This is a genomic window from Tistlia sp. (assembly GCF_040905785.1).
GTDB lineage: Bacteria > Pseudomonadota > Alphaproteobacteria > Kiloniellales > DSM-21159 > Tistlia.
Window position 1 is genome coordinate 1 of the sequence record NZ_JBBDQW010000019.1, and the last position, 49807, is coordinate 49807.

At 70.8% G+C, this 49807-nt stretch carries 44 protein-coding genes; 33 read left to right on the plus strand and 11 right to left on the minus strand.

Annotated features, from left to right (window positions below; genetic code table 11):
• Positions 1-146 precede the first annotated feature (146 nt).
• Together WD341_RS05245 and WD341_RS05250 are read right to left on the minus strand one after the other, a co-directional pair.
• The gene (locus tag WD341_RS05245) at positions 147-494 is read right to left on the minus strand and encodes an AzlD family protein (protein WP_368424379.1); all 348 of its coding nucleotides are present in this window, start codon (positions 492-494) and stop codon (positions 147-149) included.
• Positions 484-1221, minus strand: coding sequence for an AzlC family ABC transporter permease (locus WD341_RS05250; RefSeq protein ID WP_368424380.1), 738 nt, complete (start codon positions 1219-1221; stop codon positions 484-486). The genes WD341_RS05245 and WD341_RS05250 overlap by 11 nt, the downstream gene beginning before the upstream one ends.
• 250 nt (positions 1222-1471) lie before the next feature.
• Between WD341_RS05250 and WD341_RS05255 the strand changes: the two genes are divergently transcribed.
• The 3 genes from WD341_RS05255 to WD341_RS05265 all read left to right on the plus strand — a co-directional run bounded on the left by WD341_RS05255 (position 1472) and on the right by WD341_RS05265 (position 5437).
• Complete coding sequence (locus WD341_RS05255) at positions 1472-2386, plus strand: methyltetrahydrofolate cobalamin methyltransferase (RefSeq protein WP_368424381.1); 915 nt, start codon at positions 1472-1474, stop codon at positions 2384-2386.
• Positions 2387-2408: 22 nt separating this feature from the next.
• Positions 2409-4496, plus strand: a complete 2088-nt coding sequence (locus WD341_RS05260; RefSeq protein WP_368424382.1) for an ASKHA domain-containing protein — start codon at positions 2409-2411, stop codon at positions 4494-4496.
• A gap of 380 nt (positions 4497-4876) precedes the next feature.
• Positions 4877-5437 (plus strand): HD domain-containing protein, encoded by a 561-nt coding sequence (locus WD341_RS05265; protein ID WP_368424383.1) that lies wholly within the window; start codon positions 4877-4879, stop codon positions 5435-5437.
• A gap of 19 nt (positions 5438-5456) precedes the next feature.
• On the opposite strand, the gene WD341_RS05270 is transcribed toward WD341_RS05265, so the two are convergent.
• Positions 5457-6245, minus strand: coding sequence for a methyltransferase domain-containing protein (locus WD341_RS05270; RefSeq protein WP_368424384.1), 789 nt, complete (start codon positions 6243-6245; stop codon positions 5457-5459).
• Positions 6246-6248: 3 nt separating this feature from the next.
• A complete protein-coding gene (locus WD341_RS05275) occupies positions 6249-7259 on the minus strand; it encodes a GlxA family transcriptional regulator (protein ID WP_368424385.1) in 1011 nt (336 codons plus the stop codon).
• Positions 7260-7516: 257 nt separating this feature from the next.
• On the opposite strand from WD341_RS05275, the gene WD341_RS05280 reads away from it, so the two are divergent.
• From WD341_RS05280 to WD341_RS05295, 4 genes are read left to right on the plus strand one after another with little or no spacing between them, the layout of a single operon-like run.
• Positions 7517-8770: a sarcosine oxidase subunit beta family protein gene (locus WD341_RS05280; protein WP_368424386.1), complete on the plus strand. Its 1254-nt coding sequence runs from the start codon at positions 7517-7519 to the stop codon at positions 8768-8770.
• Positions 8771-8795: 25 nt separating this feature from the next.
• Positions 8796-9089, plus strand: a complete 294-nt coding sequence (locus tag WD341_RS05285) for a sarcosine oxidase subunit delta (protein ID WP_368424387.1) — start codon at positions 8796-8798, stop codon at positions 9087-9089.
• Between the two features lie 26 nt (positions 9090-9115).
• Positions 9116-12163 (plus strand): sarcosine oxidase subunit alpha family protein, encoded by a 3048-nt coding sequence (locus WD341_RS05290; RefSeq protein ID WP_368424388.1) that lies wholly within the window; start codon positions 9116-9118, stop codon positions 12161-12163.
• Positions 12156-12812: a sarcosine oxidase subunit gamma gene (locus tag WD341_RS05295; RefSeq protein ID WP_368424389.1), complete on the plus strand. Its 657-nt coding sequence runs from the start codon at positions 12156-12158 to the stop codon at positions 12810-12812. Before WD341_RS05290 ends, WD341_RS05295 begins: the two co-directional genes overlap by 8 nt.
• 47 nt (positions 12813-12859) lie before the next feature.
• Here the strand turns inward: WD341_RS05295 and WD341_RS05300 are convergent, their stop codons facing one another.
• Together WD341_RS05300 and WD341_RS05305 are read right to left on the minus strand one after the other, a co-directional pair.
• A complete protein-coding gene (locus WD341_RS05300; protein WP_368424390.1) occupies positions 12860-13303 on the minus strand; it encodes a hypothetical protein in 444 nt (147 codons plus the stop codon).
• 12 nt (positions 13304-13315) lie between these two features.
• On the minus strand, positions 13316-13651 hold the full coding sequence (locus WD341_RS05305) for a hypothetical protein (protein ID WP_368424391.1): 336 nt from the start codon (positions 13649-13651) through the stop codon (positions 13316-13318).
• Between the two features lie 209 nt (positions 13652-13860).
• Between WD341_RS05305 and WD341_RS05310 the strand changes: the two genes are divergently transcribed.
• The 9 genes from WD341_RS05310 (at position 13861) to WD341_RS05350 (ending at position 26197) form a co-directional block, all read left to right on the plus strand.
• Entirely contained in the window at positions 13861-15267 is a 1407-nt protein-coding gene (locus tag WD341_RS05310) for a pyridoxal-phosphate dependent enzyme (RefSeq protein WP_368424392.1), read from the plus strand.
• A gap of 6 nt (positions 15268-15273) precedes the next feature.
• Positions 15274-16443 carry a PLP-dependent aspartate aminotransferase family protein gene (locus tag WD341_RS05315; protein WP_368424393.1) on the plus strand — a complete coding sequence of 390 codons (1170 nt, stop codon included), beginning with the start codon at positions 15274-15276 and terminating at the stop codon, positions 16441-16443.
• 154 nt (positions 16444-16597) lie between these two features.
• On the plus strand, positions 16598-17920 hold the full coding sequence (locus tag WD341_RS05320) for a flagellar motor protein MotB (protein WP_368424394.1): 1323 nt from the start codon (positions 16598-16600) through the stop codon (positions 17918-17920).
• 39 nt (positions 17921-17959) lie between these two features.
• Positions 17960-18535, plus strand: a complete 576-nt coding sequence (locus WD341_RS05325; RefSeq protein ID WP_368424395.1) for an RDD family protein — start codon at positions 17960-17962, stop codon at positions 18533-18535.
• A gap of 109 nt (positions 18536-18644) precedes the next feature.
• Positions 18645-20099 (plus strand): circularly permuted type 2 ATP-grasp protein, encoded by a 1455-nt coding sequence (locus tag WD341_RS05330; protein ID WP_368424396.1) that lies wholly within the window; start codon positions 18645-18647, stop codon positions 20097-20099.
• 4 nt (positions 20100-20103) lie between these two features.
• Positions 20104-21096, plus strand: a complete 993-nt coding sequence (locus WD341_RS05335) for an alpha-E domain-containing protein (protein WP_368424397.1) — start codon at positions 20104-20106, stop codon at positions 21094-21096.
• Between the two features lie 62 nt (positions 21097-21158).
• Complete coding sequence (locus WD341_RS05340; protein WP_368424398.1) at positions 21159-23207, plus strand: arginyltransferase; 2049 nt, start codon at positions 21159-21161, stop codon at positions 23205-23207.
• Between the two features lie 186 nt (positions 23208-23393).
• Positions 23394-24617, plus strand: a complete 1224-nt coding sequence (locus tag WD341_RS05345) for a TRAP transporter small permease subunit (RefSeq protein ID WP_368424399.1) — start codon at positions 23394-23396, stop codon at positions 24615-24617.
• The gene (locus tag WD341_RS05350) at positions 24617-26197 is read left to right on the plus strand and encodes a TRAP transporter large permease subunit (RefSeq protein WP_368424400.1); all 1581 of its coding nucleotides are present in this window, start codon (positions 24617-24619) and stop codon (positions 26195-26197) included. The genes WD341_RS05345 and WD341_RS05350 overlap by 1 nt, the downstream gene beginning before the upstream one ends.
• A gap of 33 nt (positions 26198-26230) precedes the next feature.
• On the opposite strand, the gene parC is transcribed toward WD341_RS05350, so the two are convergent.
• From parC to WD341_RS05370, 4 genes are all read right to left on the minus strand, one after another.
• Entirely contained in the window at positions 26231-28483 is a 2253-nt protein-coding gene (parC, locus tag WD341_RS05355) for a DNA topoisomerase IV subunit A (RefSeq protein WP_368424401.1), read from the minus strand.
• Positions 28484-28565: 82 nt separating this feature from the next.
• Positions 28566-29585 carry an NADP-dependent oxidoreductase gene (locus WD341_RS05360; RefSeq protein ID WP_368424402.1) on the minus strand — a complete coding sequence of 340 codons (1020 nt, stop codon included), beginning with the start codon at positions 29583-29585 and terminating at the stop codon, positions 28566-28568.
• A 22-nt stretch (positions 29586-29607) separates the two neighbouring features.
• Positions 29608-31095 carry an NADP-dependent succinate-semialdehyde dehydrogenase gene (gabD, locus tag WD341_RS05365; RefSeq protein ID WP_368424403.1) on the minus strand — a complete coding sequence of 496 codons (1488 nt, stop codon included), beginning with the start codon at positions 31093-31095 and terminating at the stop codon, positions 29608-29610.
• A gap of 99 nt (positions 31096-31194) precedes the next feature.
• A complete protein-coding gene (locus tag WD341_RS05370; RefSeq protein WP_368424404.1) occupies positions 31195-31797 on the minus strand; it encodes a cysteine hydrolase family protein in 603 nt (200 codons plus the stop codon).
• 230 nt (positions 31798-32027) lie between these two features.
• Here WD341_RS05370 and WD341_RS05375 point away from each other — a divergent pair, with 230 nt between their 5' ends.
• From WD341_RS05375 to WD341_RS05410, 8 genes are all read left to right on the plus strand, one after another.
• Positions 32028-33299: a class I SAM-dependent methyltransferase gene (locus tag WD341_RS05375; protein WP_368424405.1), complete on the plus strand. Its 1272-nt coding sequence runs from the start codon at positions 32028-32030 to the stop codon at positions 33297-33299.
• 66 nt (positions 33300-33365) lie between these two features.
• Positions 33366-34319 carry a DMT family transporter gene (locus tag WD341_RS05380; RefSeq protein WP_368424406.1) on the plus strand — a complete coding sequence of 318 codons (954 nt, stop codon included), beginning with the start codon at positions 33366-33368 and terminating at the stop codon, positions 34317-34319.
• Positions 34320-34454: 135 nt separating this feature from the next.
• Positions 34455-34796 carry an NIPSNAP family protein gene (locus WD341_RS05385; protein WP_368424407.1) on the plus strand — a complete coding sequence of 114 codons (342 nt, stop codon included), beginning with the start codon at positions 34455-34457 and terminating at the stop codon, positions 34794-34796.
• A complete protein-coding gene (locus WD341_RS05390; protein ID WP_368424408.1) occupies positions 34793-35143 on the plus strand; it encodes an antibiotic biosynthesis monooxygenase in 351 nt (116 codons plus the stop codon). The genes WD341_RS05385 and WD341_RS05390 overlap by 4 nt, the downstream gene beginning before the upstream one ends.
• A gap of 165 nt (positions 35144-35308) precedes the next feature.
• Positions 35309-36418: a TRAP transporter substrate-binding protein gene (locus WD341_RS05395; protein WP_368424409.1), complete on the plus strand. Its 1110-nt coding sequence runs from the start codon at positions 35309-35311 to the stop codon at positions 36416-36418.
• Between the two features lie 76 nt (positions 36419-36494).
• Positions 36495-37031 (plus strand): TRAP transporter small permease subunit, encoded by a 537-nt coding sequence (locus tag WD341_RS05400; RefSeq protein WP_368424410.1) that lies wholly within the window; start codon positions 36495-36497, stop codon positions 37029-37031.
• A 10-nt stretch (positions 37032-37041) separates the two neighbouring features.
• Positions 37042-38607 (plus strand): TRAP transporter large permease subunit, encoded by a 1566-nt coding sequence (locus WD341_RS05405; RefSeq protein ID WP_368424411.1) that lies wholly within the window; start codon positions 37042-37044, stop codon positions 38605-38607.
• Positions 38607-38864: a hypothetical protein gene (locus WD341_RS05410; RefSeq protein WP_368424412.1), complete on the plus strand. Its 258-nt coding sequence runs from the start codon at positions 38607-38609 to the stop codon at positions 38862-38864. Before WD341_RS05405 ends, WD341_RS05410 begins: the two co-directional genes overlap by 1 nt.
• Before the next feature lie 9 nt (positions 38865-38873).
• Here the strand turns inward: WD341_RS05410 and WD341_RS05415 are convergent, their stop codons facing one another.
• The gene (locus WD341_RS05415; RefSeq protein ID WP_368424413.1) at positions 38874-40031 is read right to left on the minus strand and encodes an HWE histidine kinase domain-containing protein; all 1158 of its coding nucleotides are present in this window, start codon (positions 40029-40031) and stop codon (positions 38874-38876) included.
• Positions 40032-40406: 375 nt separating this feature from the next.
• Here WD341_RS05415 and WD341_RS05420 point away from each other — a divergent pair, with 375 nt between their 5' ends.
• The 9 genes from WD341_RS05420 to WD341_RS05460 all read left to right on the plus strand — a co-directional run bounded on the left by WD341_RS05420 (position 40407) and on the right by WD341_RS05460 (position 49737).
• Entirely contained in the window at positions 40407-41921 is a 1515-nt protein-coding gene (locus WD341_RS05420; protein WP_368424414.1) for a replicative DNA helicase, read from the plus strand.
• Between the two features lie 40 nt (positions 41922-41961).
• Positions 41962-43122, plus strand: coding sequence for an alanine racemase (gene alr / locus WD341_RS05425; protein WP_368424415.1), 1161 nt, complete (start codon positions 41962-41964; stop codon positions 43120-43122).
• Entirely contained in the window at positions 43115-43903 is a 789-nt protein-coding gene (locus WD341_RS05430) for an MlaE family ABC transporter permease (RefSeq protein WP_368424416.1), read from the plus strand. Before alr ends, WD341_RS05430 begins: the two co-directional genes overlap by 8 nt.
• 2 nt (positions 43904-43905) lie before the next feature.
• Complete coding sequence (locus WD341_RS05435) at positions 43906-44706, plus strand: ABC transporter ATP-binding protein (RefSeq protein ID WP_368424417.1); 801 nt, start codon at positions 43906-43908, stop codon at positions 44704-44706.
• A gap of 72 nt (positions 44707-44778) precedes the next feature.
• A complete protein-coding gene (radA, locus tag WD341_RS05440) occupies positions 44779-46212 on the plus strand; it encodes a DNA repair protein RadA (RefSeq protein WP_368424422.1) in 1434 nt (477 codons plus the stop codon).
• 18 nt (positions 46213-46230) lie between these two features.
• On the plus strand, positions 46231-46917 hold the full coding sequence (locus WD341_RS05445) for a CvpA family protein (protein WP_368424418.1): 687 nt from the start codon (positions 46231-46233) through the stop codon (positions 46915-46917).
• On the plus strand, positions 46914-48362 hold the full coding sequence (gene purF / locus WD341_RS05450) for an amidophosphoribosyltransferase (protein WP_368424419.1): 1449 nt from the start codon (positions 46914-46916) through the stop codon (positions 48360-48362). The genes WD341_RS05445 and purF overlap by 4 nt, the downstream gene beginning before the upstream one ends.
• Before the next feature lie 60 nt (positions 48363-48422).
• A complete protein-coding gene (locus WD341_RS05455; RefSeq protein ID WP_368424420.1) occupies positions 48423-48977 on the plus strand; it encodes a DUF2937 family protein in 555 nt (184 codons plus the stop codon).
• Positions 48967-49737: an SDR family NAD(P)-dependent oxidoreductase gene (locus WD341_RS05460; protein ID WP_368424421.1), complete on the plus strand. Its 771-nt coding sequence runs from the start codon at positions 48967-48969 to the stop codon at positions 49735-49737. The genes WD341_RS05455 and WD341_RS05460 overlap by 11 nt, the downstream gene beginning before the upstream one ends.
• Positions 49738-49807 lie beyond the last annotated feature (70 nt).

Consider the following 49807-nt stretch of genomic DNA (forward strand, 5'->3'; position numbering starts at 1 on the left):
CGTGCACTACTCCCCTCAGAAAAAATCCCGGACAGCAGTGCGCGCAAGCGGGGATGACGGAAAGGGGTGAGCCGGGACGACGGAAAGAGAGAGCGGGGACGGCAAGGAAAAGCGCCGGACGGCGCGGATCCGCCTCGCCCTGCTCCCTACAGCCCCAGTTGCCGCGCCAACGCCACCGTCAGGACACCGGCACCGACGGCCAGCAGATCCTGGCGGGTCGTGCGCATGACCAGCAGGGTCGCGCCGATCGCCAGGGCCCCGGCGAGGCCGTGGGTCAGCAGGGCGGGCGCGACGATCGCCATCAGCACGGCGCCGGGCACGGCCTTTAGCCAAGCCTCGACCCGCCCGCCCTGGGGCACCCAGCGCATCAGCAGGAAACCGCCGGCGCGCGTGACGTAGGTCGCCAGGCCCATGGCCAGGATCGCCGCCAGGTTGATCGGCTGCACCGCCAGCTCCCCGGCGCCCCAATCGGCGAAGAAGCCCTCAGCGGCCATGTCGGAAGGCTCCGACCAGGCTGCCGGCCAGGCCGCCGAGCAGAACATACCAGGCGCCCGGCAGCAGCCAGGCGCCGAGCAGCGAGACCGCCGCCGCCGTGCCCCAGGACCAGAGGTCCTCGCGGCCCTGCCAGGTCGCGGCCAGGATCGCGGCGAAGAAGGCGATGAGGATGAAATCGAGGCCGAAGTCGGCGGGATCGCCGAGGAAGGAGGCGCCCGACCAGCCGAGGCCGGTCGCCGCGACCCAGCCGACGTAGAAGACCAGGCCGCTGCCGAGCAGGTGCGCGGCGTCGTTGCTGCCCCGGTCGCGGGCGCGCAGCGCCAGCAGCCAGCCGGCGTCGACCAGGAGATAGAGCAGCGGATAGGCCACCCGCTTCGGCAGGTGCCGGAACCAGGGCCGCAGGGTCGCGCCCATCAGCAGGAAGCGCGAGTTGATCGCCAGCGTCGCGAAGACCAGGGCCAGCACCGCCGGCGGCGTGCTCCAGATCGAGAGCGCCAGCAGCTGCGCCGAGCCGGCGAAGACGACCGCGCTCATCAGCAGGGCCTCGGCGAGGCTGAGCCCGACGTCGCGGGCGGCAAGGCCGAAGACGATGCCGAAGACGAAGGCCGAGGGCGCGTAGGGCAGCGCGTCGCGCGCGCCCAGCAGGGCGCCGCGCCAGGTGAAGGACACGGCCGCGGCGGAGAGGGGTCCTTGTGGCTCCTGGAGGGTGCTCGGCCTCTCGGTCATCTGGATAGGGAAGCCCTGCTGCCCTATAGCGTCAACGGCCGGCGGCGCCCGGCTGCCATGCGCTCGCCGGGGCAAGATCCGGAGTGCAGCCCGCCCGGAGGCCGGCGAACCGGCAGGAGCGGCGAGCTTTGCGCGATTCGGCGCTTACCTGTCGCACCATCGCAAGTGCCGCGCCGGGGCTCGGACAAACTGCGCCGCAGCAAGCACCGCCCTTCGCCCTGCCGGCAAGCCGGCATCCAGGAGCCCGCCCATGACGCGCACCGTCGTTTCCTCCCACAAGAAGACCGTGATCATCGGCTTCGACCAGCCCTTCTGCGTCATCGGCGAGCGCATCAACCCGACCGGCCGCAAGAAGCTCGCCGCCGAGATGGCCGCCGGCGACTTCTCGACGGTCGAGCGCGACGCCCTGGCCCAGGTCGCCGCCGGCGCGGCGATGCTCGACGTCAACGCCGGCATCCCCCTGGCCGACGAGCCGGCGATCCTGGCCGAGTCGATCAAGCTGGTGCAGTCGCTGGTCGACGTGCCGCTGTCGATCGACTCCTCGATCGTCGAGGCCCTGGAGCGCGGGCTTTCGGTCTACCAGGGCAAGGCCCTGGTCAACTCCGTGACCGGCGAGGAGGAGCGCCTGGAGGCGGTGCTGCCGCTGATCAAGAAGTACGGCGCCGCCGTCGTCGCCATCTCCAACGACGAGACCGGCATCTCCGAGGACCCCGACGTCCGCTTCGAGGTCGCGCGCAAGATCGTCGAGCGCGCCCACGACCACGGCATTCCCAAGGAGGACATCGTCGTCGACCCGCTGGTCATGCCGATCGGCGCCATGGGCACGGCGGGCCGCCAGGTCTTCGCCCTGGTCCGGCGCCTGCGCGAGGAGCTCGGCGTCAACACGACCTGCGGCGCCTCCAACATCTCCTTCGGCCTGCCCAACCGCCACGCCCTCAACCAGGCCTTCCTGGCCATGGCCGCCGGCGCCGGCATGACCTCGGCGATCCTCAACCCGCTGCACGAGGAGGAGATGGCGGGTGTTATGGCCGCCAACGTGCTGAACGGCGTCGACGCCAACTGCGGCCGCTGGATCCGCCGGTTCCGCGAGCCGGCGCCGGAAGGCAGCGCCGAGCAGGCGGCACGCGACAGCCGCAGCGAGCGCCGCCGGCGCCGCGCGGTCTGACGCGCCCTCGCCCCCCGACGCGATGGACACCGGCAAGGCCTCCGGCCTTCCCCTGAGCGACGGCCCGGCGGACGCGCCGGCCAAGGGGCCCGGCGAGGCCCTGGTCGTCTTCACGCCCTCGGGCAAGCGCGGCCGCTTCGCGGTCGGCACGCCGCTGCTCAAGGCGGCACGCGCGCTCGGCGTCGACGTCGACACCGTGTGCGGCGGGCGCGGCATTTGCGGGCGCTGCCAGGTCGTCGTCGGCCAGGGCGAGTTCGCCAAGCACGGCATCCGCAGCGCCCAGGACCACGTCACCGCCTGGAACGAGGTCGAGGCCCGCTACCAATCGAAGAAGGGCATGAAGCCGGGGCGCAGGCTGTCCTGCCAGGCGCAGCTACTGGCCGACGCGGTGATCGACGTCCCGGCCGACAGCCAGGTCCACAAGCAGGTCGTGCGCAAGCGCGCCGAAGTGCGCAACATCGAGCTCGACCCGGCGATCCGCCTGCACTACGTCGAGGTCGAGGAGCCCGACATGCACAAGCCGAGCGGCGACCTGGAGCGGCTGCTCCAGGCGCTCGAGCGGCAGTGGGAGCTCAAGGGCCTCGACTGGGACCTGCGCGTCGTCCAGAACCTGCAGAAGACCCTGCGCGCCGGCAACTGGAAGGTCACCGTCGCGATCCACCGCGGCCAGGTCCTGACCCACGTCTACCCGGGCTTCCGCGACAAGGTCTACGGCGTCGCCGTCGACGTCGGCTCGACGACCATCGCCGCGCACCTCTGCGACCTCTCGACCGGCGAGGTGGTGGCTTCGGGCGGCCTGATGAATCCGCAGATCCGCTTCGGCGAGGACCTGATGAGCCGGGTCAGCTACGTCATGATGAACCCCGGCGGCGAGGTCGAGCTGACCGAGGCGGTGCGCGCCGGGCTCAACGAGCTGTTCCACACGGTCGCCAACGAGGCCGGCATCGAGGTCGTCGACATCCTCAACGCGGTGGTCGTGGGCAACCCGATCATGCACCACCTGCTGCTCGGCATCGATCCGACCGAGCTGGGCGGCGCGCCCTTCGCGCTGTCGATGAGCTCGGGCATGACGATCTGGGCCAGCGAGCTCGGCCTGGAGCTGGAGTCCGACGCGCGGGTCTACGTGCTGCCCTGCATCGCCGGCCACGTCGGCGCCGATACGGCGGGCGTGATCCTGTCGGAGCAGCCGCACCTGCGCGAGGAGATCAGCCTGGTCGTCGACGTCGGCACCAACGCCGAGATCGTGCTCGGCAACCGGCACCGGCTGCTGGCCTGCTCCTCGCCGACCGGCCCGGCCTTCGAAGGCGCGCAGATCTCATCCGGCCAGCGCGCCGCGCCGGGCGCCATCGAGCGCGTGCGCATCGACCCGCAGACCCTGGAGCCGCGCTTCAAGGTGATCGGCTCCGACCTGTGGAACGACGAGCCCGGCTTCGCCGGGGAGATCCGCAAGATCGGCGTCACCGGCATCTGCGGCTCCGGCATCATCGAGGTGCTGGCCGAGCTGTTCCTGGCCGGCGTCATCCTGACCGACGGCACCATCGACGGCGCGGCGGCAGCCAGGAATCCGCGCGTCGAGGGCGACGGCCGGACCTTCCGCTACCTGCTCCACGAGCCGGCCGATCCCGACGACCCGCGCATCACGGTGACCCAGAACGACGTGCGCGCGATCCAGCTCGGCAAGGCCGCGCTCTATGCCGGCACGCGCCTGCTGATGGACCGCTTCGGTATCGAGAAGGTCGACCGCATCCAGCTGGCCGGGGCCTTCGGCAGCCACATCGAGCCCAAGTACGCGATGATCCTGGGCATGATCCCGGATTGCGACCTGGCCAACGTCTCGGCCGCCGGCAACGCCGCCGGAACCGGCGCACGCATCGCGCTGCTCAACCAGAAGGCGCGTGACGAGATCCAGCAGATCGTCAAGCGCGTCGAGAAGGTCGAGACCGCCGTCGAGCCGAGGTTCCAGGAGCACTTCGTCGAGGCCATGGCCCTGCCCCACAAGTCGGCGGCCTTCCCCGAGCTCGCCAAGGCCGTCGCCCTGCCCGCCCCGCGCCTGCCGGCACCGCCCGGCGACGGCGAGGACGGCGGCCGGCGCCGGCGCCGGCGCGGCTGAAGGCGGTCGCCGGCGCCCCCTCCCTTCGACAGGCTCACCACGAGTGCCCGTAGAGGCCCCGCGCCAGCCCGTCCTCGCTTCATGGTGAGCTTGTCGAACCATGCCAGCGCACCGCCTGCGCCACTGCCGGTTCGCCCAGCCTCACCGCCAGCGCAAGGTGCGCTCCCTGGTTCGACAGGCTCACCATGAAGCGCCCGGAGAGGCCCGCGCCCGCCCCGCCAAACATCCAACGGCCGTGATTGCTATTCGCAGAAGATACTGGACACAACTGAAGGAAGGGGGCTTGCGAAAGCCGAGCGCCATCGTGGCGGCAGCGCCCCCTGGATTCCGCCCCCGCCCCGGCGCTAGAGTCCAAGCCGACTGCCAACTCAGGAGATCAAATGGATATCGTCAGCTTCACGCGCATGGAGGACGGCACGGCGGAGGAATACGCCCTGCTGGCGCGCCTCGAGAAGGAGCACAACCAGGGCCGCATCGGCGGCGAGGCGCTCGGCCTGCTGGAGCGCATGCGCGGCCCCCGCCTCGGTTACCAGATCGACCGCTATCGCCACTCGCTGCAGTCGGCGACGCGCGCCCTGGCCGACGGCCGCGAAGACGACTACGTCGTCATGGCGCTGCTCCACGACATCGGCGACGTGATCGCTCCGGAGAACCATTCCGACTTCGCCGCGGCCGTGCTGCGCCCCTACGTCAGCGACCGGGTCCTGTGGATCGTCCGGCACCACGGCCTGTTCCAGGGCTACTATTACTTCCACCACTACGGCCAGGACCGCGACGAGCGCGAACGCTACCGCGACCACCCCTGGTTCGACGACTGCGCCGAGTTCTGCGCGCTCTACGACCAGAACTGCTTCGACCCGGACTACGCCGACGAGCCGCTGGAGACCTTCCTGCCGATCGTCGAGCGGGTCTTCGCAAAGACGCCCTGGCGACAGGTCTAGGCGACGCGGCCGGGAAGCCTCACGGCCGCCTGGCCTTGATGTGGGTCGGGCGGTGCTCGCCGCTGTCGAGCACGACCAGCATGTTGCGCCAGATCGCCAGGTTCTTGTCGCGCATCGCCGGGCCGACCGTGGCGGCCATGCGCTCGCCGAGCTCGCCTTCCAGGGCGGCCAGCTCGCGGCGCGCGACCTCGCGGTACCAGGGATTGCGGTCGGCCAGCTCGATCTCGAGGAAGCCGGCACGCTCGAGCGCCGCGCGATAGCGCTCCGGCGAGGCCATGCCGAAGCTCAGCCCCTCGGACTCGACGTAGCGCGCCATCTCCGGCGAGAGCGGCCCGTCGCCGCCACGCAGCCAATCGCTGGCGACGAAGAGCCCGCCCGGCCGGCAGACCCGGAAGACCTCGGCGAAGAGCGCGTCCTTGTCCTCGATGTGGATCAGCGAGTCCTTGCTGAAGACGGCATCGAAGGCGGCCTCGGGAAAGGGCAGCGGCCCCGGCTCCACGGTCCGGAAGGCGATGCGGTCGCCGAGGCCGTGCCTGGCGGCCAGACCTTCCGCCTTCTCGACCAGCGGCGGCTCGATGTCGATGCCGACGACCGAGGCCGCGCCGTAGTCGCGCGCCAGCAGCAGGTCGACGCCGCCGACGCCGCAGCCGATGTCGAGCACCCTCAGGCCGCGGAGATCCGTGCCTTCGAGCAGGCGCGCGACCTCCTCGGGCCCGCCCGGCGACAGGAAGCCCTCGCCCCAGAGGATCTCCAGGGACTCGACCAGGTCGTCGCCGTACTCGTATTCCGGTTCCGAGGTGCCGCCCATGCCTCAGCTCATGACGCCCGCGTGGAGGGGCACGGCCTCGGGAGGGGCCTCCTCCTCCTCGCCGCCCGGCGCATTCGGCAGGCCCCGCTCCTTGCGCGGCGTGCGGCCGAAGAAGTCGCGGTAGCACTTCGAGAAGTGTGAGGCCGAGACGAAACCGCAGGCGAGCGCCACGTCGATCACCGACATGTTGGTCTGGAGCAGCAGCAGGCGCGCCCGGTTGAGCCGGAGCTCGAGGTAGTAGCGGGCCGGCGAGCGGTGCAGGTACTTGCGGAACAGCCGCTCGAGCTGGCGGGTCGAGAGCCCGGCCTCGCGTGCCAGGCGGCTGCGCGGCAGCGGCTCCTCCAGCGCCTTCTCCATCTTGTCGATGACCGAGAGCAGCTTCGGGTGGCGCACGCCGAGGCGGGCCGGCAGGCTCATGCGCTGGTGGTCGTGCTGGTCGCGGATCCGCTCGTGCATGAACTGGTCGGCGACCTGTGCCGCCAGCTCGTGACCGTGTTGGCCGGCGATGACGTTGAGCATCAGGTCGAGCGAGGCGGTGCCGCCGGCACAGGTGAAGCGATTGCGGTCGATCTCGAAGAGCTCGTTGGTGACCTCGAGGTCGGGATACTCCTCCAGGAAGCCGGCCAGGTTCTCCCAGTGGATCGTGCAGTTGTAGCCGTCCAGCATGCCGGCCTTGGCCAGGAGGTAGGGCGCCGTGCAGATCGCGCCGATATCGGCGCCCTGGCGGTCCATCCGGCGCAGCCAGGCGGTCAGCCGGCGGTCGTCGAGCTTCTGCACGTCGATGCCGGCGACCAGCGCGACGGTGCCCAGCCTGGCGGCCGACTCCAGGTCGCCGCTGACCGATATCTCGATGCCGTTGGAAGCGGTCACCGGCTGGCCGTCCAGCGAGAACAGCGGCCAACTGTAGAGCTGCTTGCCGGCGAGGCGGTTGGCTTGGCGCATCGCCTCGACGGCCGACACGAAGGCGATCATGGAATAGCGGGGCAAGAGGACGAAGCCGATTGCCTGAGGCAATTCGCGCGGTGGCTTTCCTAACATGGCGTACCGATCGAGACCCTGCCGACAATCAGCCCAAGGTGCCGGCACTCTGGCACAGGCGCCTGTGTCGCGAAATGAAAACTTCTGGGCGTCGGCGGAAGAGCCCTTGTAGGCCTCGACCTGTGCTGATACGGCCCTGCGCGAGGCCTCGGAGGGCGCTTCCGAATCTGGCCTGAGCGCGACCCGGCCGGCACCTCCGCCGATCGCTCAACCCGAAGCACCGGTGGCCCTCGATGCAGGCGCGCTACTCCTTCTTCTCCCTCGCCCGCAACGCCCTCGGCTATCACGAGAGCTGGCCCGAGGCCTGGCGCTCGCCGGAGCCGAAGGCCTCCTACGACGTCGTCGTGGTCGGCGGCGGCGGCCACGGCCTGGCGACCGCCTACTATCTGGCCAAGGAGCACGGCATCACCAACGTCGCGGTGATCGAGCGCGGCTGGCTGGGCGGCGGCAACACCGGACGCAACACGACGATCGTGCGCTCGAACTACCTGTGGGACGAGTCCGCGGCGCTCTACGAGCACGCCCTCAAGCTGTGGGAGGGTCTGAGCCAGGACCTCAACTACAACGTCATGTTCTCGCAGCGCGGCGTGCTGAACCTGGCGCACAACCAGCACGACCTGCGCGAGCTGCAGCGGCGCATCCACTCGAACCGCCTCAACGGCATCGATTCTGAGTTCCTCGACGCCGAGGGCGTCAAGGCGTTCTGCCCGCCGATCGACCTGCGCAGGAACGGCCGCTACCCGGTGCTCGGGGCCTCGCTGCAGCGCCGCGCCGGCACCGCGCGCCACGACGCCGTCGCCTGGGGCTACGCCCGCGCCGCCGACGCGCGCGGCGTCGACATCATCCAGAACTGCCCGGTCACCGGCTTCCGCATCGCCGAGGGTCGCATCCAAGGCGTCGAGACCGGCAAGGGCTTCATCGAGGCCAAGAAGGTCGCCGTGGTCACCGCCGGCCATTCCAGCGTCATGGCCGACCTCGCCGGCTTCCGCCTGCCGGTCCACTCGCTGCCGCTGCAGGCCCTGGTCTCGGAGCCGGTCAAGCCGGTCATCGACTGCGTCGTCATGTCCAACGCGGTGCACGCCTACGTCAGCCAGTCGGACAAGGGCGAGCTCGTGATCGGCGCCGGCGTCGACAAGTACATCGGCTACGGCCAGCGCGGCTCCCTGCCGGTCACCGAGGAGACGCTGGCGGCGATCTGCGAGCTGTTCCCGATCTTCCGGCGGATGCGCATGCTGCGCCAATGGGGCGGCATCGTCGACACCTGCCCCGATGCCAGCCCGATCATCTCCAAGACGCCGGTCCAGGGCCTCTACTTCAACTGCGGCTGGGGCACCGGCGGCTTCAAGGCGACGCCCGGCTCGGGCTGGGTCTTCGCGGCGACGGTCGCCAACGACGAGCCGCACCCGATCGCCGCGCCCTTCGCCCTCGAGCGCTTCACCTCCGGCTACCTGATCGACGAGCACGGCGCCGCCGCGGTCGCCCACTAGTCATTCCTTTTCGAAGGCCAGGCCCATGCTGCTGATCGACTGTCCCCACTGCGGCCCGCGCGCCGAGCTCGAGTTCTCCTACGGCAACGAGGCGCACATCGAGCGGCCGAGGGAGCCCGACGCCCTGAGCGACGCCGAATGGGCCGACTACCTGTTTCTGCGCGACAACACCAAGGGCCTGCTTCTGGAACGCTGGGTACACAGCCACGGCTGCCGGCGCTGGTTCAACGTCGCGCGCGACACCGTCACCTACGAGATCCTGGCGGTCTATCCGATGGGCGGCGAGCCGCCCGCGCTGGCGCCGCTGCGCGCGCTCTGACCCCCTTCACCGACCAGGAACCGATCATGGCCTCGCCCTCGCCGGCCGCGTCCCCCGACAGACAGCCGTTCCGCCTGACCGGCGGCGGCCGCCTCGACCGCTCGCGCACGCTGAGCTTCCGCTTCGACGACCGGCAGCTGACCGGCCACCCGGGCGACACCCTGGCCTCGGCCCTGCTCGCCAACGGCGTCCACCTGGTCGGCCGCTCCTTCAAGTACCACCGGCCGCGCGGCATCCTGACCGCCGGCGCCGAGGAGCCGAATGCCCTGGTCCAGGTCGGCCGCGACCCGCGCACCGATCCCAACGTCAGGGCGACCCAGCTCGAGCTGTTCGACGGCCTCGCGGTCGCCTCGCAGAACCGCTGGCCGAGCCTGGAGTTCGACGTCGGCGGCGTGAACAACCTGCTGTCGCGCTTCCTGCCGGCCGGCTTCTACTACAAGACCTTCATGTGGCCGGCCTCGGCCTGGAAGACCTACGAGAAGGCGATCCGTCAGGCCGCCGGCCTGGGCGTCGCACCCTCGAAGCCGGACCCCGACCGCTACGACAAGACCTTCGCCCACTGCGACCTACTGGTCGTCGGCGCCGGCCCGGCCGGCCTGTCCGCGGCCCTGGCGGCGGCGCGCGCCGGCGCCCGGGTCGTCGTCGCCGAGCAGGACTTCGAGCTCGGCGGCGACCTGCTGTCGGACCGCGGCGTAACGATCGACGGCCGGCAGGCGCTGGAGTGGGTCGCCGAGGCCGAGGCCGAGCTGCGCGGCCACGAGCGCGTCCGGATCCTGACCCGGACGATCTGCTTCGCAGCTTACGACCACAACTTCTTCGCGCTGCACGAGCGGGTTACGGACCACCTGGCGCCGGCCGAGCGGCCGGGGGGCCTGCCGCGCCACCGCCTGTGGAAGCTGCGCACCCGCCAGGCGATCTTCGCGACCGGCGCGATCGAGCGGCCGCTGGTGTTCAGCGACAACGACCGGCCGGGCATCATGCTGGCCTCGGCGGCGCGCAGCTACCTCAACCGCTGGGCCGTCAAGCCGGGCGAGCGGGCGGTCGTCTTCACCGGCAACGATTCGGGCTACGCGACCGCGCTCGACCTGCGGGCCGCCGGCGCCGAGGTCGCGGCGGTCGTCGACCTGCGCGAGGCCGCGGAGGGCCCGCTGAGCGAGCAGGCCAAGTCCGCCGGCCTGCGCATCCTGAGCGGCCACGCGGTGATCGGCACCCAGGGCGACAAGCGCATCGCCAAGCTGCGCGCCGCGCGCCTCGACCCCGACGGCACGCGCGTCGCCGGCGGCGGCGAGGAGATCCCCTGCGACCTGCTGGTCAGCGCGGCCGGCTGGAGCCCGAGCGTCCACCTGCACTGCCAGGCCAAGGGCTCGATCGCCTGGGACGATGCCCACGCCTGCTTCCTGCCCGATGCCTCGATGCAGAAGGGCCAGGCGGTGACCGGCTCGGCGGCCGGCGCCTTCGGCCTCGCCTCCTGCCTGTCCGGGGGCGAGTCGGCCGGGCGGGCGGCGGCCGAGGCGCTGGGCTTCCAGGCGCCGGCGCCGCGTAGCCGGCTCCAGGCGGAGGACCATGACTTCCTGCCGATGCGCCGGCTCTACTGCGTGCCCTCCGACAAGCCGCTCGGCCAGGGCGGCAAGCACTTCGTCGATCAGCAGAACGACGTTACGGCCGCCGACCTCCTGCTGGCGCTGCGCGAGGGCTACCGCTCGATCGAGCACGTGAAGCGCTACACCACGACCGGCATGGGCACCGACCAGGGCAAGCTCGGCAACGTCAACGCCATCGGCATCGTCGCCGAGCACCTGGGCCGGCCACTGCCCGAGGTCGGCGTCACGACCTTCCGCGCGCCCTACACCCCGGTCTCCTTCGGCGCCTTCGCCGGGCGTGACATCGAGGACCTGCTGGACCCCGTGCGGACCACGCCGATGCACTCCTGGCACGAGCGCGCCGGCGCGCTGTTCGAGGACGTCGGCCAGTGGCGCCGGGCCTGGTACTACCCGCAGGAAGGCGAGGACCCGCACCGGGCGGTCGAGCGCGAGGTCAGGGCGACGCGCGAGACGGTCGGCATCCTCGACGCCACGACCCTGGGCAAGATCGAGATCGTCGGCCCGGACGCCGCCGAGCTGCTGAACCGCGTCTACACCAACGCCTGGAGCAAGCTCGGGATCGGGCGCTGCCGCTACGGGCTGATGCTCAAGGAGGACGGCATGGTGATGGACGACGGCGTCACCAGCCGGCTCGGCGAGCAGCGCTTCCTGATGACCACGACCAGCGGCAACGCCGCCGCCGTCCTGGCGCACCTGGAGGAGTGGCTGCAGACCGAGTGGCCGGACCTGCGGGTGTTCCTGACCTCCGTCACCGAGCAGTTCGCGACCATGACGCTGTCGGGCCCGCACGCGCGCCGCCTGCTGTCGGAGGTCTGCGACCTCGACCTGGCGAACGAGACCTTCCCGCACATGAGCTTCCAGGAAGGCAGGGTCGCCGGCGTGCCGGCGCGGATCTTCCGGATCTCCTTCACCGGCGAGCTGTCCTACGAGATCAACGTGCCGGCCGGCCAGGGGCTCTCGGTCTGGCAGGCCCTGGTGCGCCACGGCGAGGCCTACGGCATCACGCCCTATGGCACCGAGGCCATGCACGTGCTGCGCGCCGAGAAGGGCTTCATCATCGTCGGCCAGGAGACCGACGGCTCGGTGACGCCGCTCGATCTCGGCATGGACTGGATCGTCTCCAAGCAGAAGGACTTCATCGGCCGGCGCTCGCTGTCGCGCTCCGACATGCTCAAGCCCGACCGGCCGCAGCTGGTCGGGCTCCTGACCGAGGACCCGAAGGTGGTGCTGCCCGAGGGCGGCGCCCTGGTCGACAGGATGCGCCGGGAGACGCCGGTGCCGATGGTCGGCCACGTCACCTCGAGCTACTGGAGCCCGAACTGCGGACACTCGATCGCGCTGGCCCTGGTCCGCCGCGGCCGCGAGCGGCTCGGCGAGACGATCCTCTGCCCGCTCGGCGACGGCACCGCCGTGCCCTGCAGGGTGGTCGAGCCCCTGTTCTTCGACAAGGAAGGAGAGCGCCAGCGTGCCTGAGGTCCTGGAGCACCACTCCGCCCTCGCCCATCTCGGCCTGGCGGCCCGCGCACGCCCGGGCGACGCGCCCGCCCAGGCGGCGGGCGTCGCCATGAGCGAGCTGCCCTACCGGGCGGCGGTCAACCTGCGCGGCCGGCGCGAGGAGGAGGCCTTCGCCGCCGGCGTCGAGCGCGCACTCGGCGTCGCCCTGCCCGCGCGGGTCGGCGGCGTCGCCGCGGCGGGAGGCCTCAGCGTGCTGACCCTCGGCCCCGACGAGTGGCTCATCGTCGGCGGCACCGACGGACCGGCGCTGCGCCGGCGGCTGCTCGAGGCGCTGAACGACTCCTTCGCCTCGGCGGTGGAGGTCGGCCAGCAGTACTGCACGCTCCGCCTCGCCGGCCCGCGGGCCGCGGATACCCTGCAGAAGGGCTGCCCACTGGACCTCGACCCCGGCGCCTTCCCGGCCGGAAGCTGCGCCCAGTCGCTGCTCAGCAAGATCGAGGTACTGATCCACCGGCTCGAGGTCGCCGGAAGCGAGGCGCCGGTCTTCGAGGTGCCCGCCTTCGAAGTGACGGTGCGCCGCAGCTTCGCCGACTACGCGTGGCGCTGGCTGGAGGACGCGGCCGGCGAGTACGGCGTCGAGATCGTCGCCGCTCCGGGCACGCCGTAGCGGGGAGCGGCGAGCGGTCCTGGGTGCGGACCGCCCGCCGAAGCGGATCAGTCGTCGACCCACTCCCAGGAGCCGTCGGGCTGGTAGCAGGCCTTGCCATAGGCGTTCTGCATGCGCCCGTCGATCAGCACCGTCTTGTTGACTTCGCGGCAGTAGCGGCCCTCGCTGGGCGAGGGCGGCGCATAGCCGGGGTGAAGGTAGCCCGGCGACTGCACGACTCGCGGCGCCGGGTCGACGTAGATCACGCGCGGCGGCCGCTCGACATAGACCGTGCGCGGCGAGCCGAAGACGATCGAGGCGCCGACGCCGCTGTGGCGGTGCCGCCCCTGCCGGCCATGGAAGCCGTGGAAGCTGTTGCCGTGATGCCAGCCCGGCCCCCAGTGGTGGTGACGCTTCTTCCAGTGACCGGCCTCTGCGGCCGGCGCCAGCAGCATCAGAAGGCCGATCGCCAGCAGGGCCGAGAAGGCGGCGGTCGAGAATTTTAGGCGCATCGAAACTTTCTCCTACCGGTGCCGGCGTTTGTGGGACCTGTCCCTGTGCCCGTAACGATCTTCATCGTGGCGACCGCGCTCCCAGCCACGATGACGGCCATGGTAGCGGGGCGGCGCGTGCCAGCGCTGCTGGTCGTGCCAGTGGGCCCGCCGATCGTGGCGATAGCGCGGCGCGGGGGCATGGTAGGTCGGCCCCAGCTGCAGCACGACGCCGGGCCCGAGAATGATGCCGGACGAGCGACTCTGGTGATGGCGCCGCCAGTCGCCGGCCTCGGCGGGCGCGACGGCGAAGAAGAGGGGCGGGGCGGCCACGGCGGCCAGGACGCCGGAAATGATCGGGGATCGCATGACAGTTTCCTCCCTGCTGCCGACCGGGCGGTGACGAGACCCGGCGGGCTTCCGGTCACCCGCCGCCCCGGGAAGGCTCCGGTACGGCGGGTGACAGAGGTTCAACGGTCACAGCACCTTGATCCGTCGCCCGCCTTGTGCGCGGATGGTCGAACGCCCTATTTCCAATGGGATCCGCCCTTCCTCCCCAGCCGCGACCGAGGACACCCATGGCCCCCGAGTCCCACGCCGGCCCGACCGATGCCGGTCCCGTCTATTCCGACGCCCTGGAGATGATCGGCCGCACCCCGCTGGTCCGCGTGGCGCGGCTCGATACCGGCCCCTGCGAGCTCTACCTCAAGCTGGAGAACCAGAATCCGGGCGGCTCGATCAAGGACCGCATCGGCAAGTCCATGATCGAGGCGGCGGAGCGCGACGGCAGCCTGAAGCCCGGCGGCACGATCGTCGAGGCGACCGCCGGCAACACCGGCCTCGGCCTGGCGCTGGTCGCCGCGCGCAAGGGCTACCGCCTGATCATCGTCGTGCCCGACAAGATGGCGCAGGAGAAGATCTTCCATCTCAAGGCGCTGGGCGCCGAGGTGCGCCTGACCCGCTCCGACGTCGGCAAGGGCCATCCCGAGTACTACCAGGACATCGCCGAGCGCATCGCCGGCGAGGAAGGCGCCTTCTTCGTCAACCAGTTCGGCAACCCGGCCAACCCCTGGGCCCACGAGACGACGACCGGTCCGGAGATCTGGGAGCAGATGGAGCATCGCCTGGACGCCGTGGTCTGCGGCGTCGGCTCGGCCGGCACGATCACCGGCCTGGCGCACTATTTCGCCTCGGTCGATCCCGAGGTCGAGATGGTGCTGGCCGATCCCGAGGGCTCGGTGCTGGCCGAGCTGATCGAGACCGGCACGCCGGCCACAGAGGTCGGATCCTGGGTCGTCGAGGGCATCGGCGAGGACTTCGTGCCGCCGATCGCCGACCTCGAGCGGGTGCGCAAGGCCTACACGATCCCCGATCGCGAGGCGCTGCTGACCGCGCGCGAGCTGCTCAGCAAGGAGGGCATCCTGGCCGGCTCCTCCACCGGCACCCTGCTGGCCGCGGCGCTGCGCTATTGCCGCGAGCAGAGCGAGACCAAGCGGGTCGTGACCTTCGTCTGCGACAGCGGCAACAAGTACCTCTCGAAGATGTACAACGACTACTGGATGATCGATCAGGGCTTCATCGAGCGGCCGCGGCGCGGCGACCTGCGCGACCTGATCGCCCGCCGGCACGGCGAGCAGGCCACCGTCACCACGGCGCCGGACGACACGCTGCTCGCGGCCTACGGCCGGATGAAGCTCTACGATATCTCGCAGCTGCCGGTGATCGACGCCGAGGGCCGGGTCGTCGGCCTGCTCGACGAGTCGGACCTGCTGCTCCACGTCGTCGAGGACGAGAGCCGCTTCCACGACCCGGTCTCGACCGCCATGGTCGAGCGCCTGGAGACCGTCGCGCCCGACGCCGCGATCCACGACCTGCTGCCGATCTTCGCGCGCGACCACGTCGCGATCGTGCTGGAGGACGGCCGCTTCGAAGGCCTGATCACGCGGATCGACCTGCTCAACCACCTCCGCCGCAAGCTGAAGTAAGGGCCCATGCCAGACAGCCGTCGCCGCAACCAGCCGGGCTTCGGCACCCGGGCGATCCATGCCGGCCAGCAGCCGGACCCCACGACCGGCGCGATCATGACGCCGATCTACGCCAGCTCGACCTACGTTCAGTCGAGCCCCGGCGTGCACAAGGGCTTCGAGTACAGCCGCACCCACAACCCGACGCGCCAGGCCTACGAGGCCTGCATCGCCGACCTCGAGGGCGGCAGCGCCGGCTACGCCTTCGCCAGCGGCCTGGCGGCCACGGCGACCCTGCTCGACGCCCTGCCGACCGGCAGCCACGTCATCGCCATGGACGACGTCTACGGCGGCACCTATCGCCTGTTCGAGCGGGTGCGCCGGCGCTCGGCCGGCCTCGACTTCAGCTTCGTCGACCTCGCCGACACCGAGGCGCTGGAGGCGGCGATCCGTCCCGAGACGAGGCTGATCTGGATCGAGACGCCGACCAACCCGATGCTCAAGCTGGTCGACCTCGAGGCGGTCGCCGCGATCGGCCGTCGGCGCGGCGTCTGGACCTGCGCCGACAACACCTTCGCCAGCCCCTGGGTGCAGCGCCCGCTCGAGCTGGGCTGCGACCTGGTCATGCATTCGGCGACCAAGTTCCTCAACGGCCACTCCGACATGGTCGGCGGCATCCTGGTCGTCGGCGAGAACGCCGAGCTGCGCGAGCAGCTGACCTTCCTGATCAACGCGGTCGGCGCGGTCCAGGGGCCCTTCGACGCCTTCCTGGCGCTGCGCGGCCTGAAGACCCTGCACCTGAGGCTCGAGCGCCACTGCGCCAACGCCCTGGCCGTCGCCGAGTGGCTGGAGCGCCACCCGAAGGTCGAGCGAGTCGTCTACCCCGGGCTCGCCAGCCACCCCCAGCACGATCTGGCGCAGCGCCAGATGCGCGCCGGCGGCGGCATCGTCACGGCCCTGCTGAAGGGCGGGCTCGAGCCGTCGCGGCGCTTCCTGGAGCGGGTCGAGCTGTTCTCGCTCGCCGAGTCGCTGGGCGGCGTCGAGAGCCTGATCGAGCACCCGGCGATCATGACCCACGCCTCGATCCCGGCCGACAAGCGCGCCGCGCTCGGCATCTCCGACGGGCTGGTGCGGCTGTCGGTCGGCGTCGAGGACGGCGACGACCTGATCGCCGACCTGGAGCGCGCCCTGGCCTGAGGCTGGGCTCGGGGCGACCGACGAGATTCTCGGCCTGATCACCCACGACCCGCCGGAGGGCGCCGAGGCGGAGCCGCCGGGCCCGGCCCACCTAACCTCTTCTTAACCGCGAGCCGCCACTGTGCCGGCTGGAATCGCCCGGGCGACGGCGGCAATGGCAGACGAAGACAGCAAGCAACCGATCCTGATCCGGAAACGGCGCAAGGGACACGGCGGCCATGCCCACCATGGCGGCGCGTGGAAGGTCGCCTACGCCGATTTCGTCACGGCCATGATGGCCTTTTTCCTGCTGCTCTGGCTGCTCGCCTCCGCCTCCGAGGAGCAGAAGCAGGGCATCGCCGACTACTTCTCCCCGGTCAGCGTCTCGCGCAACAGCCAGAGCGGCTCCGGCGGCCTGCTCGGCGGCGAGACGATCACGGTCGACGGCGCGATGGTCAGCAACCGCACCCCCTTCGGCGTCACCATGACCCTGCCCGCCGACGATTCGCGCACCAGCGAGATGACCGACGAGCCGGTCGACGGCGAGGAAACCCCGGCCTCCGAGGACTATGCCGACAGCGACGAGCGGGCGGTCGACGACGAGGGACTCCTGGCCGAGCTCGCGCCCGGCGAACGGGAGCGCGGTGCGACGGACGGCCGGGACGCCGGGGCCGGGCCGGACGGGGAGCAGACCGACATTTCCGGGGTCTCGCAGGCGGAGCTCGCCCGGCTCGCCGAGCGGCAGGCCGAAGCCGAGTTCGAGGAGGCGGTCGAGCAACTGCGCGCGGCGATCCAGTCGGTGCCGGAGCTGGCCGGTCTCGCGGACAATCTGCTGGTCGACCGGACCACCGAGGGCATGCGCCTGCAGATCGTCGACCAGGAGGGCACCTCGATGTTCGAGCGTGGCAGCGCCGTGCCCGCCGAGACGACCCGCAGGCTCTTCTCGATGATCAGCCAGACTCTGGCGAAACTGCCGAACCGCATCGCCATCAAGGGCCATACCGACGCAGTGCCCTATCGCGGCGACGGCGGCTATACCAACTGGGAGCTGTCGAGCGACCGCGCCCTGGCCAGCCGCCGCGCCCTGGTCGAGGCCGGGCTGGCACCGGGCCGCGTCGCCGACGTCGTCGGCAAGGCCGAGACCGATCCTCTGGTGTCGGACAACCCCACCGCCCCGCAGAACCGCCGGATCTCGATCATCCTGCTGAACCAGCCGGCGGGCGCCGGGGCGGCGCGCGCGGCGGCGCCCGACCCGGCAACCTCGGCCCCGGCGGCCTCGGACCCGGCGGCCTCTGACGCGGCGGCCTCGGACGCGGCGGCCTCCTCAGCGGCGCGCGCCGCTCCGGCGGCGGCCGGAGAGGCCCGTCCGGGTGGCCTGCCTTTCGCCCTCCCGTCGATCGACGCGCCGGCCCGGCCGGCCGCCGGCGAAACCCCCTTGCCGGCGCGCAGCGAAGCGGTCGCGCCCGGCGCAGCCGGCACCGACCTCGCGCGGCGCTAGGCGCTTGCAGCCAGGCCGATCGACCCCCATTTTCGGGTCATGGCATTCCACGACCAACCACGCGACAACCCGCGTGCCGGCCCGCACGGCGGCCCGCGCGCCGGCACCGACGACCTGCTGGCCGACCTCAGGCTGCCGCATCTCGGCCGCGGCTTCGTCTCCTTCCTGTTCGACGACCGGCTGCTCTACGAGGGCATCGTCTCGCGCCGGGTCTTCGCCTATCTCGTCGATCTCGCGATCCTCGGCCTGCTGACGGTCGCGGCCTACTTGGTCGTCTTCGTCTTCGGGCTGCTCTCCTTCGGGCTTTTGCTGCCCGTGGGCTTCGTGGCGATCGCGCTGCTGCCGCTCGCCTATCATTCGCTGTTCCTGGCCTATTGGGGAGCCAGTCCCGGCATGGCGCTGTTCGACCTGGAGTGCCGAGCCCCCGACGGCGGCCGGCCGACCCTGTTCCAGGCGGCGGTGCGGACCGCCCTGTTCCTGGTCAGCGTGCCGGCGACGGCCGGCCTGGTCCTGGTCGTCGCCCTGCTCAACGACCGCGGCCGGACGCTGCACGACTTCCTGTCCGGCATGCTCGTCGTGCGCAGCGCGCACTTCGCCAGCAAGACCCTCCGCTAGCCGTTCGATCCTCGGCCTCGGGCCGGCCGGTTTTGCGTTGGCCGGGCCTTGCCTTATGCTGTCTGGCCCAGCGCGACGCAGCACCGGAGGCTGCACAAGAGGAGCGAGAATGGACGGATCCGCCGACGCCGATCTCTTCGCCAGCTACGATTCCGGCGGTTTCTTCTGCGAGCTGCTCGCCGCCAGCGAACGGACCGCGCCGGGGTCGAAGGTCCGCAAGCGCCTAGGCTCGATGGACCTGGAGCGGCTACGCCAGCGTGCCGCCGACGCCGAGCGCGAACTCTACAACTTCGGCATCACCTTCACCGTCTACAGCCAGAAGGACGCGATCGACCGGATCCTGCCCTTCGACGTGATTCCGCGCATCCTGACCGCCGCCGACTGGGACGTCATCGAGCGGGGCGTCAAGCAGCGCGTCGCGGCGCTCAACGCCTTCCTGTGGGACCTCTACCACGAGCAGAAGTGCATCAAGGAGGGCATCGTCCCGGCCGAGCTGGTGCTGGGCAACGCCAACTACCGCAAGGAGATGGAGGGCCTGGCCGTGCCCTGCGGCACCTACGTGCACATCAACGGCACGGACCTGGTGCGCGACGGCGAAGGCGGGTTCCAGGTGCTGGAGGACAACGCCCGCACGCCCTCCGGCGTGTCCTACGTGGTCGAGAACCGCCACCTGATGCAGCGCGCCTTCCCCGACCTGATGGCCGGCGTCGGCATCAAGCCCGTCTCGAACTACGGCGAGAAGCTGCACGACGCGCTGATCGAGCTCGCGCCGCCGGAGGTGCCGGAGCCGCAGGTCGTGCTGCTGTCGCCCGGGACCTACAACTCGGCCTATTTCGAGCACATCTTCATCGCCCGCGAGATGGGCGTGCCGCTGGTCGAGGGGCGCGACCTGATCGTCGATTCCCGCGACCGCGTTTTCATGCAGACGATCGACGGGCTGAAGCGCGTCGACGTGATCTACCGGCGCATCAACGACGACTTCCTGGACCCCGAGGTCTTCAACCCGGAATCCAGGCTCGGCACCACGGGCCTGATGCGCGCTTACGCGAAAGGCAACGTCGGGCTGGCGAACGCCGTCGGCACCGGCGTCGCCGACGACAAGGCGGTCTACGCCTACCTGCCGCGGCTGATCGACTTCTATCTCAGCGAGGAGCCGATTCTGCGCAACGTCGAGACCCACATCTGCCGCGAGGCCGAGGGCCTTGCCTACACCCTCGATCACCTCGACGAGCTGGTCGTCAAGCCGGTCGGCGAGGCCGGCGGCTACGGCATCACCGTCGGCCCGCACGCCAGCGCCGAGGAGCTCGCGCTCTGCCGCGCCCAATTGCTCGCCGATCCGGCCAACTACATCAGCCAGCCGATGATCCGGCTGTCGGTCTGCCCGACCCTGACCGACCGGGGCGTCGAGCCGCGCCACGTCGACCTGCGCCCCTTCGCGGTCACCGGCCGCTCGACCTGGGTGCTGCCGGGCGGCCTGACGCGCGTCGCGCTGCGGCGCGGCTCGCTGATCGTCAACTCGAGCCAGGGCGGCGGGTCCAAGGACACATGGGTGCTGGAGAGCTGAACCGATGACCAGCCTGCTGTCACGCTATGCCGAGGCGATCTACTGGCTGGCTCGCTACGTCGAGCGGGCCGAGAACATGGCCCGCGTCCTGGACGTCAACGAGACCTTCAGCCGGGACAGCCAGGGCGCCCAGAACTGGGCCTCGATCATCGCGCTCTACTCCGACGAGGAGGCCTTCAAGGAGCGCCACCCGGAAGCCACGGCCGAGGCGGTCCTGTCCTTCTACCTGCTGGACGACAGCCACCCTGGCTCGATCCTCTCCTCGGTCAGGGCCGCCCGCGAGAACGCGCGCACGCTGCGGCCGCTGATCTCGACCGAGATGTGGGTCCACCTGAACACCTTCTTCAACCGGATGCGGGCCCTGCGTCCCGAGGACGTCGCCGAGGAGCGCGTGGCGCGCTCGCTGGCCTGGATCAAGGAGAGCTGCCAGACCCACACCGGGATCACCGAGGGCACCTTCTACCGGGACGAAGGCTGGTACTTCTACGAGATCGGCCAAGCCCTCGAGCGGGCAGACCAGACGACGCGCCTGCTCGACGTCAAGTACCACACGCTGCTGCCCAGCATCGCCGACGTCGGCTCGCCGCTCGACCTCAGCCAATGGAACGCGGTACTGCGCTCTGCCGCCGGCTACCATGCCTTCCGGCGCATCCATCCGAGCGGCATGACGGTGCGCCGGGTCGCCGACTTCCTGCTGTTCAACCTGCGCTTCCCGAGGTCCGTCTCGGCCTGCGCAGACGAGGTCAATCACCGCCTGACGGCGCTGCGCTCGCGCTACGGCCTGAAAGGCGGCGGCGCGGCCCTGGAACGGCTGGACGAAGTGCGCGCCGTGCTCGACAATGAGCCGGTGGAGCGGGTTCTCGCCCAGGGGCTGCACGAGTTCCTCGACTGGATCCAGCTGCAGTTGCTCGAGGTCGGCGCGCTGATCGACCGGGACTTCTTCGGCTATCAGGTCGCAGAGCCTCCAGCCGCGACGGCCCCGCAGCGCCAGGGATGATCTCGGGGCGCGTGCCGTTGATCCGGTCCGCCCGAGCGAGCGCGAAGGGGCGCCAGGCGCCGATGCCGAACGAAGGACCCGCCGACAAGGTCGTTGCCCCGCCGGGCCCGCGGCGTGCGCTGTCGCGCGGCCGCGCCCCGCTCGACGGCGACCTGCTCGACGGCCAGGCGCTGCACGTCCAGGCCCTGCCGCGGCCACACCAGATCTTCCATGTGCTGCCCGACACGCCCTGCCCCTACCTGCCCGGGCGCTGGGAGCGCAAGCTGGTCACCGAGGTCTACGGGCGCAACGCCGGGCGCCTTTACAGCCGGCTGTCGCGCGCCGGCTTCCGGCGCAGCCATCACTTCGCCTACCGGCCGGCCTGCGGCGGCTGCGAGGCCTGCGTCCCGGTCCGCGTCCAGGCGCTCGCCTTCGCGCCGAGCGGGACGCTGCGTCGCATCGTCCGGCGCAACGAGGACCTTGCCGCGCATCTGCGGCCGCCCTCGGCGACGGCCGAGCAGTTCGCTCTCTTCGCCCGCTACCTCGGCGCCCGCCATGCCGACGGCGAGATGGCCGGCATGACCTTCGCCGACTACCGCGCCATGGTCGAGGATACCAGCCTGGCCAGCAGCGTGCTCGAGCTGCGCGACGCCGGCGGCCGGCTGCTCGCGGCCTGCCTGGTCGATTGGCTGGAGGACGGCGCCAGCGCCGTCTACAGCTTCTTCGATCCCGAGACGGAGCAGCGCAGCCTGGGCAAGTACTGCGTCATCGCCCTGATCGAGGAGACCCGGCGACGGCGCCTACCCTACGTCTACCTGGGCTACTGGATCGCCGAGAGTCCGAAGATGGCCTACAAGGCCCGCTTCCAGCCGCTCGAGGGGCTGATCGCCGGCCACTGGCAGCGACAGGTCGGGCGACCTCCTGGCGGAATCGTTGCGGTGCCCAGCGAAGGCCACTATCTTCGCGGCCTTGCCGCTGGCCTTCTCGTCGGACCGGCGGTTCCGTCACCGGGAGACAGAAAAAATGGGGAGGTCCACACGATGAAACGTCGCGCATTCCTGACCGGCGCCGCAACCGCCGGCGTCGCCGCAGCGGCGGCCAGCACGTTCCCGAAGCCCGCGATCTCGCAGGGCACGCGGGAGCTCAAGATGGTCACCACCTGGCCGAAGAACTTTCCGGGCCTGGGCACCGGCGCCCAGCGCCTCGCCGATCGCATCACGGCGACGACCGAGGGCCGGATCTCGGTCAAGGTCTTCTCGGCCGGCGAGCTGGTGCCGCCCTTCGAGTCCTTCGATGCGGTCTCGAGCGGCACCGCGGACCTGATGCACTCCGCGCCCTACTACTGGCAGGGCAAGTCCAAGGGGTTCACCTTCTTCTGCGCCGTGCCGATGGGCCTGCTGCAGCCCGAGATGGACGCCTGGGTGGCCTTCGGCGGCGGCCAGGAGCTGTGGGACGAGCTCGGGGCCGAGTTCAACCTCAAGAGCCTGCCGGCCGGCAATACCGGCGTCCAGGCCGGCGGCTGGTTCCGCAACGAGATCAACACCGTCGAGGACCTCAAGGGCCTCAAGTTCCGCGCACCCGGCGCGGGCGGCGAGACCTTCCGCCAGCTCGGCGCGGCCGTCGTGAACCTGCCGGGCGGCGAGATCTTCCCGGCCCTGCAGTCGGGGACCATCGACGCCGCCGAGTGGGTCGGCCCCTGGAACGACCTCGCCTTCGGCTTCCACCGGGTCGCCAAGTTCTACTACTGGCCGGGCTTCCAGGAGCCGGGGCCGATGCTCGAGGCGACCTTCAACAAGGGCGTCTGGGACTCCTTCAGCGAAGCGGACCGGACGCTGGTCGCCGCCTGCTGCATGGCTGAGAACAACCTGACCACGGCGGAGTTCAACGCGCGCAACGGCGATGCCCTCGAGCAGCTCGTCAACGAGCACGGCGTGCAGGTGCGCTCCTACTCCGACGAGCTCCTGATGGCCCTCGGCGAGGCGTCGGAGCAGGTGCTCGTGGACATGGCGGCCGAGAGCGACCTGGTCGACCGCATCTACAACTCCTTCTACGACTATCGGACCAAGGCCATGGAATGGACCGAGATCTCCCTCCAGAGCATGGCCAACAAGCGCGCGATGGTACTGGGCTGATCGACGGCCCTTGCCGACCATGCGATCGGCCCGCAGGACGCAAGCGCCTCGCGGGCCGATCGTCGTTTCGGCAGGACCCAAAGCCGCCGAGGGGCGGACGATCTAGGTCGAGAGCGAGCGGCCCCGCCGCTCGCGAAGGTGCGAGAAGGGAGCGGGCGGGCCTGACAGCCGCCCCTTGTGTATCGAATGGCGAGTGAGATCGAGGCCGGCAGGGGCGACCGGCGCGGCGGCATCGCGACGGCGCTGGCTGTCGTCCTGCTGGTCTGCTTCTTCCTGCCCTGGACCAGTTGGCAGCGGGGCGAGGCCGAGCCCGAGACCTACAGCGGCTTCGGCGTCCTGGCCCTGAGCTTCTCCGCGGTCGAGGCGAGCCGGGAGGCCGCCGTCGCCCGGGTCGAGGCCGACCTGGAACGGCGTCGCCAGGCGATCGTCGAGGCGGAAGACCGCGCCGAGCAGGCGCGCCGCCAGGCCGCCGAGGCCCAGGCCGCCCTGGAGGCGGCGCCCGACGACGCACGCGCCAAGCGCGACGCCGAGCGCTACGCGCGCTCGGCGGACCGGGCCCTCGAGGCGATCGAGACCCGCAAGGCCGAGCTGGCCCAGGCCGAGACGGCGCGCCAGGCCTTCTGGACCCACTACCTCTTCTACGTCTATCCGCTGCTGGTGGTGCTGCTGCTGCTGGCCGCGCTGGCGGCGCCCGCCTTCGCCCTGCTCGGGCGCCCCCAGGCGGCGCGCGGCGCGGCGGCGGGCGCGGGTCTGCTCGCGCTCCTCGCCTTCCTGGCCGCCCACCTCTGGTTCGCCCTGCCGCTGCTCGGGCTGATCAGGATCGGCGGCTGGCTGTCGCTGGCCGCAGGCCTGCTCGTCATCCCCTTCGCGCTCGGCCTGGAGGGCACGGCGCGGGCGATCGACTGGATCAACAGGCGGGTCGGCCTCGGCGTCGCCTGGCTGGCGCTCTTCATGGTGCTGGTACAGTTCGCCCTGGTGCTGATGCGCTACGTCTTCGGCGTCAGCTCGATCATGATCCAGGAGTCGCTGATCTACGCCCACGGCATCCTGTTCATGGTCGTCGCCGGATTCACCCTGATGCAGGGCGGCCACGTCCGTGTCGACATCTTCTACCGGGAGGCGCCGCCGCGCCGTAAGGCGCTGGTCGACCTGTTCGGCGTCTGCGTCATGCTGATCCCGGTCTGCCTGCTGATCTGGGCCTACAGCCTGCCCTACGTGATCAGCGCCTGGCAGGTCTTCGAGGGCTCGCGCGAGACCAGCGGCATTCCCGGGATCTTCCTGTTAAAGACAGCCATGCTGGTCTTCGTCGTCCTGGTCGTGCTGCAGGGCATCGCCCTGGCCTTGCGCTCGATCCTGGTGCTGGCCGGGTTGCGCGAGGACGCGGGACCGGCGGCCGGAGGGGCCCACTGATGGAGCACGGCGGCCTCGACCTCCTGATGTTTGCGGTGGCCTGCGTCGTGCTGCTGCTCGGTTTCCCCGTCGCCTTCTCGCTGGCCGGGGTGGCGCTGGCCTTCGGTGCCCTGGGCTGGCTGTTCGGCGATTTCGACCCCTCGTTCTTCAGCGCCATGCCGCAACGGATCTTCGGCACCATGACCAACGAGGTGCTGATCGCGGTGCCGCTGTTCGTCTTCATGGGCGTCATGCTGGAGCGCTCGAAGGTGGCCGAGGAGCTGCTCGAGAACATGGGCCGCCTGTTCGGTACGCTGCGCGGCGGCCTCGGCATCTCCGTCTCGATCGTCGGCATGCTGCTCGCCGCCTCGACCGGCATCGTCGGCGCCACCGTGGTCACCATGGGCCTGCTGTCGCTGCCGACCATGCTGCGCCACGGCTACGACCCGAAGCTGGCCTGCGGCGCGATCTGCGCGGCCGGTACCCTGGGCCAGATCATCCCGCCCTCGATCGTCCTGGTGCTGCTTGGCGACGTCATCTCGAACTCCTTCCAGCAGGCCCAGCTGTCGATGGGCAACTTCTCGCCGCGCACCGTCTCGGTCGGCGACCTCTTCGCCGGCGCCCTGCTGCCGGGGGTCATGCTGGTCGGCCTCTACATCCTCTACCAGCTGCTCATCGCCTACATACGGCCGGAGAGTTCGCCGGCGCTGCCGCCCGACGTGACCCGCGAGGGCAAGTCCTCGACCCAGATCCTGGCCCAGGTGCTCCACGCGCTGCTGCCGCCGGTGGTGCTGATCGTCGCCGTGCTGGGGTCGATCCTGGCCGGCATCGCCAGTCCGACCGAGGCAGCGGGCGTCGGCGCGGTCGGGTCGATCATGCTCGCCGGCCTGCGCCTCGACGAGCGCCACGGCTGGTCGATCTATGCCGCCGGCCTGTGCCTCGTCGGCGTCCTGGTGCTGACCGCCTTCGTCGACCTGCGCGTCACCCGCGAGATGATCCCGACCGGCGACATGATCGCGATCCTGATCGCCGCCTTGCTTTGTCTCGGCGTCACCTACGGCGTCCTGATCAGCCTGTGGCGGGTCTGGCGGGTCGGCGTGCTGAAGGCCGTGGTCGTCGGCACCGCGAACGTCTCGGCGATGGTCTTCGTGATCCTGATCGGCGCCGCGCTGTTCAGCCTGGTGTTCCGCGGCCTCGGCGGCGAGGAGCTGGTCCACGACTTCCTGACCAACGTGCCGGGCGGCGCCTGGGGCGCCATCGCCGTGGTCATGGTGGTGATGTTCTTCCTGGGCTTCTTCCTCGACTTCATCGAGATCACCTTCGTCGTCGTGCCGCTGATCGCGCCGGCGCTGTTCCGCCTGGGCGTCGACCCGGTCTGGCTCGGCGTGCTGATCGCGATGAACCTGCAGACCTCCTTCCTGACGCCGCCCTTCGGCTTCGCGCTCTTCTACCTGCGCGGCGTCGCGCCCCCCGAGATCCGCACGATGCAGATCTACAAGGGCGTGATTCCCTTCGTGATCATCCAGATCGCCGCGCTCTTCATCCTGGCGGTCTTCCCGCAGATCGCGACCTGGTTCCCCGAGGTGGTGTTCGGCCAGTAGGAGCGCGCCCGCGAAGACTGGCGACCCTGCCGCTCAGTCGAAGCGGCCCGAGGCGGCGAAGCCGCGCATCGCCAGGCGGCCGGCCTGGGCGCGGTTGCCGCGCCAGTCGGCAAGCGCCGTCTCGGTGCGCACGCGACCCGGGCCGGCGGCCCAGGTCAGGCCGTCGGCCAGCCGGAAGGTCTTGGCGTCGGCCAATCCGCCGTCGCGGTACTTCTGCAGCACGTTGCCGCGGCCGCGTGTCATCTCCGGCAGCTGCTCGAGCGGGAAGACCAGCAGCTTGCGGTTGTCGCCGATCACCGCGACCTGGTCGTCGCCCTCGCCGATCGGGCGGCAGATCGCCGCCTCCGTCCCGGGCGCCAGGTTCAGCACCTGCTTGCCGTTGCGGGTCTGGGCCAGGACCTCGGCCTGCGGCACGACGAAGCCGCGGCCGTCGGAGGCGGCGACCAGCAGGCGCTGCTCGCCCGCGCGCTCCTCGGCGCCGTGGATCCTGAGCTCGACGATGTCCTGGTCGTTCGGCAGGTCGATCGAGAGGCGCACCGGCTCGCCGAAGCCCCGGCCGCCGGGCAGCTTGTCGCAGCCCAGGGTGTAGAAGCGGCCGTTGGTCGCGAAGATCAGCAGCTTGTCCGTGGTCTGCGCCTTGATCGCGAAGCGGCCCTTGTCGCCTTCCTTGTGCTTGGCCTCCGAGACGTCGTCGACATGGCCGCGCAGCGCCCGGATCCAGCCCTTGGCCGACAGCAGGACGGTGATCGGCTCGCGCTCGACGACGGCCTCCAGCGGCACGACGACGTCGCTCGGCACGTCGCCGAGCTCGGTGCGGCGCCGGCCGAGCGGCGTGTTCGGGCCGAAGTCCTTCTTGAGCTTCTGCATCTCCTCGACCAGGGTGCGCCGCCGCCGCTCCTCGTCGCCCAGCAGGTCGGTCAGGTCGGCCTGCTCCCCGGTCAGCGTTTCGTGCTCGCGCCGCAGCTCCATCTCCTCGAGCTTGCGCAGGGAGCGCAGGCGCATGTTGAGGATCGCCTCGGCCTGATTGTCGGTCAGCTCGAAGGTCCGGATCAGCTCGGCCTTCGGCTCGTCCTCCTCGCGGATGATGCGGATCACCTCGTCGAGGTTGAGGAAGGCGATGATGTAGCCGCCGAGCACCTCGAGCCGCTGCGCGATCTTGCCGAGGCGGTGGGTCGTGCGCCGTACCAGCACCTCGTGACGGTGCTCGAGGAAGGCGAAGAGCGCCTGGCGCAGGTCCATGACCTGCGGCGTGTTGTCGGCTGCCAGGACGTTGAGGTTGAGCGGGATGCGCACCTCGAGGTCGGTCTGGCGGAACAGCGATTCCATCAGCACCGCGGCCTCGACGTTGCGGCTCTTGGGTTCCAGCACCAGGCGGATGTCGGCCGCCGACTCGTCGCGGATGTCGCCGAGCAGGGCCAGCTTGCGGGCGTTGAGCAGCTCGGCGATCTTCTCGATCAGCCGCGCCTTGGCGACCTGGTAGGGCACCTCGGTGACGACGATGCGGTAGCCGCCGCCCTTGATCGTCTCGACCTGCCACTGGGCGCGCAGGCGGAAGGTGCCCTTGCCGGTGCGGTAGGCCTCGACGATGTTCTGGCGGCTCTCGACCAGCAGGCCGCCGGTCGGGAAATCGGGGCCCGGGACCAGCTCGACCAGCTTCTCGACGGTGGCGTTGGGGTGGCGCAGCAGGTGGACCAGGGCGTCGGCCAGCTCGGCGACGTTGTGGGGCGGGATCGCCGTCGCCATGCCGACCGCGATGCCCTGGGAGCCGTTGGCCAGCAGGTTGGGAAAGTTCCCCGGCAGCACGACCGGCTCCTCGGCCTCGCCGTCGTAGGTCGGCCGGAAGTCGACGGTGTCCTCGTCGATGCCCTCGAGCAGGCGCGCCGCCACGGCGGTCATGCGCGCCTCGGTGTAGCGCATGGCCGCGGCGTTATCGCCGTCGACGTTGCCGAAGTTGCCCTGGCCGTCGATCAGCGGGAAGCGCAGCGAGAACTCCTGCGCGAGACGCACCAGCGCGTCGTAGATCGACTGGTCGCCGTGCGGATGGAACTTGCCGATGACGTCGCCGACGACCCGGGCCGACTTCTTGAAGCCGCCCTCGGGGTCGAGGCGCAGCTGGCGCATGGCGAACAGCAGCCGCCGGTGCACGGGCTTCAGGCCGTCGCGCACGTCGGGCAGCGAGCGGCTCATGATGGTCGAGAGCGCGTACGCGAGATAGCGCTCGCTCAGCGCCTCGATCAGACGGACGTCGCGCACCTCGCCGGTATCGGCGGGAACGTTCGGGCTCATGGGGACCAACCTCCGGAGTTTCCCAGATATGGTAGACGCCTAGCCGGCCGCCTACAATGTCTGGAGGACGTCGGTCATCCTGCTACATCGGATCGGTGAGGTGCACCAGGGCCTTGCCATCGTTCTCGCCGCGCAGCAGGCGGACGAGGTGGGCCGGCGCCCGCTCGATGCCCTCGGCGACGTCGTGCCGGGTCCGGATTCGGCCCTCCTTGTGCCAGATCGCCAGCTGGTGGGCCGCCTCGTCGAACTTGTGCCGCCAGTCGAAGGCGAGGAAGCCGGTCAGGGTGGCCCGCGCGACCAGGATCGCCCGATTCGGGCGCGGCCCCTCGGGCACCGGGTGCGAGGGGATCGCCATGGTGCCGACCTGGGCGATGCGCGCGCCGGTGCGAAGCTGGGTCATGACGGCGTCGGAGACCGGTCCCGCGGTGTTGTCGTAGTAGACGTCGATGCCCTCCGGCGCCGCCGCCTTCAGCGCGGCCTCCAGGTCGCCGGCCCGGCGGTAGTCGATGGCTGCGTCGTAGCCGAACTCGTCGAGGCAGGCCCTGACCTTCTCGGTGCTGCCGGTGAAGCCGACGGTGCGGCAGCCGAGGATCTTGGCGACCTGCCCGGCGACCGAGCCGACCGCGCCGGCGGCCGTCGAGACCGCCACCGTCTCGCCGGCCCGGGGCCGGCCGATCTCGGTCAGCGCCAGGTAGGCGGTCAGGCCGGTCAGGCCGAGCAGGTGCAGGTTGATCTCCAGCGGCCCGTCGTGGGCGTGGCAGCGGCGGTCGATGTCGCTGCCGTCGCTGAGGTGCCAGTCCTGCCAGCCGAAGCGCCCGTAGACGAGGCTGCCGGCCGGCCAGTGGGAATCGTCGCTCTCGACGACCTGACCGAGCGCGAAGCTGCGCATCACGCCGCCGATCGGCACCGGCTCCGCGTAGTTTGCGGCCGCCGCGATCCAGCCGCGCTGCGCCGGCTCGCAGGACAGGTAGAGGTTGCGGATCAGCAGCTGCCCCGGCGCGGGGCGCGGCGTGTCGCCGACCTCGAGCCGGAAGCAGTCCTCCGTGACGCCGCCGGGCCCCGGCCGCTCGGCCAGGACGATCCGGCGGTTCGTCCCGCTCATTCCACGACCCCTTCGCCGGGCGTCACACGCCGCCCATGCAAAGGTACTTGATCTCGACGAAGTCCTCGATGCCGTACTTGGAGCCCTCGCGGCCCAGGCCCGACTCCTTGACGCCGCCGAAGGGTGCGACCTCGGTCGAGATGATGCCGGTGTTGATGCCGACGATGCCGCTCTCCAGGCCCTCCGAGACGCGCCAGACCCGGCCCATGTCGCGGGCGAAGAAGTAGCTCGCCAAGCCGAACTCGGTGTCGTTGGCCATGGCGATGCCCTCGGCGTCGTCGGAGAAGCGGAACAGCGGCGCGACCGGCCCGAAGGTCTCCTCGCGGGTGACCTTCATCTCGGTGGTGACGCCGGTCAGCACGGTCGGCTCGAAGAAGCTGCCACCGAGGGCGTGGCGCTTGCCGCCGACCACGACCTTGGCGCCCTTGGCGACGGCGTCGGCGATGTGCTCCTCGACCTTCTCGACCGCCGCCATGTCGATCAGGGGTCCCTGGGCGACACCCTCCTCGACGCCGTTGCCGACCTTGAGCTCCCGGACCTTCGCGGCGAGCTTTTCGGCGAAGGCCTCGTAGACGCCGTCCTGGACCAGGATCCGGTTGGCGCAGACGCAGGTCTGGCCGGCGTTGCGGTACTTGGAGGCCATGGCGCCCTCGACCGCGGCGTCCAGGTCGGCGTCGTCGAAGACCAGGAAGGGGGCGTTGCCGCCCAGCTCCATCGAGAGCTTCTTCACGGTCTCGGCCGACTGCTTGATCAGGATCTTCCCGACCTCGGTCGAGCCGGTGAAGGAGATCTTGCGCACGATCGGGTTCGAGGTCAGCTCGCCGCCGATCTCCGAGGCCGAGCCGGTGACGACGTTGATGACGCCCTTCGGGATGCCGGCCCGCTCGGCCAGCTCGCAGAGCGCCAGGGCCGAGAAGGGCGTCGCGGTCGCCGGCTTGATCACGATCGTGCAGCCGGCGGCCAGTGCCGGCCCGGCCTTGCGCGTGATCATGGCGTTGGGGAAGTTCCAGGGCGTGATCGCGCCGACCACGCCGACCGGCTGCTTCAGCACGACGATGCGCTTGTCGCGCTGATGGCCAGGGATGACGTCGCCGTAGAGGCGCTTGGCCTCCTCGGCGAACCACTCGATGAAGGAGGCACCGTAGGCGACCTCGCCCTTGGCTTCGGCCAGGGGCTTGCCCTGCTCGAGGGTCATCAGTAGCCCGAGGTCGTCCTGATTCGCCAAGATCAGGTCGAACCACTTGCGCAGGAGGTTCGAGCGCTCCTTGCCCGTCAGCTCGCGCCAGCCCGGCCAGGCGGCGTTGGCGGCCTCGATCGCCCGGCGCGTCTCATCCTTGCCCATCTTCGGCACGCTGCCCAGCACCTCGCCCGTGGCCGGGTTGGTCACCTCGAGCGTGGCACCGGCGTCGGCGTCGAGCCACTGGCCGTCGATATAGCACTGCTGCCGGAACAGCTTCGGGTCCTTGAGATTCGGTGCGCCGCTCTCCGCGACCATAGCCTGCACGCTCATTGCCGCATTCCTCCCGTCGTGTGGTTCCCAGGTTGGCCTGACATATATGCCGGCACACCCGGCGATGAAAGCCCGAGGCCGTCTCAGCGCTCGGCCGACTCAGCGCTCGGCCGTCTCAGCGGCCCCGGGGACGACGACGGCGAAACGGTCGGCCAGGGCCGCCAGCTCGGCGCGCTGCAGCTCCGCGGCGGAGACGACGCCGCCGCTGCCGTCCGGCAGGTCGCGGGTCGCGCAGGCGCCGGCGACGACGGTCGAGCCGTAGCCGAGGTCGAGCGCGGCGCGCACGGTCGAGGACACGCACATGTGGGTCATGAAGCCGCCGACGATGAGGTTCTTGCGCCCGAGCCCCTCGAGCAGGTCCGCGAGGCCGGTGCCGGCGAAGGCGTTCGGCAGCCGCTTGACGATCCGGCGCTCCTCGGCGCCGGCGGCGACCGGGTCGGCCAGGGCGAAAGCCTCGCTATCGGGATCGAAGGCGCCGCCCGCCCGGCCCTCGTGCTGGACGTGGACGACCGGCGTCTGCTGCCGGCGGGCCCGCTCGAGCAGCCGCGCCGCCTCGGCCAGGGCCGGCTCGACCCCGGGCAGGGGCAATTTTCCATGCCGGTACTCGTTCTGCATGTCGATGAGCAGCAGGACACTACTGCTCCAGGCGTGGGGATTCGGATCGGCGCCGGCCATGGCCAGCAGGGTCTTGGGTGCGCTCATGGGGGAGTTCCCTCGTCAAGGTTCCTCGGAAGGCTGGCGGCGCGAACGGCGGCGCAGCAGCGACGGCACGGCAATAATCCTGTGATCGCCGGAGCTTAGGGGACTTATCCCTTGAAACACTCGCCCCGTCGTAGAAAGATTGGAAGCGTTCCAGAGGAAGCAAGTCAGTGCGGCCCCGGGCCGAATCGATCGCGGCACCGCAGGCCGACGCCAAGTCGGAGGATCCTGTGATGCTGCTGCATTCCCTCTTTGCCCACATGGTCAGGGTCGGTTCGCTCGGCGTGATCGACGCCCGCGGACGTCGCCGCGACTACGGCAACGGCGACGAGCCCCGAGTCGTGATCAGGCTGCACCGGGCAGAGCTGGAATGGAAGCTGGCCGTCAATCCGCCGGTGCGAATCTGCGAAGCCTACATGGACGGGCTGCTGACCCTTGAGGAAGGCGATCTGCGCGGCCTGCTGCAGATCGCCGCCCTGAACTACGATTCGCTCGAGGATCATTGGACGGTGAGGCTCGGAACCTGGGCCCTGCGCCAGGGGCGCCGGGTCAAGCAATACAATCCGATCGGCAAGGCCCAGAAGAACGTCGCCCATCACTACGACCTGTCGGGGCGGCTCTACGACCTGTTCCTCGACCTCGACCGGCAGTACTCCTGCGCCTACTTCACGACGCCCGACGCGGATCTCGAGAGCGCCCAGCTCGCCAAGAAGCGGCATCTCGCCGCGAAGCTGAAGTTCGACCTGCCGGGCCTGCGTGCGCTCGACATCGGCTCCGGCTGGGGCGGCATGGCGCTCTACCTCGCCCAGGTCGCCGACAGCGACGTCACCGGCGTGACGCTCTCGGTCGAGCAGCACAAGCTGTCCCAGGCGCGCGCCGCCGAGGCCGGGCTGACCGACAGCTGCCGGTTCGAGCTGATCGACTACCGCCAGAAGAGCGGCCCCTTCGACCGCATCGTCTCGGTCGGCATGTTCGAGCATGTCGGCAAGGCCAACTACGACGAGTTCTTCAGCAAGCTGCGCGACCTGCTCGCCGAGGACGGCGTCGCGGTGATCCACTCGATCGGCCGCTTCGACGAGCCCGCGTCGGTCAACCCCTTCATCCGCAAGTACATCTTCCCCGGCGCCGACGTGCCGGCGCTCTCCGAGGTCATGACGTCGGTCGAGAAGTCGGGGCTGATCACCGCGGACATCGAGATCCTGCGCCTGCACTACGCCGAGACCCTGCGCCACTGGCACGAGCGCTTCCTGGCCAACCGCCAGGCGATCGCCGAGCTCTACGACGAGCGCTTCTGCCGGATGTGGGAGCTCTACCTGCTCGGCTGCGAGCTCGGCTTCCGGCACCAGGGCCTGATGGTCTTCCAGCTCCAGGTGACCCGGCGGCTCGACGCCCTGCCGCTGACCCGCGACTACATGGTCGAGGACGAACGGCGGCTCGCCGCGCTCGAGGCGGAGCGCTTCTCGGTGCCCTACCTCGACTCGAACCACGCCGCGGCCGCCGAGTAGGGGCGCCGGAGCCCACCCCGATCGCCGCCCTGGAACTTCGGGGCGGGCGGCGCGCGTTGGGCTGCCATGTCGCAGAAGCAGGCACGCGATCAGGGAAGCGGCCGGGGCCTGACGGTCTACGCCCAGCTGTTCCTGGGCATGGCGACCTTCGGCTCCGCCACGCCGGTCAGCAAGATCGTCACCGGCGCCTTGCCGGTCTTCGTCGGCTCGGGCCTGCGCGTCGCCCTGGGCGCGCTCGCGCTGGCGCCCTTCGCGCTGAGGCATCGCCACCAGATCCGCGACGTCAGCCGCCGGGACTGGCTGCTGATCGCCCTGATCTCGCTGTTCGGCATGTTCGGCTTCTCGGCGCTGATGCTCTACGGCATGGCTATGGTCAGCGGCGTCGCCGGCGCCATCGTCATGAGCACGGCGCCGGCGGTCACCGCGGCCGTGTCGATCCTGCTGCTCGGCGACCGCGCGACCTGGCTCAAGCTGACCGCCATCGCCCTCGCCGTCGGCGGCGTCCTGCTGCTGCACCTTGGCCGCACCGACGGCTCGGGCGGCGAGGGCGGCCCCGGCGAGGACGAGACCCTGCTGCTCGGCTCGCTGCTCGTCTTCGCCGCGGTCTGCTGCGAGGTCGCCTACACCCTGCTCGGCAAGCAGGTCTCGGAGCGCGTCGACCCGGTGCTGGTCGCCTTCCTGGCGGCCGCCCTCGCGGTGCCGGCCTTCCTGCCCTTCGCGCTCTGGCAGTGGCCCCAGGTCGACCTTTCCGCGGTCGGCTGGGGCGCCTGGGCGGCCGTCGCCTGGTACGGCGTGGGCACGCTGGCGCTCGGCAGCTGGCTCTGGTACGCCGGCATCGCCAAGGCCGAAGGCACGGTCGCCGCCGCCTTCATGGGCGTGATGCCGGCCTCGGCCCTGGTGCTGTCCTACCTGCTGCTCGGCGAGAGCTTCCGGTGGATCCACCTCGCCGGCTTCCTGACCGTGTTCGTGGGCGTGCTGCTGATGTCCTGGGAACATGCCCGCATGGCCCGCGCCCGCTGAGCCGGCTGGTTCGGCCCCGCCGATGCTTGCTAGGATGGCTCCCGCCGCCAAGGTCCTTGCTACGGCGGGCGCCGAAACGGGGCCGCGGCCGGCGCGCTAAGGTCGCGGCCGAGGACCCCGACGGGAGAGACCGCCATGACCGTGACCTGCTGCATCCGCTACCAGCTCGACCCATTCAAGCGCGCCCTCTTCGAGCGCTACGCTGAAGCCTGGGCCGGAATCATCCCACGCTGCGGCGGCCGGCTGCACGGCTATTTCCTGCCGCACGAGGGCACCAACGACATCGCGACGGCGCTGATCTCCTTCGACTCCCTGGCCGCCTACGAGGGCTACCGGGCGCGCCTGCGCAGCGACCCGGAGGGGGCCGCCAACTTCCGCTTCGCCGAGAGCGAGCGCTTCATCCTGCGCGAGGAGCGCAGCTTCCTGCGCGCGGTCGATGCCACGCTCGCCCCGCCGCCTGCGGAGCCAAAGCCATGATCGCCGTCATCTTCGAGCTCAAGCCCAAGGCGGAGGGTCGAGCCGAGTACCTGGAGATCGCCGCCGCCCTGCGCCCGGAGCTGCAGAAGATCGACGGCTTCCTGTCGATCGAGCGCTTCGAGAGCCTGAGCGAGCCGGGCAAGATCCTGTCGCTGTCGTTCTGGCGCGACGAGGCCGCGGTCATGGCCTGGCGGAACCTGGAGAGCCACCGCGGGGCCCAGCAGCGCGGCCGCACCGCGCTCTTCGCCGACTACCGCCTGCGAGTCGCCGCCGTGCTGCGCGACTACGGCATGACCGAGCGCGCCGAGGCGCCCTCCGACAGCCGCGCCCGCCACGACGCCGGCTGAAGCGATCGCTGGCCACCAAGGGCGCCGACCCAGCTGAGCCCGGGAGGCACTTGCCGGGTCGCCGGGCTGGCCCTAGCCTGCGTCGGTAACCGCCCCGCGCCGGGGCTGCCGGCGCGCCGGCAGCCCCGGCGAGAGCGCCGCGAAACGACAGCAGGGGAACGAGAGATGACCAGCATCAAGCGACGCGCCTTTCTGGGAGCGGCCGCAACCGGCCTCGGCGCGGCAGCGGCCGCGGGCCTGGCGGCCCCGGCGATCGCCCAGGACCGCCGCCGGTGGACGATGGTGACGGCCTGGCCGAAGAACCTGCCCGGCCCCGGCGTCGCCGCGCAGATGCTCGCCGACCGCATCACCGCGCTTTCGGGCGGCCGCATCGAGGTGCAGCTCCATGCCGCCGGCGAGCTGGTGCCGGGCAACGGCGTCTTCGACGCGGTCTCGGAAGGCACCGCCCAGCTCTATCACGCGGTCCCGGCCTACTGGGGCTCCAAGTCCAAGGGCATCCTGCTGTTCGGCTCCCAGCCCTTCGGCCTGCGCGCCGACGAGCAGGTCGGCTGGCTCGCCCACGGCGGCGGCCAGGCGCTCTACGACGAGATGTACGGCCGCTTCAACCTGAAGCCCTTCCTGTGCGGCAACTCGGGCCCGCAGTGGGCCGGCTGGTTCCGCAACGAGATCCGCACGGTCGACGACCTCAAGGGCCTGCGCTTCCGCACCACCGGCCTCGCCTCGGAGATGTGCTCGCGGCTCGGCATGGCGGTCCAGGCGATGGGCGGGCGCGACATGTTCCAGGCGCTGCAGTCCGGCGCGCTCGACGCCGGGGAGTTCATCGGGCCCTGGACCGACAGCGCCCTCGGCTTCTACCAGGTTGCCAAAAACTACTACTGGCCCGGCGTCGGCGAGCCCTCCTCGGCGGAAGAGTGCGCGGTCAACAAGGCCGCCTACGAGGAGCTGCCCGACGACCTCAAGCAGGCCGTCGCCTACGCCTGCGAGTCGCTCTACAACCCGGTCTGGACCGAGTACACGACCAAGCACGCCCAGGCCCTGCAGCAGCTCGTCGCCGACCAGGGCGTGCAGGTGAGGCGCCTGCCCGACGAGGTCCTGGTGGCCATGGGCAACGCCGCCGGAGAGGTCATGAGCGAGCTGCGCGAGAACGACGACGAGCTGGTCAGGCGCATCGTCGAGTCCTTCCTGACCTACCGCCGCTCGATCGCCGACTACATGGTCTACGCCGACAACGGCCAGATGAACGCCCGCGCCCTCGACTACAGCTATCCCGGCTGAGGCAGGTCCCTGACGGAGCCCGGTCCCCCCCCCCCCCCGGGGGGGGGGGGCCCCGGGGCTCCGGGGCGAGACGCAGGTGGAAGTCTGGATCGGGCGACTGGACGGCATCAACCGCGCGGTCGGCAGCGCGGTGCGCTGGCTCGCCCTGCTGATGGTCCTGCTCCAGTTCGCCGTCGTGCTGCTGCGCTACGTCTTCGGCGTCAGCTTCATCTTCCTGGGCGAGGGCGTACTCTACCTGCACGCCGCCCTGTTCATGCTGGGCGCGGGCTACACCCTGCTGGTCGACGGCCATGTCCGCGTCGACATCTTCTACGGCCGGCTGTCGGCCAGGGGCCGGCGCCTGATCGACCTCGGCGGCGCCCTGTTCTTCCTGCTGCCCTCGATGATCGCCGTGCTGGTCTTCTCCTGGCCCTCGGTGCGCAACGCCTGGGCCGTCCTGGAGGGCGCGATCTCGGTCGGCGGCATTCCGGCCGCCTTCCTGCTCAAGTCGCTGATTCCCGCCTTCTGCCTCCTGCTGATCGTCCAGGGCCTGGCCTGCGCCCTGCGCGACATGCTGCGCCTTCAACGCGGCGAGGATCCCGAGACGCCGCGCCCCGAGGGGCCGCTGCTGTGAGCCATCGGCCGTGAGCGAGTGGCTCGACCTGCTGATGTTCGGGGCGCTGATCGGCGCGATCCTGCTCGGCTACCCGGTGGCCTTCACGATCGCCGGCGTCGCCGTGCTCTTCGCCGGCCTCGGCTGGGCGCTCGGCAACTTCGACCCCAATCTGCTCGGCGCGCTCGGCCAGCGCTTCTTCGGCGTGCTGACCAACGACGTGCTGATCGCCATCCCGCTCTTCGTGTTCATGGGCGTGATGCTGGAGAAGAGCCGGATCGCCGAGGATCTGCTCGAGACCATGGGGCGGCTGTTCGGCGCCTGGCGCGGCGGCCTGGCGATCTCGGTCGTGCTGGTCGGCGCGCTGCTCGCCGCCTCGACGGGCATCGTCGGCGCGACCGTGGTCGCCATGGGGCTGATCGCCCTGCCGACCATGCTGCGCCACGGCTACGACCCCAGGCTCGCCTCGGGGCTCGTCTGCACCGCCGGCACGCTCGGGCAGATCATCCCGCCCTCGACGCTGCTGATCATCCTCTCGGACGTCATGTCCAACGCCTTCCAGCAGGCGCAGTTCAGGCAGGGCAAGTTCACCGTCGAGACGATCTCCGTCGGCCAGACCTTCGCCGCCGCCCTGCTGCCCGGCCTGACCCTGGTCGGGCTCTACCTGCTCTACCTGGTGCTGACCGCCTGGCTGGTGCCACGCGCCGCCCCGGCGATCCGCGACGAGCAGCCGCTGCCCTCGACGGGGCGGGTGCTGCGCACCGTGCTGCCGCCCTGCCTGCTGATCGTCGCGGTGCTGGGCTCGATCCTCGGCGGCGTCGCGACCCCCAGCGAGTCGGCGGCGGTCGGCGCCGTCGGCGCACTGCTGCTCGCCGGCGCCCGGCTCGCCGAACCGGCGCGCGGCGAGAGCGCCCGCTGGGTGGTGGCTGGCGCCGTCGCGCTCGGTGCCGTCGCGGTGCTCGCCGGAGTCCACCCCTTGCGCCTGCAGCGCCAGGACACCGACCTCCTCGACTGGCTGGCCGCCGCCGCGGCGCTGGGGCTGATCCTGGTCGCCCTGGCCGGCATCGCGCAGTCGCTGCAGCGGGTGCGGCGCGCCGGCATCCTCGGCCCCGTCACGACGTCGACGACGGTCGTGGTCTCGATGATCTTCGCGACGATCCTGACCGCCAGCCTGTTCTCCCTGGTGTTCCGCGGCCTCGGCGGCGACCAGCACGTCGAGCAGATTGTCGCGGCCATGCCCGGCGGGCCCCAGGGCGCGCTGCTGTTCGTCATGGCACTGGTCTTCGTGCTTGGGTTCTTCCTCGATTTCGTCGAGATCTCGGTGATCCTGCTGCCGCTGGTCGTGCCGGCGCTGATCCTGATGGGCCACGATCCGATCTGGCTGTCGGTGCTGATCGCGGTCAACCTGCAGACCAGCTTCCTGACGCCGCCCTTCGGCTTCTCGCTGTTCTACCTGCGCGGCGCCGCGCCCAAGGAGATCTCGACCGCGCAGATCTATGCGGGCGTGATCCCCTTCATCCTGCTGCAGGTGATCGCCATGCTGGTCATCTGGTTCCTGCCGGGGATCGCGACGGCCCTGCCGCGCTGGCTCTACTGATGCCGCTCTACCTCGCCTGGCTCGGCGCCGAGGCCGAAATCCGTCCAGCCCTGGCTGCGGGAGAGGCGGTCGCCGCCCTGGAGCCGCGCCTCTACCTGATCGACTCGGCGCGCACGCAGTCGCGCCTCTACCACGCGATCAAGCGGGAACTGCCGCGCGACACGCCGCTCCTGGTCGCGGCGCTGGCGGGCGAGCCGAAGTTCAAGGGCATGGCGGCCGGCTCGCTCAAGTGGCTGCGCAGCCGCGCGAGCGGCTGAGGACGACCGTCACCTCGCCTCCTCGTCAGGCAGCGGGCAGCGGATCGCGCACTCCAGGCCGTCGCGATGGAAGATAAGCTCGCAGCTGCCGCCGATCATGAAGGGCAGGCCTTCCTCGATCATCGCCGACCCCAGGCCCCGGCGCTCCGGCCGGCCCTCGAGGGGGACGCCGGTTTCGCGCCAACGGATCAGCAGCACGGCGCCGTCTTCCGAAGGCTCCTTGGTCCAGCTGACCTCGAGCCGGCCGCCGTCGCGGCCGAGGGCGCCGTGCTTGCCGGCGTTCGTGGCGAGCTCGTGGAAGCCCATGCTCAGCGCCTGGACGATCCTCGGCGGCAGCGACGTCGAGGGTCCCTCGAGGGTGACTCGGCCACCTTCCCCGGCGCCGAGTGCCTCCAGCTCCTGGCTCAGCAGGCGGCGGATGCCGATTCCCTCCTCGGTCTCCTCCGTCAGCAGACGCTGGGTGCGGGTCAGCGCGGCCAGCCTGGCATCGAAGGCCGTGGCGAATTGGTCGAGGCTCGAGCTGGTGGCGCGGGTGCGCGCCGCGACGGCGCGGATGTTGGCCAGCATGTTCAGCACGCGGTGGCGCAGCTCGCTCAGCAGGATCTCGTTGCGCGCCGCCGTCTCGCCGAGAGAGCAGCTGGTGCGCAGTCGCCCGATCGCCGCGGCCAGCAGGTTCGCGTAGTTCTGCAGGAAGGCGACGTCGTCTTCGTCGAACCGGCGCCGGCGCGGCGCGTCGACCTCGAGCACGCCCCAGGGCGTCTCCCCCTTGATGACCACGTTGATCATGCTCTTGACGCCGTGCTCGCGCAGGACCTGGGGGATCGTGAAGCGGGTCTCGCTGGCGACGTCGTTCGAGATGACCGGCTCGTCCATCAGCAGGGCGCCCCCGGGGGAGTGCTCGTGTGCCGAGAAGGTGACCTGGCCCACGACTCCCGGCCGCCAGTTCACGCCGGCGCGCACCAGCATCGTATCGCCGTCGGGAAGCAGCTCGAGCACCTTTACGAGCTCGACGTCGAGGGCCTCCGAGACCAGCTCCGTCGCCTCCGCGAGCAGGGAGTCCAGGTCGTCAGAGCGCAGGGCGTGCCCGCCGAAGCGGGACAGGGCCGACAGCTGCCGTCGCAGCCTCTCGGCATCCGACTCCTCGCCACGTGCACTCTCGTCTGCCATCCAATTCCTGCCTGACGCTGCGTGCCCACGGCTGATCCGCCGCCGCGCCACGGTGCGCTGCGGTGTGCCCGCGCGCATCCTATCGCTGCCCCTTCGAACGACGCCTTTCCGGCATTTGTTCCGCCGGGCCCTAGGCGCACTTGCCACTGCAGGCGGCGAAGCAACCGGTGGCTTCTGCCGGCGCGAGCACGGCCACACGCGCGACCGCGTCCGGGAACAAACCTGGACCGCTGCGCCAGAATCGGCCTAGCCTGCGGTCCTTCGAACCCTGTCCGCGTTATCCACCTTTGTCCCCGTGATTCTTATCGGGCAAGCGGACGCCGGGGCGACTAGGGTGGCCGCCATGAACGCCCAAGCCAACGTCTGCGCAACGCCATGAGCTCCTCCCTCGCCGCCGTCGCCCGCAGCGACGAAACCGAGTTCGGCTCCCGCCTGCCTCCGGCCAACGCCGAGGCCGAGCAGGCCCTGCTGGCCGCCGTCCTCGCCAACAACCTGGCCTATGAGAAAGTCAGCGACTTCCTGCTCGCCGAGCACTTCGTCGATCCCGCCCACGGCCGCATCTATGAGGCCTGCGGCACGCTGATCGAGCGCGGCCAGCTGGCGACCGCCGTGACGCTGAAGAACAAGTTCGACCAGGACGGCGACCTCGCCGAGGTCGGCGGCTCGCAGTACCTGGCCGAGCTGGCCGCGAACTACGTCAACATCGTGGACGTGCGCCACTACGGCCGCATCGTCTACGACCTGTACCTGCGCCGCCAGCTGATCGACCTCGGCGAGGACGTCGTCAACGAGGCCTACCGGCACGACCTGGAGCTGGGCGCCAGCGAGCAGATCGAGCTGGCCGAAGAGCGGCTCTACCGCCTCGCCGAGACCGGCCAGACCGAAGGCGGCCTCAAGGAGTTCCGCGTCGCGCTGCGCGACGCCATCGAGCTGACCGAGGCCGCCTACAAGCGCGACGGCAAGATCGCGGGCGTGGCGACCGGCTTCAAGGACCTGGACGCCCTGCTCGGCGGCCTGCACAGCTCCGACCTGCTGATCCTCGCCGGGCGCCCCTCCATGGGCAAAACCTCGCTGGCCACCAACATCGCCTTCAAGGTCGCGGCCACCAAGCGCCTGGAGCAGGCCCCCGACGGCGGCGAGATCGAGACGGCGGAGACGGTCGCCTTCTTCTCCCTCGAAATGTCGGCCGAACAGCTTGCGAGCCGGATCCTGTCGGAGCAGAGCGAAGTGCGCTCCGACGCGCTCAGGCGCGGCGACATTTCCCGCGAGGAGTTCGAGAAGGTCGTCGACGTCAGTCGGCGACTGGCCTCGATCCGGCTCTACATCGACGACACGCCGGCGATCTCCATCTCGGCGATGCGCACCCGGGCGCGCCGCCTGAAGCGGCAGCAGGGCCTGTCGCTGATCGTCGTCGACTACCTTCAGCTGATGTCGCCGCCGGGCGGCAGCCGCGCGGAGAACCGCGTCAACGAGGTCTCGGAGATCACCCGCGGCCTCAAGGCGATCGCCAAGGAGCTCAACGTGCCGGTACTGGCACTCTCGCAGCTGAGCCGCGCCGTCGAGCAGCGCGAGGACAAGCGCCCGCAGCTGTCCGACCTGCGCGAATCCGGCTCGATCGAGCAGGACTCCGACGTCGTCATGTTCGTGTTCCGCGAGCAGTACTACCTGGAGCGGGCCGAGCCGCAGCGCCGCGAGAACGAGGGCGACGACAAGTACCAGGAGCGCTACAGCCACTGGCAGCGGCGTTGCGAGGAGGTCTATGGGCTGGGCGAGGTGATCGTCGCGAAGCAGCGCCACGGACCGATCGGCACGCGGCGCCTGACCTTCGACGGCAACACCACGCGCTTCGGCGACTACATTCCGGAAGACCATCTTCCGGATATCCGCTGACGGCCGGATGTCCGCTGACGGCCGGATGTCCGCTGACGGAATGCCCGCTGGCGACGATACCGCGAGCGGTCCCCCCGAGCGCCTCGCCGGCGGGCTGCTGACCGTCGACCTGGCGGCGGTCAAGGCCAACTACCGGTGCCTGCTGGCCGAGGGCGCGGGCACGCCGGTGGCCGCCGTGGTCAAGGCCGACGCCTACGGCCTGGGCGCGGCGCGCGTGGCCCCCGCCTTGTGGGAGGCCGGCGCAAGGATCTTCTTCGTCGCGCTGCCCGAGGAGGCACTGGTGCTGCGCCGGGTGCTGCCGGAGGCGGCCGAGGTCTACGTGCTGGGCGGGCTGTTCGGCGCGGGCGCGGAGCGCGACTATCTCGCCGCCGGCATCCGGCCGGTGCTGAACTCCCTGGAGGAACTGCGGCGCTGGCGCAGGCTCGCCGTAGCGGAGAACCGCACCCTGCCGGCCTGCCTGCATGTCGATACCGGCATGAACCGCCTCGGCCTGCCGCCCGAGGAGCTGGCAGTCCTGTCCGACGAGCCGCAGCGCCTGTCCGGCGTCCGGATCGCCTACCTGATCAGCCACCTGGCCTGCGGCGACCGCCCCGACGACGCGAACAACCAAGGCCAGCTCCGGGCTTTCCTGGCGGCGCGTGCGAGCCTGCCGCCGATGGCGGCCTCGCTCGCCAATTCGCCCGGCAGCTTCCTCGGCGCGGGCTTCCACTTCGACCTGCTGCGCCCGGGGGCGGCGCTCTACGGCGTCAACCCGACTCCCGGAAGCCCCAACCCCATGGCGCAAGTCGTTCGTTTGCAAGGAAGAATCCTACAGGTTCGGGTTGTTGACCCTCCCATGGGCGTCGGATACGGTGCGGCGTTCCGCGCCGGGCGTCGCACGATCGTCGCAACCGTCGGCCTGGGCTATGCCGACGGCTACCTGCGGTCGCTGTCGGGACGGGCCAAGGCCTGGGTGCAGACCGGGGCCGCGGGGGGAAAGGAAGGCATGGCCGTCGCCGTGCCGCTCGTGGGCCGGGTATCGATGGATCTGATCACGCTCGACCTCACCGACCTCGCCGAGCCGCCGTCGGTCGGCGGCTTCGTCGACCTGCTCGGGCCGGACCAGGACGTCGACGCGCTGGCCGAGGCCGCGGGCACGATCGGCTACGAGGTGCTGACCTCCCTGGGCCCCCGCTACCGGCGGCTATACCGGGATGCCTGAGCCCGTGGTGCCGGTCCTCCAGCCGCTCGGCCGAGCCTTCCTGGCCTTTCTCGCGGTCACCGGCCGGTTGACGCTGTTCGCCGGCCGGAGCCTGAGCCATTGCTTCCGCCCGCCCTTCTACGGTCGTCTGATCGGCCGCCAGGTGATGGAAATCGGCTACTACTCGCTGCCGGTCGTCGGGCTCACCGCGATCTTTACCGGCATGGTGCTGGCGCTCCAGAGCCATACCGGCTTCGCGCGCTTCTCGGCGGAAAGCGCGGTGCCCAACGTCGTCGTCGTCTCGATCACCCGCGAGCTCGGCCCGGTGCTGGCGAGCCTGATGGTGGCCGGGCGCATCGGCGCTGCAATGGCCGCCGAGATCGGCACGATGCGGGTTACAGAGCAGATCGACGCCCTGGTCACCCTCTCGACCCACCCCTTCAAATACCTGGTCGCGCCGCGCCTGATCGCGGGCATCCTGACCCTGCCGGTGCTGGTCCTGGTCGCCGACATCATCGGCATCTTCGGCGGCTACCTGGTCTCGATCTACAAGCTCGGCTTCAACCCCACGACCTATATCAAGAACACCCTCGACTTCCTGACCTTCGAGGACGTCTTCTCTGGCCTGGTCAAGGCCGCCGTCTTCGGCTTCATCATCACGCTGATGGGTTGCTACCACGGCTACAACTCGAAGGGCGGCGCCCAGGGCGTCGGCCAGGCGACGACGAACGCGGTGGTCTCCGCCTCGATCCTGATCCTGTCCTTCAACTACATCATCACCGAGCTGTTCTTCGCGCGATGAGCGTGGATCCGACAGCCCCCGGCCCCGGCATCCCGACAATCCGCGTGCGCGGCCTGAAGAAGGCCTTCGGCAGCAACCTGGTGCTGAACGGCGTCGACCTGGAGATCGCCGCCGGCGAGTCGCTGGTCGTGATCGGCGGCTCGGGCAGCGGCAAGTCGGTGCTGCTGAAGTGCATCCTCGGGCTGCTGCCGCCCGACGCCGGCTCGATTGAGGTCGACGGCGAGGAGACCGTCGGCCTGCCGGAGCGCGAGATGGACCGGGTGCGCCGCAAGTTCGGCATGCTGTTCCAGTCGGCGGCCCTGTTCGATTCCCTGCCGGTCTGGGAAAACGTCGCCTTCGGGCTGATCCAGGGCCGCGACATGAAGCGCGACGAGGCCCGCAAGCTGGCCGAGAAGCGCCTAGCCGACGTCGGTCTGGAGCCGGGCATCGGCCTGCTGTTCCCGGCGGAGCTGTCGGGCGGGATGCGCAAGCGCGTCGGCCTGGCCCGGGCGATCGCCACCGACCCCGAGATCATCTTCTTCGACGAGCCGACGACCGGCCTGGACCCGATCATGGGGCACATCATCGACAACCTGATCGCCAAGCTGACCAGCCGGCTCGGCGCGACCGGGCTGTCGATCACCCACGACATGGCGAGCGCGCGGCGCATCTCGACTCGGATGGCGATGCTGTACAAGGGACGGATCGTCTGGGCCGGCCCGACGGCGGACATCGACCGCTCGGGCAATCCCTACGTCGAGCAGTTCATCCACGGGTCCGCCGAGGGACCGATCGACATTCCCTTGCAGGACCACTTCGCCTAGCCCGACCATGCGCCTGGGACTCCGGCCGCGGCCGGGCGTCCGGCGGGCTTGTAGGCCGGGAGGGCCGAGACGCTGGCCAAGCCACGTTCCGAATATGTCTGCCAGAGCTGCGGCTCCGTGTTCCCGAAGTGGGCCGGGCGCTGCGAGGCCTGCGGCGCCTGGAACACCCTGGTCGAGGAGCTCTCCGGCGGCACCGGCACGCCCGGCGGCCTCGGTGCCCGGCCCAAGGCGCGCGGCAAGGGTCGGCGCGTCAGCTTCGTCGGGCTCAAGGGCGAGGGCGCGACGGTCGCGCGCTGGGTTTCCGGCATCGCCGAGTTCGACCGCGTGACGGGCGGCGGCCTGGTGCCCGGTTCGGCCGTGCTCGTCGGCGGCGATCCCGGCATCGGCAAGTCGACGCTGCTGCTGCAGGCGGCCGCCGCCCTGGCCTCGAACAGCGGGCGGCCCTGCGCCTACGTCTCGGGCGAGGAGGCGATCGATCAGGTCCGCCTGCGCGCCGAACGCCTCGGCGTCACCGACGCGCCGGTCGAGCTCGCCTCCGCCACCTCGGTGCGCGACCTGCTCGACGCCCTCGACCGGCCCGACGGCGAGGGGCCGGGCGTCGTCGTCATCGATTCGATCCAGACGATGTTCGTCGACACCCTGGAATCCGCGCCCGGCACCGTCGCCCAGGTCCGCGCCAGTGCCCAGGAGCTGATCCGGCTGGCCAAGGCGCGCGGCTTCGTGCTGCTTCTCGTCGGCCACGTCACCAAGGAGGGCATGATCGCCGGACCGAAGGTGCTGGAGCACATGGTCGATGCGGTGCTGACCTTCGAAGGCGAGCGCGGCCACCAGTTCCGGATCCTGCGCACGACCAAGAACCGCTTCGGCCCAACCGACGAGATCGGAGTCTTCGAGATGACCGAGCGCGGCCTGCTGGAGGTCGCCAATCCCTCGGCCCTGTTCCTCGCCGAGCGGCGCGGCGAGGTCTCCGGCGCCAGCGTCTTCGCCGGGCTGGAGGGGACGCGGCCGGTCCTGGTCGAGATCCAGGCGCTGGTGGCGCCCTCTTCGCTCGGCACCCCGCGGCGCGCCGTCGTCGGCTGGGATTCCGGCCGCCTCGCCATGGTGCTGGCCGTGCTCGAGGCGCGCTGCGGCCTGACCTTCGCCGGCCAGGACGTCTACCTGAACGTCGCCGGCGGCCTGCGCATCTCGGAACCCGCCGCCGACCTGGCGGTCGCCGCCGCGCTGGTGTCGGCCCTGGTCGACCGCCCGGTGCCGGCCGAGGCCGTGGTGTTCGGCGAGATCGGCCTGGCCGGCGAGGTGCGGGCCGTCAGCCAGGCCGACCAGCGCCTCAAGGAGGCCGCCAAGCTGGGCTTCGAGCGCGCCTTCATGCCGCCGCGCCGAGGCAAGGCCGGCAAGGCCGCCCCTGCGGAGGGCGCATTGGAGATCCTCGAGATCGGCCATTTGCAGGACCTCGTCGAGACCTTATCTACGGTTTCACCGGACGCGCCGATGCGGCGCCAAGCCTGACCCCCGGCCCGCACCTCGATGGATCTCCCCGTCAACGCCGCCGACGTCATCGTCATCGCCATCCTGCTGATCTCCGCCGGGCTCGCCTTCTTCCGCGGGCTGGTGCACGAGGCGCTGGCGATCGCCGCCTGGCTCGGCGCAGCCCTGGCGACGCTCTATTTCTTCCTGCCCGCCCAGGCGATCTCCCGCCAACTCATCGCCATCCTGCTGGTCGCCGACATCGTCGCCGGCGTCATCGTCTTCCTGCTCACCCTGATCGTCCTGACGGTGCTCTCGCGGATGATCTCGAAGCGCGTCCAGGACTCCAGCCTGGGTGCGCTCGACCGCTCGCTGGGCTTCGTCTTCGGACTGTTGCGCGGGGCCCTGGTCGTCTGCATCGCCTGGCTGGTGCTGAACTGGCTGTTGCCGCCCGCCGAGCACCCCGACTGGATTCGCGAAGCGCGTTCGCGGCCTCTCGTCGAGTCCGGCGCGGAGGCGCTGCGCGCCCTGGCCCCCGATTCCCTGGGATGGAACATACCGCCGGCGACCGTGCCCGACGCGGCGAGGCCGGCCGAGGGCCCCAGCGACGTTCCGGCGCAGCCCCGAACCCAGGGCAACGAGGCTGCAATGGATCCGCCAACCGGCTATAAGGATGGCCCGCGGCGGCAGATGCAGCAGCTATTCGACTCGGTCGGCCGAGACGAAGCCACCGGAAGCAGGCAATGATCACCACCAATCCCCTCGACGACGACAAGCTGCACGAGGAGTGCGGCGTCTTCGGCATCTACGGCGTCCCCGACGCCGCGACCCTGACTGCGCTGGGCCTACACGCCCTCCAGCACCGGGGTCAGGAGGCGGCCGGCCTGGTCTGCTTCGACGGCCAGCAGTTCCACGCGCACCGCGCGCTCGGCCTGGTCAGCGAGGTCTTCGCCGACGAGCGCGAGACGGCGCGCCTCAAGGGCTACAGCGCGATCGGCCACAACCGCTACGCCACGACCGGCGGCACCGTCCTGCGCAACGTCCAGCCGCTGTTCGCCGAGCTCGAGTTCGGCGGCTTCGCCCTGGCCCACAACGGCAACCTGACCAACGCCCACGCGCTGCGCCGCGACCTCGTGCGCCGCGGCTCGCTGTTCCAGTCGACCATGGACACCGAGGTGATCATCCACTTGGTCGCGACCTCCCGCTCGGCCAGCGTCGCCGACCGGCTGGTCGAGAGCCTGCGCCAGGTCGAGGGCGCCTACTCCCTGGTCGCGCTGACCCACGAGGGGGTGATCGGCGTGCGCGACCCCCTGGGCGTGCGGCCGCTGATCCTCGGCCGCCTCGGCGAGGGCTACATCCTGACCTCGGAGAGCTGCGCGCTGGACATCATCGGCGCCGAGTTCCTGCGCGACGTCGACCCCGGCGAGATGGTCATCCTCTCTGAAGCCGGCGTGACCTCGCGGCGCATCGCCCCGGCGGTGCCGCAGCGGCACTGCATCTTCGAGTACATCTACTTCGCCCGCCCGGACTCGGTGATCGAGGGTCGCTCGGTCTATTCGGCGCGCCAGATGATCGGCGCGGAGCTGGCGCGCGAGAGCGGCGTGCCCGTCGACGTCGTCGTGCCGGTGCCCGATTCCGGCGTGCCGGCCGCGCTCGGCTATGCCGCGGCCGCCGGCATTCCCTTCGAGTTCGGCATCATTCGCAACCACTACGTCGGCCGCACCTTCATCCAGCCGACCCAGCAGATCCGCGACCTGGGCGTGCGCCGCAAGCACAACGCCAACCGCCCCAAGCTGGCCGGCAAGCGGGTCGTCCTGGTCGACGATTCGATCGTGCGCGGCACGACCTCGCGCAAGATCGTCGAGATGGTCCGCTCGGCCGGCGCGACCGAGGTGCACATGCGCATCGCGGCACCGCCGACCACCCACTCCTGCTTCTACGGCGTCGACACCCCGGAGCGCGAGGAGCTGCTCGCCTCCAAGCTGACCGTCGAGGAGATGGCCCGCTACATCGGCGTCGATAGCCTCGCCTTCGTCTCGCTCGACGGCCTCTACCGGGCGATGGGCGAGCCGGGCCGCGACCCGACGCACCCGCGGTTCTGCGACGCCTGCTTCACCGGCGACTACCCGACCCGCCTGACCGACCGCGAGGGCAAGGTCACCAAGCAGCTGTCGCTGCTCGCGGAAGTCTAGCCTGGGGTTAGCCCGAGGCAGGCGCCCGGCGTCGAGGCCAACGGGGGGAGGCCGCGCGACATGATCGGACGCATCGTGAACGGCGTCTTCGGAGCGGGCGGCGGCGCCCTGCTCAGCCAGTTCCCGGCCTTCTTCGCCCAGTACCGCCAGCAGCTCGCCGGCCGGCTGGCGCAGGCGCGCGCCGACCTCTCCCGGGTCACCGAGGAGGCCGCCGCGCTCGGGTTGTCGCCCGAGCAGTACCTGGACCGCGCCGAGGCCGAGGGCGGCCAGTTCACGCGGGTGCTGGTCGAGGGCGCGCGCCAGACCCTCGAGGCGCTGGAGCGCCTGCAGGCGGCCTACCAGGCCTTCGCGACCGCGACGCCGCTCGGCCGGCCGGTCGTCTTCGCCCGTCACGTCGACCAGGAGATCCTCGATTCGACCGCCGCCCACTTCCAGCCGGCCGTGCCGCTGACGCCCGAGGGCCTGGTCTACGCCGGCACCGGCCTGCTGGCCGGCGTCGCCCTGCTCGCCCTGCTGGAACGGCTCGGCCTGCTGTCGCTGCGCGCGACCGGGCTGCGGCGCCCCAGACCCAAGACGACCAGATCCAAGACGAACGGAGGACTCGGTGCCCGTTGACAACCCTGAGATCGGCGGCCCGGCGCCGAGCGGCGCCGCCGTTAACGGACCGACCGCCGAGGAGCGGCGCGTGGTCCTCGTGACGGGCGCCTCGCGCGGCCTCGGCCGAGCCCTGGCCCGCGCGCTCGCCGCGGAGGGCGCGCACTGCGTCCTGACCGCGCGCACGGTGGGCGCCCTGGAGGAGCTCGACGACGAGATCGTCGCGGCCGGCGGCAGCAAGCCGACGCTGGTGCCGCTCGACCTGCGCGACGGCGAGCGGATCGACCAGCTCGGCGCGGCGCTGCACCAGCGCTTTGGACGGCTCGACGGCCTGGCCGCCTGCGCCGGCGTCATCGGCCGCCTCTCGCCCGTCGGCCACCTGCCGCCGAAGGTCTGGGACGAGGTCTTCGCGGTCAACACCACGGCGAACTATCGCCTGCTGCGCAGCCTCGACCCACTGCTGCGCCTCTCGCCGGCGGGCCGCGCGCTCTTCATCACCGACGTGCGCGCGCAGCAGACCACTGCCTACTGGTCGCTCTACGCCGGCAGCAAGGCGGCTCTGGAGGTGCTGGTGCGCGCCTATGCCGAGGAGGTCCGCCGCTTCGGCGTCAAGGCCAACCTCGCCTGCCCGCCGCCGATGGCCACGGCCCTGCGCCGCCAGGCCTTCCCGGGCGAGGAAGCGGCGAAGCTGGCCAATCCCGAAGCAGTCGCGGCCAAGCTGCTGCCGCTGCTGTCGGCCGACTGCCAGCGCAGCGGCGAGGTCGTGGAGCTGGCGGTCTGACGGTGGTTGCGTTTCCACGCCCCTCGACAAGCTTCTGTAATCGGGTGCAAGCAAGAAAGCATCCTTGGGG

Excerpts from the sequence above, each read along its gene's own strand:
- WD341_RS05245 (WP_368424379.1), bottom strand. The coding sequence starts at position 494 with ATGGCCGCTGAGGGCTTCTTCGCCGATTGGGGCGCCGGGGAGCTGGCG.
- WD341_RS05250 (WP_368424380.1), bottom strand. The coding sequence starts at position 1,221 with ATGACCGAGAGGCCGAGCACCCTCCAGGAGCCACAAGGACCCCTCTCC.
- WD341_RS05255 (WP_368424381.1), top strand. The coding sequence starts at position 1,472 with ATGACGCGCACCGTCGTTTCCTCCCACAAGAAGACCGTGATCATCGGC.
- WD341_RS05260 (WP_368424382.1), top strand. The coding sequence starts at position 2,409 with ATGGACACCGGCAAGGCCTCCGGCCTTCCCCTGAGCGACGGCCCGGCG.
- WD341_RS05265 (WP_368424383.1), top strand. The coding sequence starts at position 4,877 with ATGGATATCGTCAGCTTCACGCGCATGGAGGACGGCACGGCGGAGGAA.
- WD341_RS05270 (WP_368424384.1), bottom strand. The coding sequence starts at position 6,245 with ATGGGCGGCACCTCGGAACCGGAATACGAGTACGGCGACGACCTGGTC.
- WD341_RS05280 (WP_368424386.1), top strand. The coding sequence starts at position 7,517 with ATGCAGGCGCGCTACTCCTTCTTCTCCCTCGCCCGCAACGCCCTCGGC.
- WD341_RS05285 (WP_368424387.1), top strand. The coding sequence starts at position 8,796 with ATGCTGCTGATCGACTGTCCCCACTGCGGCCCGCGCGCCGAGCTCGAG.
- WD341_RS05290 (WP_368424388.1), top strand. The coding sequence starts at position 9,116 with ATGGCCTCGCCCTCGCCGGCCGCGTCCCCCGACAGACAGCCGTTCCGC.
- WD341_RS05300 (WP_368424390.1), bottom strand. The coding sequence starts at position 13,303 with ATGCGCCTAAAATTCTCGACCGCCGCCTTCTCGGCCCTGCTGGCGATC.
- WD341_RS05305 (WP_368424391.1), bottom strand. The coding sequence starts at position 13,651 with ATGCGATCCCCGATCATTTCCGGCGTCCTGGCCGCCGTGGCCGCCCCG.
- WD341_RS05310 (WP_368424392.1), top strand. The coding sequence starts at position 13,861 with ATGGCCCCCGAGTCCCACGCCGGCCCGACCGATGCCGGTCCCGTCTAT.
- WD341_RS05315 (WP_368424393.1), top strand. The coding sequence starts at position 15,274 with ATGCCAGACAGCCGTCGCCGCAACCAGCCGGGCTTCGGCACCCGGGCG.
- WD341_RS05320 (WP_368424394.1), top strand. The coding sequence starts at position 16,598 with ATGGCAGACGAAGACAGCAAGCAACCGATCCTGATCCGGAAACGGCGC.
- WD341_RS05325 (WP_368424395.1), top strand. The coding sequence starts at position 17,960 with ATGGCATTCCACGACCAACCACGCGACAACCCGCGTGCCGGCCCGCAC.
- WD341_RS05330 (WP_368424396.1), top strand. The coding sequence starts at position 18,645 with ATGGACGGATCCGCCGACGCCGATCTCTTCGCCAGCTACGATTCCGGC.
- WD341_RS05335 (WP_368424397.1), top strand. The coding sequence starts at position 20,104 with ATGACCAGCCTGCTGTCACGCTATGCCGAGGCGATCTACTGGCTGGCT.
- WD341_RS05340 (WP_368424398.1), top strand. The coding sequence starts at position 21,159 with ATGCCGAACGAAGGACCCGCCGACAAGGTCGTTGCCCCGCCGGGCCCG.
- WD341_RS05345 (WP_368424399.1), top strand. The coding sequence starts at position 23,394 with ATGGCGAGTGAGATCGAGGCCGGCAGGGGCGACCGGCGCGGCGGCATC.
- WD341_RS05350 (WP_368424400.1), top strand. The coding sequence starts at position 24,617 with ATGGAGCACGGCGGCCTCGACCTCCTGATGTTTGCGGTGGCCTGCGTC.
- parC (WP_368424401.1), bottom strand. The coding sequence starts at position 28,483 with ATGAGCCCGAACGTTCCCGCCGATACCGGCGAGGTGCGCGACGTCCGT.
- WD341_RS05360 (WP_368424402.1), bottom strand. The coding sequence starts at position 29,585 with ATGAGCGGGACGAACCGCCGGATCGTCCTGGCCGAGCGGCCGGGGCCC.
- gabD (WP_368424403.1), bottom strand. The coding sequence starts at position 31,095 with ATGAGCGTGCAGGCTATGGTCGCGGAGAGCGGCGCACCGAATCTCAAG.
- WD341_RS05370 (WP_368424404.1), bottom strand. The coding sequence starts at position 31,797 with ATGAGCGCACCCAAGACCCTGCTGGCCATGGCCGGCGCCGATCCGAAT.
- WD341_RS05375 (WP_368424405.1), top strand. The coding sequence starts at position 32,028 with ATGCTGCTGCATTCCCTCTTTGCCCACATGGTCAGGGTCGGTTCGCTC.
- WD341_RS05380 (WP_368424406.1), top strand. The coding sequence starts at position 33,366 with ATGTCGCAGAAGCAGGCACGCGATCAGGGAAGCGGCCGGGGCCTGACG.
- WD341_RS05385 (WP_368424407.1), top strand. The coding sequence starts at position 34,455 with ATGACCGTGACCTGCTGCATCCGCTACCAGCTCGACCCATTCAAGCGC.
- WD341_RS05390 (WP_368424408.1), top strand. The coding sequence starts at position 34,793 with ATGATCGCCGTCATCTTCGAGCTCAAGCCCAAGGCGGAGGGTCGAGCC.
- WD341_RS05395 (WP_368424409.1), top strand. The coding sequence starts at position 35,309 with ATGACCAGCATCAAGCGACGCGCCTTTCTGGGAGCGGCCGCAACCGGC.
- WD341_RS05410 (WP_368424412.1), top strand. The coding sequence starts at position 38,607 with ATGCCGCTCTACCTCGCCTGGCTCGGCGCCGAGGCCGAAATCCGTCCA.
- WD341_RS05415 (WP_368424413.1), bottom strand. The coding sequence starts at position 40,031 with ATGGCAGACGAGAGTGCACGTGGCGAGGAGTCGGATGCCGAGAGGCTG.
- WD341_RS05420 (WP_368424414.1), top strand. The coding sequence starts at position 40,407 with ATGAGCTCCTCCCTCGCCGCCGTCGCCCGCAGCGACGAAACCGAGTTC.
- alr (WP_368424415.1), top strand. The coding sequence starts at position 41,962 with ATGCCCGCTGGCGACGATACCGCGAGCGGTCCCCCCGAGCGCCTCGCC.
- WD341_RS05430 (WP_368424416.1), top strand. The coding sequence starts at position 43,115 with ATGCCTGAGCCCGTGGTGCCGGTCCTCCAGCCGCTCGGCCGAGCCTTC.
- WD341_RS05445 (WP_368424418.1), top strand. The coding sequence starts at position 46,231 with ATGGATCTCCCCGTCAACGCCGCCGACGTCATCGTCATCGCCATCCTG.
- purF (WP_368424419.1), top strand. The coding sequence starts at position 46,914 with ATGATCACCACCAATCCCCTCGACGACGACAAGCTGCACGAGGAGTGC.
- WD341_RS05455 (WP_368424420.1), top strand. The coding sequence starts at position 48,423 with ATGATCGGACGCATCGTGAACGGCGTCTTCGGAGCGGGCGGCGGCGCC.